A 49,658-nucleotide genomic window follows, 5' to 3' on the forward strand; every position below is an offset into this window, starting at 1 on the left:
CTCGCGGCGCAGCAGGCTGGCATGGGCAAACAGGCGTTGCAGCGCGCCTTCCAGAACCCGGACGTTGGTGCTGATCCGGTGGGCCAGGAATTCCAGCACGCCGTCACCGATTCGAACCTCTGGGTCTTTCCGGCGGAAGGCCTCGGTCTTGGATTGCAGGATGCCCAGGCGCAGTTCGTAGGTGGTCGGGTGCAGATCGACGATCAAGCCGCAGGACAGGCGCGACTTGATGCGCTCTTCAAGGCCCTTGATCTCGGCGGGGGCGCGGTCGGCGGAAATGACGATCTGCTTGCCCTGATCGACCAGCGCATTGAATGTGTGGAAGAATTCTTCCTGCGTGCTGTCCTTGCCGGCGATGAACTGCACGTCATCGACCATCAGCATGTTCACATTGCGGAACATGCTCTTGAAATCCATGATCGAGCTTTCGCGCAGCGCCTGGACGAAACGATACATGAACTGTTCGGCGGACAGATACAGCACCTGCGCCGACGGGTGGCGGCTTTGATAGTCGTGGGCGATTGCGTGCATCAGGTGGGTCTTGCCCAGGCCGACGCCGCCATACAGAAACAGCGGGTTGAACCCGACAGGACCGCCCTCGGCCACACGGCGCGCGGCGGCGTGGGCGAGCTCGTTGGGCTTGCCGACAACGAAATTTCCAAAGGTATAGCGCGGGTCCAGCGGTGCGCACAGATCAGGGCGAACCTTCGGGCGAGCCGTGGCGGCAGAGGGTGTCGCGTGGGCCGCATCGACGCGCTCGGGGCGGGCAGCGCCCGGACGAGCCCGGCCATTCGCCGGGGCCGAGGGGACGACCTCGAAGCGCAGACGCTCGATCGAGGACGGGCCGACGCGGTTCAGTTGGCCCATGATGTCGTCGGCGAAATGCCGGTTCACCCAGTCGGACACAAAGCGCGTGGGGCTGGCGAAGCGTGCCACCCCGTCTTCCAGCGCGGTCAGACGCAGGGGCTTGATCCAATGGTTGAAGTTATTCGGCCCGACACTCTTTTCCAGTTCCACGCATGCCTGCCCCCAGATTTCTTCCATCATCATTGCCCTACTTGTCCTGTCCCCAGCCCCCGCCGTGTTTCGACGGGACAGCGTTCGCGCGCGGCGGGGGACAAACGGCAACAGAACACCCGTGCGACCGAAGATGGTCACATGCGTGGGCGTCAGCCCGTTCAGAACACTAGACACGGAGCCTGCAAAAACCGGTGGCAGCCGGTCTTCGCAGAACCCGAGGGCAGAAGAGAGTTGTCTCTGCTTCGTCGCCCGGCCTGGCTTGCGGTGATCCAAGGATCCTGCAGGCTGTGGCCTGTCCCCCAAAGCGACGTGAATCGCAGGCTGAAACTAGCAACAGCCACAGCGAAGCTGCAACCGAACTATGCGCTTGACACAATCTTTGTCTGATCGAATCTCTGATGTCCTTGACTCCTCAGACAAAAATCATGAGGGCATTGAAAATTAACGATTTATTAACGGATCTCGCGGTCGCAGAAATGCAAACGGGCGCGCGCCAGCAGCGCACGCCCGGTATGAGATTCGGGGCCTTTAAGGGCCAATTCGCGGCGTTTTTCGGCGCCGCGAGCGGTGATGTTCAGGCCGCCGAAATCGCCTTCACGCGCGACGACAGACGCGAGATTTTCCGCGCTGCAGTATTCTTGTGAATCACACCTTTGGTGACGCCACGCATCAGTTCGGGCTGCGCGCTTTTCAGGGCTTCCTGAGCGGCGTCTGCATTGCCCGAGGCGATGGCCTCTTCGACCTTGCGCAGGAAGGTGCGGATGCGCGAGCGGCGGGCTTTGTTGACGTCGGTGCGGCGCTCGATCTGGCGGGCGCGCTTCTTGGACTGGGGCGTGTTGGCCATGTCTGGGCTCCTGTTCGGGTCTTTGTCGTTTCGATCGCGCAAAAGACCCAAGCACCAGCCCCGATCCGGGCTGGACATGATTCTTGCCTAAGCGGGCCCACGCGCATGTAAGCGTGGGCGTATAGATCAGCCGGATCGAAAAGAAAAGCCGGAAAATCAGCGGTCGCGGAACTGCGCCTCGCGTTTTTCAAGGAACGCGGCCATGCCTTCCTTCTGGTCCTCGGTCGCGAACATCGACTGGAACGCGCGACGTTCGAACAGCAGACCCTCGCGCAGGGTCGTCTCGTAGGACCGGTTGACCGATTCCTTGGCTGCCATGACCGAGATCTGCGATTTCTCGGCGATCTTGCGCGCCGCCGACAATGCCTCGGAGACCAGCTTGGGCGTCGGGACGACGCGGCTGACAAGGCCCGATCTTTCGGCTTCTGCGGCATCCATGAAGCGGCCCGTCAGGTTCATGTCCATGGCCTTGGACTTGCCGACGAATCGGGTCAGGCGCTGGGTGCCGCCGATGCCGGCGATCACGCCCAGATTGATCTCTGGCTGACCGAACTTGGCATTCTCGGCGGCGATGATGAAATCGCAAGCCATCGCAAGCTCGCATCCGCCGCCCAGGGCATAGCCGCTGACGGCGGCGATGATCGGCTTGCGGATGCGGCTGATCGTGTCGATCTGTGGTCCGAACAGGTCGCCGCCATAGGCATCGACAAAGCTTTTCTGCGCCATTTCCTTGATGTCGGCGCCCGCGGCGAAGGCCTTTTCGCTGCCGGTCAGCACGATGCAGCGGACCTTGTCGTTCCGGTCGGCTTCGGTCAGCGCGGTGGAAAGCTCGTCCAGAAGCGTGGCGTTCAGCGCGTTCAGCGCCTCGGGACGGTTCAGCCGGATCAGGGCGACCTCGTCCTCGATTTCCACGATGATGGTTTCAAAAGCCATAGGGCCGGACCTCGTTGCAAAGAAGCGTTGCAGCGACTCCTAGCAGCAGCGGGGCGCGAAAGCCAAGCCTTGGCCATACCAGGGCGTTCAGCGCTGGCAGCGCGGACAGAAGAAGCTGGACCTACCGGACTGCACGATCCGGCGGATCTGGCCCGGACAGCCGGGACGCGGGCAGGGCGCGTCCGCGCGATCATAGACCCGGAAGCTGTGCTGGAAATAGCCCAGCTCGCCACTGGCCTGACGATGATCGCGCAAGGACGACCCGCCCGCCGCGATGGCGTCGCTCAGCACGTCGCGTATATGGCCGACCAGTGCCGCGATCCGCACCGCACCGATCCGTCCGGCCGCGCGGCGCGGGTCTATGCCGGCACGCCACAGCGATTCGCTGACATAGATGTTGCCCAGCCCGGCCACGATGCGCTGGTCCAGAAGGGCCTGTTTCACCGGCACCCGCCGTCCCGAAAGGGCGGCCGCAAGATAGGCGGGGCTGAAGGCCGCGTCGAACGGTTCGGGGCCAAGATGGTCCAGCAGCGGATGTGATTCCCCTTCGCGGATCAGATCGACCATGCCGAATCGGCGCGCATCATTGAAGGTGATGGTGGTCCCGGCTTGGGTCAACAACACCACATGGTCATGGCGCGGCAGGATCGACGGATCGCGGTGAAACCCGGCCAGCCCCGCGCCTTCTACCAGCATCCGCCCGGACATGCCCAGATGCATCAGCAATGTGCCGCCCCGGTCCAGATCGGCCAGCAGGTATTTCGACCGCCGCCGCAGGGCGATCACCCGCGCCCCGGTCAGTACCTGCACCAGATCGGGCGGCAGCGGCCAGCGCAGGTCCGGACGCCGTGCCTCGGCCCGCGCGATGCGCTGACCCTCCAGATGCGGCTGAAGGCCGCGCCTGACGGTTTCGACCTCGGGCAGTTCTGGCAATCCGCTTCCTTTCCCTGCATTGTGCGCGCGATGCGCCGGACCTATCTGGCGATGAGGCAGGCAAACGGCAAGCGGCATGAGCGATAACAGACAGACCCATTTCGGTTTCCGGACCGTGGACGAGGATGCCAAGGCCGGTATGGTCCACGGCGTCTTTTCCAGCGTCGCATCGCGCTATGACCTGATGAACGACCTGATGAGCGCGGGCATCCACCGGGTCTGGAAAACCGCGATGATGGACTGGCTTGTTCCGCGCGATGGTCAGCATCTTCTGGACGTGGCCGGGGGCACCGGCGATATCGCCTTCCGCTTTCTGGATCGCGCGCCGGGCGGGCGCGTGACCGTCTGCGACATGACCGAATCGATGCTGGTCGAGGGGCGCAAGCGCGCCGAGGCCACGGAAAAGGCCGACCGGCTTGCCTGGGTCACCGGCGACGCGATGAAGCTGCCTTTCGGCGACAACAGCTTTGACCGCTATACGATCAGCTTCGGCATCCGCAACGTCACCCGTATCGCCGACGCGCTGGCCGAGGCGTTTCGAGTGCTGCGCCCCGGCGGACGACTGATGGTGCTGGAGTTCAGCCAGATCCCGGTGCCGGCGATGCAATGGGCCTATGACCGCTACAGCTTCAACGTGATCCCGGCGATGGGGCGCGCGGTGACCGGGGATCGCGACAGCTATCAGTATCTGGTCGAATCGATCCGCCAGTTTCCCGATCAGGAAGCCTTTGCCGCGATGATCCGCGAGGCGGGCTTTGACCGTGTGCAGTATCGAAACCTGTCCATGGGCATCGCCGCGCTGCATTCGGGTTGGAAGCTGTAGATGCGGGGACCGCACAATATCCTGCGCCTGATCCGGACAGGCGCCACCTTCGAACGCACGGGCGCCATGGGCGCTGTGCTGGACGCGATGGAAGCACCGCCCCGGCTGCGATTGGCCGCGCGCGTGCTGGGCTGGCCGTTCCGCTGGCTGGGCTATGCGGGCGATCCCGATCTGCCGCCGATCACGCGCGCCATCACCGCGTTGGGCCCGGCCTATATCAAGTTTGGCCAGATCCTTTCGACCCGCGCCGATGTCGTGGGCGCCGAACTGGCCGACCAGCTGCGGATGTTGCAGGACAGGTTGCCGCCGTTTCCGACCCCGATCGCCAAGGAGATCGTCGAGGCCGAGCTGCGCCAGCCCGTAAATGCCCTGTTTTCCGAGTTTTCCGAGCCCGTGGCCGCCGCGTCGATCGCGCAGGTGCATCGCGCCCGGATCCGCGAAACCGGGCAAGAGGTCGCGGTCAAGGTTCTGCGTCCGGGAATCGGTGCCGCGTTCCGCCGAGATATCGACGCCTTTCACTTCGCCGCCTCGATCATCGAGGCGTTGTCGCCCGGCAGTCGGCGCCTGCGCCCGCGCGACGTGGTCAGCCATTTCGAAAGCGTCGTGACCGGCGAACAGGACATGCGGCTTGAGGCAGCGGCGGCATCCGAATTTGCCGAGAACACCCGCGAGGACGCGAATTTCCAGATCCCGGCCCCGCATTGGCATCTGTCGGGACGGCGCGTTCTGACCGCGGACTGGGCCGAGGGGTTGCCGATGGGCGACCCGCAGGCGTTGATCGCCGCCGGCCATGACGTGACTCATATCGCGACGCGCGTGATTCAGCTGTTCCTGCAGCACGCGCTGCGGGACGGGTTCTTTCACGGGGACATGCATCACGGCAATCTGAAGGTGGCGCGCAATGGCGACGTGATCGCCTATGATTTCGGGATCATGGGCGAGATCGACGAATATACCCGCCGCGTCTATGCCGAGATCCTGATGGGCTTCATCCAGCGCGACTATCGGCGCGTCGCAAGGGTGCATTTCGAGGCCGGCTATGTTCCGCGCGACCGCGACGAAGCGCAGTTCGCCCGCGCCCTGCGTGCCGTGGGCGAGCCGATCTTCGGGGCCGACGCATCGCGGATCTCGATGGCCAATCTGCTGGCCTATCTGTTCGAGGTGACCGAACGTTTCGGGATGCGGACCCAGACCCAGCTTATCCTGCTGCAGCGCACCATGGTCGTGGTCGAGGGTGTCGCCCGCTCGGTCGATCCGCAACTGAACATCTGGGAAGCGGCGCGCCCGGTCGTGTCGGACTATATCAAGTCAAATCTCGGTCCGCGCGCACTTGCCGGTGACATGGCGAAGGTCGCGCAGACGGTCGGCCGCTTTGGTCCGCTGCTGCCGCGGATCGTGGAGCAGGCCCTGTGGGAACGCGCACACCCCGAGGAACGCAATCCGCAACCCCAGACGAGGCCCGATATTCCCGCCTGGCTGGTCGCAGGCCTGTCGCTGGCCGCTGGCGCGGCGATCGGGCTGGTGCTTGGCTGATCACCGCGGCCCGTGCATGCGGATCGCAGTAAGGCAAGGCGAGATCAGAAACAGAGGATCTCGGCCTCGGCTTCCGCGCGGCGCAGCTTGGCCACGATCTCGGTCATTTCGGCCATGCCCTTGAACATCGAGGCGCGCTCTCCGGTGACCTGCCGCATCCGCAGGACCGTCTCGGCGCTGACATAATCCTCATAGGGCAGCACGGTCGCGATCTGGTCTATGGCGCAGGAACAGCGGTCCAGCATCTCGCGGTTCTCGCCGTTGGTTGCCATGCAGGTAAAGACATATTCGGCGCGGGCATTGGTCGGGTAATCGTTGACGGCCTGCGCCCAGGCTGCCGGGGCTGTCAGCGCGGCGATCAGCACAAGTGCGCGCTTCATTGCAGCACCATCCGATTGACATAGCCGGGCCCGGTGTCGGCGGTTTCTGCCCGCAATTCGCGGATCGGCGCCTTCGGATCGTCCGACAACATGAAGGTCAGGCGCAGCGACTGAAAGCCCTGCATCCGTTCGGCGTTCGGATCGTTCTCGAAGGGCTGGAACACCGCGGTTGCGCCATCGTCGTCGCGGGTGATCTGTCCGCCCCGGAAAACCGCGTCTTTGATCCGGTTGCGGATGTAATGGGGGCTGCCGCCGGTCAGACCGGCCATGTCGCGGGCAGTCTGTTCCAGAAAGAAGATCAGCACCGGGTCGCCGCCCGAGATCGGGAACGGCCCGATCTTGCGTGTGCGGCTGTCGGTCTTCTGAGTGATCTGCAGGACCGGCTTCTGGTCCGAAGGGTCGATCGTCTGACCCAGCGCGACCGAGCCGTCATCGACATGCAGGAAGCCGGGCTTTTCGGGGCCTTCGACATGCAGCGACCAGGTCAGCGGCCGGTCCTTCAGATCCCACGGGCCGCGATCGGCAAAGACCGCATCCCCGGCCTCTCCCGCCGACAGGGTGGCGGGCGCGGCGATGCAGGTCATGACCAGCCACATCGCGGTGGCGATGGCGCGTTTCATCCAAGGTTCCTCCCATTCGTCGCGACCAGACTTGCGCCGGCAGGCGCGAAGGGCAAGCCCCGGAACCGCCGGTCTCAACCCTTCGTCTCAGCCTCAGCCCAGAATGCGGCCCAGAACCTCGGCCAGTTCCGACGGACGCACGGGCTTTTCCAGTGCGATGACACCCATCGCGGCGCAGGCGCGTGCGATTTCGGGGTCGCGATGCGCGGTGATCATCACGGCGGGTACGCTGCGGCTTGCCCGCCCGCGCAGGGTTTCGATTGCGGCGACACCGGTATCGCCGTTCTCAAGGTGATAATCGGCCAGGATCACGTCCGGCGGCTCTTCGCCCATCGTCGCGACCGCCTCGGCCGTGCCGCCGGTCACGCGCGCGACCATGCCCAGCCTGTCCTGCAGGATCACCTCGTAGCCGCGCCGCATGCCGGGGTCGTTCTCGATCACCAGTGCGACGCGCCCGCGCAGGTTCAGCAGCGCCGTGTCGGGCGGTTCTACGCATCGGTCGCCGCCGCCTTCCGCGACCGGCGGCAATCCGACCCGAAAGAGGGTTCCGCGCATCGCCTCGGAATTCAGGCTGATCGGGTGCCCCAGCTTGCTGCAGGCGCGGCGCACGATGGACAGGCCCAGACCCATGCCGGGGGTGCCGTGATCGTTTCCCAGCCGCTGAAATTCGTCAAAGATCCGGTTGCGGTCCACGGCGGGAATTCCCATGCCACTGTCATAGACGCACAGCCAGCACAGCCCGCCCTTGCGGCGCATGCCCACCACCACGCCGCCCTGATTGGTGTATTTTATCGCGTTCGATACCAGGTTCTGCGCGATCCGCCGCAGGAAGACCGGATCGCTTTCCACAACAGCGTCCGTGGGCACAAAGCTGAGCCGCAGTCCCTTCGCCTCGGCCAAGGGTGCATATTCGGCGGCAAGCCGGCGGAACAGTTCCCCCAGCGCGACAGGCTGGCGATGAAATTCGATCCGCTGGCTGTCCAGGCGCGAGATGTCCAGAACCGCATGCATCAGCTGTTCGACCGATTCGAAGGCACCGGAAAGACGTTCCGACAGTTCCTTCTGGTGATCGTCCATCGGCGTGTCGGCCAGCGCCGACAGGAACAGCCGCGCGGCCGAAAGGGGTTGCAGCAGGTCGTGGCTGGCGGCACGCAGGAAACGTGTCTTCGACCGGTTCGCCTCTTCCGCTGCGGCGCGGGCGACCGCCAGTTCGCGGTTGCGCTGCGACAGGTCGGCCAACGCCTTCTCAAGCTGCCTGGTGCGGGTAAGAACCTCTTGCTCCAAAGCGACGGCGGCCTGGAACATCGACCAGGCCGATCCGCGCGACTCCTCAAGCCGGTCGATCCTGTCGATCAGGACCGTGTTGATCCGGCGCAGCTTCTGGATCTGCCGCTGGGGCGGATCGTCGTCACGCAGCATCATGATGCCCCGACGGCCCCGAGCCCGCCTCGGGCGGTGTCATGAAGGCAAGGCCGACGAATGTCTGGTTCACATGCATTCCGCTGTGCTGTTCCCCATAGGTGTTGAAGCCCGCGACCCGGTAGCGGGTGAACAGGTCGGACATCGCCTGCGTCAGCCCCGCGCGTTCAAGTGCCAGCCGCCGCAGGATGCAGTCGAATCCCAGCACCATCAAGGGTGGTCGCGGCAAAGCCTCCAGCGCCTCGGCGAAACCCTGCGTCAGATCCTCGGCCCGCCCCAGCGTCAGGACGGTGCCGGTGTCGATGGATGACATCAGCGACAGGCCGCCATCATCGGTCAGGGCGCTGATGGCGCGGACATGGTGGCGCCGCCCCATGCGCAGCAGCAGCGGGTGCCGCGCGAATTCCGTGGGCGTCAGCCGTTCGGGCGGAATTCCGGTGATGCGGGCATATTCCTCGGCCGCCGGTTCGGCGTTCAGTTCCAGGATGCGTCGCTTGTCGGGAATGGCCGCGGTCACGACCGCGCGCGTGGCGGTCGGGCTGAAATGCGCAAAAGTCACCTCGCTGACCGCCAGATCGGTCTCGACCAGCAGGAACACCGCCGCGTTTGAAAACACCCGCCCCTCGGCCAGCAGCGAGGTGCTGCGAAAATCCAGCCCGTCGCCCGCCGACCCGCCAAGCGTGGGAACCGCCGGAAGGGCGGCGTCAATGGTGGCAACCAGCGCATCTTCCTGCCCCGCGATGCCATCGACCAGCAGCAGCCCGAACAGGGAGCGGCGCGGATCAGGCGTGAATCCCGCCTGCATGCGGCGCAATGACGACATCCAGTGGGACACCGGCAGGGATGACAGATTGTCCAGCACGATGCTGCGCGCCCGGAAACTGCCGGACGGAAAACCGATCGCGACGACACTGCCCGAGGCATAGCCGGATGGGCCGATCTCTCCGGCAGAGGAACATCCGGCGATCACGCAGCCCTCGGGCAGTCCCGCCCGCAACCCCGCATCGAGATGCGAAAGATCGTCGCCGCGCGCGCCGAATATCAGCACCAGCGACGGTTCGGCGGCGCGCAGGCCGGCCAGAAGCGTTGGGACCGCCTCGGCCCCGGTCCGGTCGGCCTGCACGGCCACCGGCCCGGCGGCGCCCTCCTTCGCAGCCGGGCCGGTATCCATCAGCCGGCCTCGAACAGCCGGACGGAATTCGCAAGAAGCACCGCCTGCGTGCGGCGCCTTGCATTGATCTTGGACATGATCGCCGTGATATGGGTCTTGACCGTGGCTTCGGCGATCGACAGTTCGTAGCTGATTTCCTTGTTGGCCTTGCCTTGGCAGATCAGCCGCAGAATCCGCATCTGCTGGGGTGTCAGCGTTGCAAAGCGGCGGGCCAGTTCGGCCTTCGCCTCGTCCTCGGCACCGGCCTTTCCGGGCTCATAGCCTTCGGGCGTGACATGTTCGCCGTCCCACATCCGGCGCAGGCTGTCGACCAGCGCCTCGCGGCTGAGAGACTTGCTGATATAGCCCTGCGCGCCAGCCGCCATCGCGGCCGAGATCATCGCCCCCTCCAGATCGGCCGAGATCATCGTGATCGGCACATCCGGCAATTGTCGGCGCAGCGCTACGATGCCTTCGGCGCCGCGTGCATCGGGCAGATTCAGGTCCAGGATCACCGCATCCGGCGCCCCCTGCGACTTGATCTGCTCGACCGCGGCGCCAAGGCTGCGCGCGGTGCGCACGTTCTTCAATCCAAAGCTGATCTTCAGCGTCAGCGCCAAAGCGTCGCACATCAGCGGATGGTCGTCGACGATCAGGATCTCGCGAACCTGGTCGGCATTTGGTCGTGGCGAATGCGACGGTCGCGCCTGCATGGCTGCGGCTGTCATGATAGCTCCTCCCTGTGACGATCTTACGGCCTCCTCCCCCGAGGCCGCAACATTCTTTCGCGATCTTAGGCTGCGCGCGGCGCAAGGCAAGGCCGCATCTCATCCCAAAGTTGGACAAGCTGGCTATTGTCGGCCGGAACCTTGCGTGACACCCTTTTCCCTTGAATGGGGAGGAAATCTGTCATGTTTGCTGCGCGCATTGTCGCGGCGCTTTTCTGCGTGATCCTGGCATCTGCGCTGGGCGGACCGGCGCAGGCACAGGACGAAAGCCTGCCAGAGATCACCGTGGGTGCGCTGCAGAACGGCACCGTCACCTGGGAACTGCAGACGATCATCGATCAGGGTCTGGATCGCGACAACGGCTTCCGGCTGCGCGTCCTGCCGTTGGCCGGGAATCCCGCCACCCAGATCGCCATGAACGGCGGCGAGGTGGACAGTATCGTGTCCGACTGGCTGTGGGTGGCGCAGAACCGTGCGAGGGGCGCGGACTTCACCTTCCTGCCCTATTCGACGGCAGTCGGCGGGCTGGTCGTGCCGGCTGACAGCGATGTTGCCGGACCGGACGATCTTGACGGCGGCAGGATCGGCATCGCTGGCGGTCCGGTGGACAAAAGCTGGCTGATCCTGCGTGCCTGGCATCGTCAGCAGGCGGGTGCCGATCTGGCGGATGTGACCGAACAGGTCTTTGGCGCACCGCCGGTGATCCAGAACGCCGCTGAAACCGGTCAGGTCGATGCGGCGGTGAATTTCTGGCACTATCTGGCGCGGATGAAGGCGGGCGGCATGCGCGAGGTGATCGATGTCGCACAGGCGGCAGGCGATCTGGGGTTGGATCCGTCCACGCCGCTTCTGGGCTATGTGCTGCGCGACAGCTGGATCGAGGATCATCCAGATCTGGCGCGTGGCCTGGCCCGCGCCTCTCGGCAGGCCAAGGACATGCTGGCACAGGACGACGCCCTGTGGGATCGGCTTCGTCCGATCATGGACGCCGCCAACGATGCCGAGTTCGCGGCGCTGCGCGCGGGATGGCGGGCGGGTATCCCGCCTGCGGGTCCGGTCGATGCCGCCAACGCACAGGCCATGTTCTCGATCATGGCGGAGCTGGGCGGAGAGGAACTGACCGGCGGCCTCAGCCGACTGCCCGACGGATTGTTCTGGTCGGGTGATTAGCGGGCGGCGACATCGGAAGTCTGGCACCGGCGCTGTGCCGGGCGTCCTGTCGCTGGCGGCGATGCTGGTGCTTTGGGTGGTGGTTGCCCGGATCTCGGACAACCCCCGGACCATGCCCGGCCCCGAGGCGGTGGCGATGCGCCTGTGGCAGATCACCGTGATGGGCGAATTGTGGTTCCACGCCGGAATGACCCTGTTCAGGGTGCTTGCCAGTTTCGCACTGGCGATGGCGGTGGGGGTGGCGCTGGGGCTGTGGATGGGACGGTCGCGGACAGCCGATCACTGGCTCAATCCGGGGTTGGTCATCGCGCTGAACGTACCGGCGCTGGTCATCATCGTGCTGGCATATATCTGGATCGGCCTGAACGAAGTCGCGGCGATCCTGGCCGTGGCGCTGAACAAGATTCCCGTGGTGACGGTGATGCTGCGCGAAGGCACGCGCGCCCTGCGCCCGGATCTGGACGACATGGCGATGGCGTTCCGAATGTCGCGTGCGGCGCGATTGCGCCATGTGGTGATGCCGCAGCTTGCGCCGCATGTCGCGGCGGCGGCACGGGCGGGGATCTCGTTGATCTGGAAGATCGTCCTTGTGGTCGAGTTTCTTGGGCGATCGAACGGCGTCGGCTTCAAGATCCACCTGCTGTTTTCCAACTTCGACGTTGCAGGCGTGCTGGCTTGGGCGCTGGCCTTCGTCGCCGTCATGCTGGCCATCGACATCGTCGTGTTGCGCCCGTGGGAGGCACGGCTGAGCCGTTGGCGTCGCGATGAGGATTGATATTCAGCGAAAATCCTTTGGCGGACCCGATGTGCTGGGCCGGCTTCGGCTGGATATACGGCGCGGGCAGCGGATCGCGGTCCTGGGGCCGTCCGGAATCGGGAAATCCACCCTGCTGCGGATCATCGCCGGTCTCGACCGTGATTTTCAGGGCAGCGTCGGCGGGGACGAACGTCTGTCGGTGGTGTTTCAGGAACCGACCCTGCTGCCATGGCGTCGGGCGCTGGACAACATCACCATTCCGACTGGCTGCAATCCGGCGCTGGCCCGCGACCTGTTGGCGCGGGTCGGCCTGCAAGATCAGGTGGACCGGTTTCCCCGGCAGATGTCTTTGGGGCAGCAGCGCCGGCTTTCGCTGGCCCGCGCCTTTGCGGCCCGGCCCGACATCCTGCTGATGGACGAGCCCTTCGCCAGCCTTGATCCAGACACGGCGACACGGATGATCGCCCTGACCGGGGATCTGCTGGATCACAGCGGCGCCGGGCTGATCCTGGTCACGCACGATGCCCGCGAACCGGCGCGGCTGGCGGCGCGGCCGCTGATGCTGCGCGGTGATCCGGCAACGCTGCACGAGGACCGGCAGGCGAACTGAGCGCCGCAAGTCCCCGTGCAGTCCTGCGCGGTCAGGCGACCAGACGGTATCCGCCCGATTCGGTCACCAGCAGGCGTGCGTTCGACGGATCGGGCTCGATCTTCTGGCGCAGCCGATAGATATGGGTCTCAAGCGTGTGGGTGGTCACGCCGGCGTTGTAGCCCCAGACCTCGTGCAGCAGCACATCGCGCGGCACCACCCCGTCCTGCGCGCGATACAGGAATTTCAGAATGTTGGTTTCCTTTTCGGTCAACCGGATCTTGCGATCCTTCTGATCGATCAGCATCTTCATCGCCGGCTTGAACGTATAGGGTCCAAGCTGGAAGATCGCGTCCTCGGACTGCTCATGCGTGCGCAGCTGTGCGCGCAGACGGGCCAGCAGGACCGGGAACTTGAACGGCTTGGTCACATAATCGTTGGCGCCCGCGTCCAGCCCCAGGATCGTGTCCGCATCCGTATCGTGGCCGGTCAGCATCACGATCGGACATTTCACGTTCAGCTTGCGCAGCTTCTTGCACAGCTCGCGCCCGTCCGTGTCGGGCAGGCCGACATCCAGGATCACCAGATCATAGATCGCGTTCTTACTGGCCTCGACCGCCTCGGCGCCGTTGCCTGCCTCGATCACGTCGAAATCGTCGGTGGCGACCAGTTGTTCGGCCAAGGCCTCGCGCAGGTCTTCCTCGTCATCGACCAGCAGGATCTTTTTCAGTCCGGGCATGCTTGCCTCCTTTGCCTCACTTGCGCAAAGGAGTGGGGTCACACCCGGCCGCCGTCCAGCGACATGTCGAAATTCTCACATGGAGTTGTCGGAAAAAGCCACTATGTTTCAATTTGTTTCAATCACGCGCGAGCCATGAGCCTTATTCCCACCCTTGCCGAAACCGTTTCCCGCGCCCGCGCCGATCTGCGCATGGGCCTGCCGGTGATGATCGGCGGCCATCTGGCGGCGGCGGTCGAGACGTTGTCCTCGGCACGGCTGGACGACATGCGGCGGCTGGGTCGGCCGGTTCTGGCGATCACCCAGCGCCGCGCGGAAACCCTGAAGGCGCGTGCCTATGATGACGTGCTGGCGCGGGTGCAGGTGCCGCAGGACGCGGATCTGGCATGGCTGCGCGCGCTGGCCGATCCCGCGAATGATCTGCGCACGCCGATGAAGGGGCCGCTGTTCACCGACCGGGATGGCGATGCGACGCCGCATATGGCCGCGCTGGCGCTGGCCAAATCGGCGCAGCTTCTGCCCGCCGTTCTGGTCGTGCCCGCTCATGCGCCCGCCGGATTGACGGTGCTGGCGCCGGGGCAGGTGCTGGCGCAGCTGGCGGGCGAGGCTGCGCTGGCTCCGGTTGCCGCTGCGCGCCTGCCGCTGATGTCTGCGGAACATTCGCGGCTGCATATCTTCCGGCCCGATGATGGTGCCGCCGAGCACTACGCCATCGAAATCGGCGATCCGCCGCGCGACCGGCCGGTTCTGGCGCGGCTGCATTCGGCCTGTTTCACGGGCGATGTGCTGGGCAGCCTGAAATGCGACTGCGGCCCGCAGCTGCATGCCGCGCTGGACGCGATGGGGCAGGCGGGGGCAGGGGTGCTGCTGTATCTCAACCAGGAAGGGCGCGGCATCGGTCTGGCCAACAAGATGCGTGCCTATGACCTGCAGAATCAGGGTTTCGACACGGTCGAGGCCAATCACCGCCTGGGATTCGAGGATGACGAACGCGACTTCCGCATCGGTGCGGCCCTGCTGAAGCGGATGGGCTTTGCGCAGGCGCGGCTGATGACCAACAACCCGCGCAAGGTCTCGATGATGGAAAGCCACGGGATCGAGGTGACGCAGCGCGTGCCGCTGATCACCCCGCGCAATCGCTTCAACACCGGCTATCTGGACACCAAGGCCGAGAAATCCGGGCATCTGCTGTGAGACCCGATGATCTGGTGCTGACCCCGCAGGGCATCCGCTTTCTGGGCCGCCTGTTTGCCTGCAGCATCGGCAAGGGCGGCCTGTCCACGGCCAAACGCGAAGGCGACGGGGCCACGCCCACGGGATTCCACCGCATCACCGGCCTGTGGTACCGCCCCGACCGGCTGACCCGTCCCGCAGCCTGGGCGCGACCGATCGGCCCCGGCGATCTGTGGTGCGACGATCCGCGCCATCCCGCCTATAATCACCACGCCCGTGCGCCGCTGTCTGCCAGCCATGAACGCTTGCGCCGCGCCGATCCGCTGTACGATCTGATCCTCACCACGGACTGGAACTGGCCCGACGCCACGCCGGGCCGCGGTTCGGCGATCTTTCTGCATCAGTGGCGGCGTCCGAGATACGGAACCGAGGGCTGCATCGCCTTCGCACGCGCCGACCTGATCTGGATCGCCACGCGCGCAGCCCCCGGAACGCGCCTTGTCGTGCCGGCTTCTTCCTTGTCCAAATACCGCTGAAGTGGCGGCTCAGCCGTAGTCGCGGGCCCCGAAAATGGCCGAACCGACACGGATATGCGTCGCGCCCTCGGCGATCGCGGTCTCGAAATCCGCGCTCATCCCCATCGACAGCAGGGCCAGCCCGGACTGTTCGGCCAGCTTGCGCAGCAGGCGGAAATGCGGAACGGGATCCTGATCCTCGGGCGGGATGCACATCAGCCCCTCGGGTGACAGACCCAGATCTCGGCACTGGTCAAGAAATCCCGGCAGTTCCGCAGCGGGAATTCCCGCTTTCTGAGGTTCGTCCCCGGTATTCACCTGGATGAACAGTTGCGGGGTTCGGCCCTGTTCGGCGATCTGGTGGGCCAGCTTGCGGGCAAGGCTGATCCGGTCCAGCGTGTGAATGGCGTCGAACAGCTCGACCGCTGCCTTGGCCTTGTTCGATTGCAGCGGTCCGATCATGTGAACCGACACACCCGCGAAGCGCTGGCGCCAGTCGGGCCATTTGCCCTGCGCCTCTTGCACATAATTTTCGCCGAAGGTCCGGTGGCCCGCGTCCAGAACGGCCGTTACGCGTTCCGCGGGTTGCACCTTGCTGACCGCGATCAGCGTGACCGATCCGACCTTGCGTCCGGCGGCGCGTTCTGCCGCGGCGATGCGGCTTTTGATGTGATCCAGTTCCATGCGCGCAGAAGACAAAAAGAAAAGAGCGGGCGCAAGGCCCGCTCTTTCCGGAAGACTTGGATCCGGTTGGATCAGAAGTCGAAGCGAACGCCCATGTCGGCGGTCACGAGTTCGTCGTAGTCGCGGTGGATCGACGCACCCAGACGAGCGCCGCCCAGATCGTAGTTCACACCGATACCGAACGCGTTGTCGCTTTCGTTGAAGTCAGCGCTGTTGTTGGCAACATAGGCTTCGATGTTGGTCATGCCATCGGCCAGGGTATAGTCGCCATACAGGGTGACGGTGTTGCCCAGATCGAGACCCAGAACTTCGCCGTTGTCGATCCAGTTCAGGCCGACGCGAGCGTTCGGCATGACGGCGTAACGGGCGCCGACAAAGTACTGGTCGTTGTCTTCGATACCGGCACCGTCCATGACGGCAGCGGCCGACAGTTCCAGCGCGTCGTTCCAGGTGTAGGATGCCGACAGACCGAATTCTTCCGAGGTGCCGAGTCCGGTTTCGTTCAGGCCCGACTGATCCGGATCGACATACGAAGCCATGACGCTGACGCCGGCGATTTCGTATTTCGCGGCGATGCCGACATAGTTTTCGTTGTCATAAGCATCGGCGTCATAGGCGAAGAACGCGCCGCGCGAGTTACCGAACGAACGGTCGAACGCGCCCAGTTCCGAAGCGTACAGCAGGGCGGCCGAGTCGAACGCGGTGTCGACGTTACCGACTTCGACGGTCAGACCGTTCGAGGTCACCCACAGCTTGCCGGCGTTCAGCTGACCAGCGTCATCGCTGTTCTGGTCCCACTGGATGCGGAAGCGCGCGCCGAAATCCACGCCCTGATCGGTCGAGGTGGCGGCGTCGATGTTCATGCGCAGACGGCCGACGACCTGCGATTCGTTCACGCCAGCCGCATCTTCAGCAGCGGTGTTTTCGTAATAGATCACGCCGGTGCGGCCATAGCCCGAGATGGTCACGTCGGCAGCGGCGACGCCGGCGGTCAGAACCAGCGCGGTGGAGGCGATAAGAGCCTTTTTCATGGTGGTGTTCCCTCTTGTCTCTCTGATGCCCAAACCGGAAGCCCGTCTTGGGTATGCAAACTGTTTCCCTCTTTCGACCTCGCGATGCAACGGATTCACGGTGTCGCCAATTTCTTTCGTGTTTTCTGTGATGCACAAGGGCCACACATCGCTGTGTGGCGGTTCCGGCAGGGAAACGGCCCGCCCCACGCGCGCGCGGCAAGGCGCTTGTGGCAGCAGGGCAATCCGCGCTAAAGCTGCGGGCAACACGATATACCGGGGGACCCGCATGAAAACCGCACGCGCCGCGCACCTGATCGTTGCATCGACCCTTTGCGTCGGGCTGGCCGCCTGTGGCGGCAGCGGAAACCGCGCCCGTGACGCGGGCGACATCGACCGCGAACTGCGGGCGGACGCACGGACCACGACGATCTGGGACCTGTTCGGCAATGATGAGAATCCGAACAACACCGTCGGCGTGAACAAGTATCTCTGGAATGCCAGTCTCGAGGTTCTGAACTTTCTGCCGGTCCAGTCGGTCGATCCGTTCACCGGGGTGATCGTGACCGGTTACGGCACGCCGCCCGGCGGCGGGCGCAGCTATCGCGCCACGATCAAGATCAGTGATCCGGCGCTGGATGCACGCAGCCTGAAGCTGTCGCTGCAAGGGTCGGGGGGTGCGGCGGTCGCGCCGGGCACGGCCCGCGCGGTCGAGGATGCGATCCTGACGCGGGCACGGCAGTTGCGGATTCAGGACGGACGTTTGTGACCGCGCCGCGCTGAGGCGCGGGCTTCGGCCACTGGACCCTGCATTCGCCGCCGTATAAACGAAGGCGCGACGAATGATGCCCGAGGTCCAGAAGATGCCCTATGATCCCGCCACAGCCGAAGCCCGCTGGCAAAAGGCCTGGGCCGACGCCGGCAGCTTCACCGCCATCCGCGACCAGCGGCCCAAGTATTATGTGCTGGAAATGTTCCCCTATCCGTCGGGGCGCATCCATATGGGCCATGTGCGCAACTACACGATGGGCGACGTGGTGGCGCGGTTCAAGCGCGCGCAGGGGTTCAGCGTGCTGCATCCGATGGGCTGGGACGCATTCGGGATGCCGGCCGAGAACGCCGCGATGGAGCAGGGCGGTCATCCGCGCGACTGGACCTATGCCAATATCGCCACGATGCGCGAGCAGCTGAAGCCTCTGGGCCTGTCCATCGACTGGTCTCGCGAATTCGCCACCTGCGACGACGCCTATGTCGCGCAGCAGCAGGCGTTGTTCCTGGACTTCCTCGATGCCGGGCTGATCACCCGCAAATCGGCGCAGGTGAACTGGGATCCGGTCGACATGACCGTTCTGGCCAATGAACAGGTCATCGACGGCAAGGGCTGGCGGTCCGGCGCGGCGGTCCAGCGTCGCGAACTGACCCAGTGGTTCTTCAAGATCAGCGATTACTCCGATGAGTTGCTGTCGGCGCTGGACGGGCTGTCGGGCTGGCCCGACAAGGTGCGGCTGATGCAGGCCAACTGGATCGGCAAGTCGCGCGGGCTTCAATTCCGCTTCGACACCGTGGACGCGCCCGAGGATTTCGCGCAGATCGAGGTCTATACGACCCGCCCCGACACGCTGATGGGCGCAAGCTTCGTCGCGCTGTCGCCGGATCATCCGCTGGTCCGCACGCTGGCCGCCGCCGATCCCGCCGTGGCCGCGTTCGTCGAGGAATGCCGCCGCATTGGCACCACCGAGGAAGCCATCGAGACCGCGCCCAAGCTGGGCTTCGACACCGGGCTGACCGTTCGACATCCGCTGGATGCCGACTGGCAACTGCCGATCTGGATCGCGAATTTCGTGCTGATGGATTACGGCACCGGCGCGATCTTCGGCAGCCCGGCGCATGACGAACGCGACCATGAATTCGCCACGAAATACGGCCTCCCCATCCGCGCCACCTTCGGCGAGGCGGGAATGACGCTGGAACAGGCCGATGCGATGGTCGCCGAGGCCCCCTACGTGCCGATGAAATCCGAACCCGTGACCTATGTGCGCGGCTTCGCGGGCAAGGCCGACCAGACCGGCGAGGCCGCCGTGGACGCCGCTATCGCCCATGCCGAAGCGGCGGGTTATGGCGAGGGCGTCACGAAATTCCGGCTGCGCGACTGGGGCATTTCGCGGCAGCGTTACTGGGGCTGTCCCATCCCGGTGCTGCATTGCGACAAATGCGGCACGGTCCCCGAGGCCAAGGAAAATCTGCCCGTCCTGCTGCCGCAGGATGTCAGCTTCGACCAGCCGGGCAACCCGCTGGACCGGCATCCGACATGGCGGCAGACCACCTGCCCGCAATGCGGCGGCGCGGCTTTGCGCGAAACCGACACCATGGATACCTTTGTCGATTCGTCCTGGTATTACGCGCGCTTCACCTCGCCCGGCGCGGCGACACCCACCGACCGGGCCGATGCCGACTACTGGATGAATGTCGACCAGTATATCGGCGGCATCGAGCACGCGATCCTGCATCTGCTGTATTCGCGCTTCTTTGCCCGCGCGATGGTCAGGACCGGCCATCTGCCCGACAGCGCGAAGGAACCCTTCGATGCGCTGTTCACGCAGGGGATGGTCACGCATGAGATTTACAAGACCACAGATGCACGGGGCCGTCCGGTCTATCACCTGCCCGATGATGTGACCGACGGTCGGTTGGCCGACGGCACCGTCGTCGAGATCATCCCCTCGGCCAAGATGTCGAAGTCGAAAAAGAACGTCGTCGACCCGGTCAACATCGTGGCCAGCTTCGGCGCCGATACCGCGCGCTGGTTCATGCTGTCCGACAGCCCGCCCGAACGCGATGTCGAATGGACCGCTGCCGGGGCCGAGGCCGCGCACAAGTTCCTGTCCCGCCTGTTCCGGCTGGCCGAGGATGCGCCGGCGACGGGCGATGACGACCCCGACCTGACCCGTGCCGCCCATCGCGCCATCGCCGAGGTCACGAAATCCATCGAGGGATTCGCCTTCAACAAGGCCGTCGCCAAACTGTATGAACTGGCCAATACCGTCGGCAAGTCGAGGGCCGGGGGAGAGCCGCGCAAGGCGGTGCTGCGGATCATGGCGCAGTTGATGGCGCCGATGGTGCCGCATCTGGCCGAAGAGGTCTGGGCGATGGCCGGCGGGCAGGGCATGGTCGTCGATGCGCCCTGGCCCAAAGCCGATCCGGCGATGCTGGAGGATGACACGGTGATCCTGCCGATCCAGATCAACGGCAAGCGCCGGGCCGAGATCAGCGTGGCCAAGGACATGCCCAAGGATCAGATCGAGGCGATGGTGATGGCCGACGAGACGGTGCGCCGTTTCCTGGATGGCGCCGCGCCGAAAAAGCTGATCGTGGTGCCCGGACGGATCGTCAATGTCGTGGCCTGATCGCCCCTCGCGCCGCGCGGCGCTGCTGGGTTTGCTGGTGCTGCCCGCAGCCTGCGGGCTGACCCCGGTCTATGGTCCGGGCGGCGCGGGCACGCGGCTGTTCGGCAAGGTTCGGCCACGTGATCCCCAGACATTCCAGGATTTCAGCTTCAACCAGCGGCTGGCCGAACGGCTGGGACCGGATGGTGCCGCGATCTATGACCTGGATTACCGTCTCAGCGTCGGCGTGGTGCCGCAGGCGATCACGCCGGACGAGGTCACGACCCGCTATTCGCTGAACGGGACCGCGGATTTCGCGCTGACGGATGCATCCGGCGCCGTGCTGGCGCAGGGCCGAGTCAGCAGCTTCACGTCTTACTCGACCACCGGCACCACCATCGCCACGCTGGCTGCCGAAGGCGACGCGCGCGAAAGGCTGGCGCGGATGCTGGCCGATCAGGTGGTCACGCGCCTGCTGGCGGCGGCGACAAACCTGCCGGACACCCAGCCTGCCCGCTCCACGGAATGAACCTCAAGGGCGCAGAGATCGCCCGCTATCTGGCGCGGCCCGACCCGTCCCGACCGGCCTTGCTGATCTATGGCCAGGACGCGATGCGGGTGTCGTTGAAGCGCGCCGAGGCCGTGGCCGCGCTGACCGGCGCGAATGCCGAGGAAGAGATGCGCCTGAACCGGTTGGCCGGGGGCGGGCTGAAAAAGGATCCGGCCAGCCTGATGGACGCGATCAAGGAAGTGGGGTTCTTCCCCGGTCCGCGCGTCGTTCTGGTCGAGGACACGCCCGACAGTGCCGCCGATGCGATCGCCGCCGCGCTGCAGGAATGGCGGTCGGGCGATGCGGTGATCGTGGTGACCGCGGGCGGGTTGGCCAAGTCGTCGGCGCTGCGCAAGCTGTTCGAGCCGCACCGAGAGGCCGTCGCCGCCCCGATCTATGACGATCCTCCGGGCGAGGACGAGATTCGCCGCTGGCTGCAAGAGGCGGGACTGAACGATGTCTCGCCCGAGGCGATGCGCGACCTGACCGCGTTGGCCCGCGCACTGGACCCCGGCGACCTGCGCCAGACGATCGAGAAGATCGGACTTTACAAATACGGTGACACGACGCCGCTCACCCCGGCCGAGATCGCGTTGCTGGCGCCCGCGACCATCGAGGCCGATCTGGACGAGTTGCTGCATGTCGTGGCCGAAGGCCGGTCGGATCAGTTCGGCCAGCTGATGCGGCGGATCGAGGGGCAGGGGATCGCGCCAGTGACGCTGGCCATCGCCGCGCTGCGCCATTTCCGCGCGCTGCATCTGGCGGCGGCGGACCCGCAGGGTCCGGCTGCGGGTCTGTCGCGGATGCGCCCGCCGGTCTTTGGGCCGCGTCGTGACCGGATGGCGCGGCAGGCGCAGGGCTGGGGCGTCGGTCCGCTGGAAGAGGCGGTGTCCTCGTTGCTGGCGACCGATCTGGCGTTGCGCAGTTCGTCCCGCGCCCCGCAGATGGCGCTGATGGAACGCGCGCTGATCCGTCTGTCGATGATCGCCCGGGGTCGCAGGTGACCGAAGCGATGGACGCGCTGGTGATCGGCGCGGGTCCGGCCGGGCTGATGGCGGCCGAGATCCTGTCTGCCGCCGGTCATCGTGTCGTGGTGGCCGAGGCGATGCCGACGCCTGCGCGGAAATTCCTGATGGCTGGAAAATCCGGGCTGAACCTGACGAAGGACGAGCCCTTGCCCGCCTTCGCCCGGCGTTTCGCCGGGGGCAGCGGCGGCTGTCCGGCCCCGCACCTCCGAGGGTATTTCAGCAAGGAAGAACACGCATTCGGACCCCAAGCCGTTTGTGCCTGGGCGCGGGGGCTTGGTGTCGATCTGTTCACCGGATCGACCGGGCGGGTGTTTCCGGTCGGCATGAAGGCCTCGCCATTGCTGCGGGCCTGGCTGGCGCGGCTGCGCGGCGCCGGGGTGGAGTTGCGGACCCGCTGGCGCTGGGTCGGGCTTGAGGGCGGGTTCCGTTTTGACACGCCCGACGGGCAGCGCGTGCTGACGCCGCAAGTCGCCGTGCTTGCGCTGGGTGGGGCAAGCTGGCCGAGGCTGGGATCGGATGCCGGCTGGGTGCCGATGCTGCGCACGGCGGGCGTTGGCGTGACCGAATTCAGGCCCGCGAACATGGGGTTTCGGGTCGATTGGACGCCGCAGATGGCCCGGCATTTCGGCTGCGCGGTCAAGGGTACCGCGATCCGGGTGAACGGGCAGGTCAGCCGGGGCGAATGGGTGATTTCCCGGCAGGGGATCGAAGGCGGTGGCATCTACGAGGTCGCCGCCGCGATTCGCGACGGCGCGCGGGCCCGCGTCGATCTGGCCCCGGATCTGGATGACACTGTCCTTGCGGCACGATTCGGCCGTCCGAAGGGCAAGCTGTCGGTCGGCAACTGGCTGCGTCGTATCCTGGGCGATCCGGTCAAGGTCGCGCTGCTGCTGGAATGGGGCCGACCCTGGCCCGACGACGCCCGGGCTTGGGCCACGCGCGCGAAGGCGCTGCCGCTGAACCATCACGGACCGATGGGGCTGGACCGGGCGATTTCGTCGGCCGGCGGGATAGACTGGTCGGCCGTCACCGACGATCTGGAACTGCGTGCCTTGCCAGGGGTGTTCGCGGCGGGCGAGATGCTGGATTGGGAAGCGCCGACCGGCGGCTATCTGTTGACCGGATGCCTTGCGACCGGGCAAATCGCGGGTCAGGCGGCGGCGCGCCGTCTGGGCGCTGCGTGACGGCGAAGGCTTCTGCTGGACAGCGTCCGTTGTCCGTCGGGCGCCATCGGCCTCAAAGCGCGGCGGCGCGCTGAAAGGCAGGTCGCTGCCGCATCCGGTCAAGGAAATCGGTCAGCCGCGTTTCGACGACCGGAAATCTTGCCGTCAGGGCCCAGGTCAGGCAATGCGCCAGGATCAGGTCGGGCACAGTCATCTTGTCACCCATCACGAACGCGCCCTCGCCGATCCTGTGGACCAGGGTCTTCTGGCTGCGTTCGAATTCCCAGCGCAGCGTGTTCTTGATCGCGCTGAGGCGCATTTCCTCGGGCAGGACGAAGCTGTGGCGCGCAGCCAGCCACAGCGCGGCGTCGAATTCGTCCAGCAGGAACTGCGTCAGGCTGTCCTGCCGTGCGCGGTCCAGCGTGCCGGCGGGATAGGTCAGATCGCCGTGGCGATCGGTCAGGTAGGTCAGGATGGCGGTCGAATCGGTGACCGGCGTGCCGTCGTCGATCAGCACCGGCACCTTGCCGGCAGGGTTGAACGCCACCACGCCTTCGCCATGCGGATTGGCGGGAACGTGGCGGTAGGGCTGACCCAGCTCTTCCAGAAGCCACAGAACGCGGAAAGCGCGGCTGTTCGATGTGCCGATGACGGTGTACATGCGCGCCCCTTATCCGGCCCAGTCCAGGATCAGTTGGGTCTGGGTGACGATCGCCGCAACCTTGCCGTCACCGCGCGTCACGGTGGTTTGCCAGACCCGCGTGGTGCGGCCGCGATGCAGTGGTTCGCAGACCGCGCGCGCGGTATCCCCCAACCGGATCGGGCGCAGGAAATTGGTCTTGCTTTCGACTGTTGTCGTGCTGCGGCCTGCGGGAAGGTTCAGGAACGTGGCGGTGCCGCCGGCATTGTCGGCAAGCCCCATGATCGCGCCGCCATGCAGGACACCGTTGCGGTTGGCCAGATCCTGGGTCACCTGCATGTCGAACACCACCCGCTCGGGCGTCGACTCGACAAGCCTGGCACCCAGATGTCGGGCAAAGTCCGGCTGCGCCTCGGCCACCGCCTGCAAACCCGTCGCGTCATCCTGCATCGGCTGCCCCCTTATCCGCTGCGATCCATAACGACGCGGAATCGAGGGCTTGGCAAGGGTCGGGATGCGGCCGGGATCACGCCTTGCCGCAGGACACCAGCTGCGCGCGATACATCTGCGCCCGCTGGCCGACCTGACCCGAAACCCTGACCAGCCAGCTTTTGCCAAGATAGGACCGGCGCGCATAGCCCGACCGCCCCTCGTGATAGGCCAGATACTGCGAGGTGGCGTCCCATTTGGACAGGCCAAGCATCCGTGACGATCCGTCCATGTACCAGCCCATGAAATCGGTGGCATCGTTGATGTCGTTGCGCCGCGCGCGGCGGTTGCCTGTCTCCTGGACATATTCTTCCCAGGTGCCGTCCAACGCCTGGCTGTAGCCATAGGCGCTGCTTTGCCGTCCGATGGGAATGACACCCAGTGCATATTGATGCGGCGTGCGGGCGTCGCCGATGAATTTCGACTCCTGGTGGATCGCGGCCATCTGCACATGGACGGGGATACCCCAGCGCCGCTCGGTCTTCTTCATCGCGCGCAGATAGGCGGGCCGCTCGGCCACGATCGCGCAGGCATTGTCCAGATTGCGGGGGGCCTTGAAGTCGCCGCCACCACACGACGCGACCAGCCCGACGATCGCCAGTTTCAGAAACCTGTTCATCCTGCCCTCTTGTCGTTTTCCCGCAATACTAGGGGAAAACGACAAGAGGTGAAATCACAAACCCGGAAGGTCAAAGCGCCAGAACGGCCTGAACCGCCCGTTTCCACGCGGAATACCGCCGGTCGCGGACAGACTCGTCCATGGCGGGTTCAAAGCGGCGATCCAGGCGCCAGGCCTTGGCGTATTCGTCGGGGCCGGGGCAGATCCCGGCGCGGTATCCGGCCAGCCACGCCGCCCCCTGCGCGGTGGTTTCGGTGTTTTCCGGCCGGTCGACGGGCGCGCCGATGATGTCGGCAAGGAACTGCATCGCCGGTTCGCTGGCGGTCATGCCGCCATCGACCCGCAACACCGCGTCATCGGCCTTTGCCCAGTCGGCACGCATCGCCTCAAGCAGGTCGCGGGTCTGAAAGCCCACGCTTTCCAGCGCGGCACGCGCGAACTCGGCCGGCCCGGTATTGCGTGTCAGCCCGAAGATCGCGCCCCGCGCCTCGGGTGCCCAATAGGGCGCGCCCAGCCCCGTGAAGGCGGGCACCATGATGATCTGCTGGCTGTCGTCGGCCGTGGCGGACAGGCGCTGTGTTTCGGCGGCCTCGCGGATGATCTTCAGCCCGTCGCGCAGCCATTGCACCACGGCGCCCGCGATGAAGATGCTTCCCTCCAGCGCATAGGTGGTCTGACCGTCGAGGCGATAGGCGATGGTGGTCAAAAGGCGATGTCCGGAACGCACCGCCTGATCGCCGGTGTTCAGCAGCGCGAAACAGCCTGTCCCGTAGGTCGACTTCATCATGCCGGGCTGGAAACAGGCCTGTCCGACGGTCGCGGCCTGCTGGTCGCCCGCCACGCCAAGGATCGGCACCTCGCGCCCGAACAGGTCGGCCCGCGTCATCCCGAAATCGTCGGCGCTGTCCCTGACCTCGGGCAGCAGCGCCATCGGCAGGCCGAACAGCTTGCACATGTCGCGGGACCATTCGCCCTTGCGGATGTCGTACAGCAAGGTGCGGCTGGCATTGGTGGCGTCGGTCACATGCGAGCGACCGTCGGTCAGTTTCCAGATCAGAAACGTGTCCACGGTGCCGAACGCCAGTTCGCCCGCCTCGGCGCGTGCGCGTGCGCCCTCGACCTGATCAAGGATCCAGGCGATCTTGGTGGCGCTGAAATACGGGTCCAGAAGCAGCCCTGTGACGCCGGTCACCTGATCCTCGGTTCCCTCGTCCTTCAGCCGCTGGATGACGTCAGCGGTGCGGCGGTCCTGCCAGACGATGGCGCGGTGGATCGGCTGGCCGGTCTTGCGATCCCAGATCACCACCGTTTCGCGCTGATTGGTGATCCCGATCGCGTCGATGCGCGGATTGCCGGCTTTCTCCAGCGCGCCGCGTGCGGTGGCGGCGCTGGTCGTCCAGATGTCGTCGGGTTCATGTTCGACCCAGCCCGAGCGGGGAAAATGCTGGCTGAATTCCTGCTGCGCGCTGGCCTGGACGCGCAGATCGTCGCTGAACACCAGCGCGCGCGAGGATGTGGTGCCCTGATCCATCGCCAGTATCGTCATGCCCGCCTCCTGTCTTGGTTTCTTCTTTGCGCAAATACCCCGCCGGAGGCTTCTTTCCGTGCCGATGAAGAATCGGGTATCTGGGCAAAGAAGAAGAGGGCAGTCGGGTGACCGCCCCCTGTCGTGGTTTCTTATCTATTCCTGCCAGCTTTTCACCAGCTCGTCATAGCTGACGGTTTCCGGCTGCGGTTTCTCGTTTTCAAGCTTCAGCTGAGGTGCGATGGTGCCGTTTTCCTTGGCATAGTTGTTCCACCATTCCAGGTCATGTTCTTCGGCCATCTTCGGACCGATATCGCCCTGGATGCCGGCGCGCTCCAGCCGTTCCATGACCTTTTCCTGCTCGGCACACAGGCTGTCCATGGCTTCCTGGGCGGTCTTGGCGCCCGAGGACGCGTCACCGATCGCCTGCCACCACAGCTGTGCCAGCTTCGGATAATCCGGGACGTTGGTGCCGGTCGGCGACCAGTTCAGGCGGGCGGGCGAACGGTAGAATTCGACCAGACCGCCCAGCTTGGGCGCGCGTTCGGTGAAGCTGTCGTGCTGGATCGTCGATTCGCGGATGAAGGTCAGGCCGACATGGCTTTTCTTCACGTCCACCGTCTTCGAGGTGACGAACTGCGCGTAAAGCCACGCGGCCTTGGCACGGTCATCGGGCGTCGATTTCAGCAGCGTCCAGGAACCGGCATCCTGATAGCCCAGCTTCATACCGTCCTGCCAATAGGCGCCATGCGGCGAGGGGGCCATGCGCCATTTCGGCGTGCCGTCCTCGTTCACGACGGGCAGGCCGTCCTTGACCATGTCGGCGGTGAAGGCGGTGTACCAGAACATCTGCTGGGCAATCTCGCCCTGCGCGGGAACCGGGCCGCTTTCGCTGAAGGTCATGCCCTGCGCCGCGGGGGGTGCATAGGATTCCATCCAGTCCAGGTATTTCTGGATCGCATAGACCGAGGCCGGGCCGTTGGTGTCGCCGCCGCGCGCCACGCAGGATCCGACCGGGCGGCTGTTTTCATCGACGCGGATGCCCCATTCATCGACCGGCACGCCGTTCGGGATGCCCTTGTCGCCGTTTCCGGCCATCGACAGCCAGGCGTCGGTGAAGCGCCATCCAAGGCTGGGGTCCTTCTTGCCATAGTCCATATGGCCAAAGACCTTCTTGCCGTCGATTTCGCGCCCGGTGAAGAATTCGGCGATGTCCTGATAGGCCGACCAGTTCACCGGAACGCCCAGGTCGTAGCCGTATTTTTCCTTGAATTCGGCAGCGATCTCGGGGTCGTTGAACCAGTCATAGCGGAACCAGTAGAGATTCGCGAATTGCTGGTCGGGCAGCTGATAGATGTCGCCATCGGGCGCGGTGGTAAAGCTGATCCCGATGAAGTCGTCAATGTCGAGATTGGGGTTGGTGACGTCCGCACCCTCGTTCGCCATCCAGTCGGTCAGGCTGCGGGCCTGCTGATAGCGCCAATGCGTGCCGATCAGGTCGCTGTCGTTGACATAAGCGTCATAGACATTCTCGCCCGACTGCATCTGGGTCTGCAGCTTCTCGACGACATCGCCCTCGCCGATCAGGTCATGGGTGATGTTGATGCCGGTGATGGCGCTGAACGCGGGCGCCAGAACCTTGGCCTCGTATTCATGGGTGGTGATGGTTTCCGACACCACGTTGATGTCCATCCCGGCGAAAGGCTGGGCGGCGTCGATGAACCATTGCATCTCGGCCTCCTGCTCCTCTCGGGTCAGGGTCGAGTTGTCGATTTCAGCATCGAGAAATTCCTTTGCCTCCTCGATGCCCGCCTGCGCGGCGGTCACCATCAGCGCAAGCGCCATGGCGGTCGTCAGATGTAGTTTCATGGTCTCCCTCCCATTGGATGCCGGTTTGCCCCGGCGGTTCTCACACCCAGCGGAACACCGCCGCGGCGTAGATGATCGCGCAGGCCAGCCCACCCCAGACGGGTGTGCCGATCACGCCAAGCCAGATCAGACAGATGAAGGCGCTGCCCAGAAGGCTGATGAACAGCCGGTCGCCGCGCGTCGTGGTGATTCCCAGAATGCCCTTGCGCGGGGTTTCGGGAAAGCGGATCGCAAGATAGGTGAACAGGATCAGCAGTCCTGCGATGATGGTGAAGAACAGCGCGCTGGGAAAGGTCCATGCCATCCAGCCGCCGGGATTCAGGCTGCCGAACCAGTCCCTTGCGTCATCGCGCATCGGCACCAGCGTGGTCAGCCAGAAGGCGAAGCCAAGCCAGACGATGCCGGCAAGAACGAATCCGGTATTCAAGACTCTGTTCATCACGCTCACCCGCTTCCTATAGATTTTGTGAAGCCGCCCAATATCCCTCCAACGAGGTCGCCGAGATTGGCGTATCCCTTACCACTTGCGTTCACCTTGGTAATCGCTTGGCCGAGCGTCAAATCACCGTTAAATCTTGAGCCGAGAAGCTGATAGCCCTTGGAGGTGAGTACGAACCGAAGAGCGTATACCTCGCCTTCAGCTGTGCCATTCATGAACTTGATTTTCTCGCTCGAGAAAACCACACCTTCATTCTGAAGCCAGTTCACGGCATCAATGAATAGCAACCTCGATTCATTCCCGCTTTCGTAGCCAAGCTCTGTGCTCCCGAATGTGGTTCGTTGGACACCATATGGCGCCAGATGTGCGACAATTCTCGCCACCATCTCTTCGCTCTGAGCTAGCGACTCACCAGCTCCGTCCATCACACCCTCCCCAGGGCAAAGCCCTTGGCGATGTAGTTGCGCACGAACCAGATGACCAGGGCGCCCGGAATGATGGTCAGGATGCCGGCCGCCGCCAGCACGCCCCAGTCGAGGCCCGAGGCGCTGACCGTGCGGGTCATGGTCGCTGCGATGGGTTTGGCGTTCACCGAAGTCAGCGTTCGCGACAGCAGCAGTTCGACCCATGAGAACATGAAGCAGAAGAAGGCGGCAACCCCGATGCCCGAGGCGATCAGCGGCATGAAGATACGCGTGAAAAAGCGCGGGAAGGAATAGCCGTCGATATAGGCGGTCTCGTCGATCTCGCGCGGGACGCCCGACATGAAGCCCTCCAGGATCCACACCGCCAGCGGCACATTGAACAGGCAATGCGCCAGCGCCACCGCGATATGCGTGTCGAACAGCCCGATCGACGAATAAAGCTGAAAGAACGGCAAGGCGAAGACCGCCGCCGGTGCCATGCGGTTGGTCAACAGCCAGAAGAACAGATGCTTGTCGCCCAGAAACCGATAGCGCGAGAACGCATAGGCGGCAGGCAGCGCGACCGTGATCGAGATGACCGTGTTCATCACGACATAGATCAGGCTGTTCACATAACCCATGTACCATGACGGATCGGTCAGGATCGTGCGATAGTTCTCAAGCGTCGGGTTGCGCGGCCACAGGCTGAAGGCCCCGAGGATCTCGGTGTTGGTCTTCAGGCTCATGTTCAGCAGCCAGTAGATCGGCAGCATGAGGAACAGAAGATACAGCGCCATCACCAGTGCTGCGCCCCGGCCTTTCGATTCTGCGACGGCGGCCATTACAGCGTCTCCCCTTCCTTGGTCATGACGGTGTAGAAAACGAAGGAAATCAGCAGGATCACCAGGAAATATATCAGGCTGAACGCCGCTGCCGGACCAAGGTCGAACTGGCCGACCGCCATCTTCACCAGATCGATGGACAGGAAGGTGGTGGCGTTGCCCGGCCCGCCTCCGGTGACCACGAACGGCTCGGTATAGATCATGAAGCTGTCCATGAAGCGCAGCAGCACGGCGATCAGCAGCACCCCCTGCATCTTGGGCAGCTCGATATAGCGGAACACCTTCCAGCGGCTGGCCTGATCGATCTTGGCGGCCTGGTAATAGGCGTCCGGAATGGATTGCAGCCCGGCATAGCACAGCAGCGCGACAAGGCTGGTCCAGTGCCAGACATCCATCACGACGACCGTGATCCACGCATCCAGCGCGTTATTGACGTAGTTGTAGTCGATCCCCAGCTTTGTCAGCGTATAGCCCAGAAGCCCGATATCGACCCGGCCGAAGACCTGCCAGATGGTGCCGACGACGTTCCACGGGATCAGCAGGGGCAGCGCCATGACGACAAGGCAGAACGACGCCCAGGCGCCTTTCTTGGGCATGTTCAGCGCCACGAAGATCCCCAGCGGAATCTCGATCGCCAGGATGATCGCCGAGAACAGGATCTGTCGGCCAAGCGCGGCGCGCACGCGGTCCGAATGGATCGTGTCCTGGAACCATTCAAGCCCGGCCCAGAAGAACTGGTTGTTGCCGAACGTGTCCTGCACCGAATAGTTGACGACGGTCATCAGGGGCAGCACCGCCGAGAACGCGACCAGCGCCAGCACCGGCAGCACAAGGAACCACGCGCGGTTGTTGAGCGGTTTTTCCATCACGCGGCCCTTTCCTGTCTTGCGGGGTCGGCGCGCCAGTCATCGACATAGACATGGGCATGCGCGGGATCGATGATGACCCGATCGGTGTCCGCCGGGATCGGCTGACCTTCCGGGACGATGACGTTCACATCGGCACCCTCGATTTGGCCCCGCACGATGCGGTGATGGCCGACATCCTCGATGCGTTTCACAGTGAAGGGCAGGCCGCCGCCACTTGCGCCAAGCCGCAGGAATTCCGGGCGGATGCCGATCTGGGTCTTGCCTGCCAGGGCGCCATAGCCATGCGCCAGCGCGATCTCGGTGCCCGCGACATGGGCGGTCGCGCCATCGATCCGCGCATCCAGCAGGTTCATGCCGGGCGATCCGATGAAATAGCCGACGAAGGTATGTTCCGGCGCGTCGAACAGCGCCTGGGGTGTTCCGGCCTGCACGACCCGGCCGTCATACATGACGACGACCTGGTCGGCGAAGGTCAGCGCCTCGGTCTGGTCATGGGTGACATAGATCATCGTGTGACCGAACCGGCGATGCAGGTCCTTCAGCTGCGTGCGCAGTTCCCACTTCATGTGCGGGTCGATCACGGTCAGCGGCTCGTCGAACAGGATCGCGTTCACGTCCTGCCGGACCATGCCGCGTCCAAGGCTGATCTTCTGCTTGGCATCCGCCGTCAGGCCCCGCGCGCGGCGGTCCAGCACCCCGGTCATGCCGATCATCTCGGCCACCTCGGCCACGCGGGACGCGATGACATCCGCCGCCAGACCACGGTTCTTCAGGGGAAAGGCCAGATTTTCGCGGACCGACATGGTGTCGTAGACGACCGGAAACTGGAAGACCTGCGCGATGTTGCGTTCCATCGTGGGCAGCCCGGTCACGTCCCGGTCCCCGAACAGGATGCGCCCCTGTGACGGCACCAGCAGTCCCGAAATGATGTTCAGCAGCGTCGATTTTCCGCAGCCCGACGATCCCAGCAGCGCATAGGCCCCGCCGTCCTGCCATGTCAGCGTCATCGGCTTCAGCGCCCAGTCGGCGTCGCCCGACGGGTTCGGCAGATAGCTGTGGGCCAGGTTTTCCAGTGTGATCTCGGTCATGCTTCCTCCGCCACGGCTGTCCGGGCCTCGGCCGCGTAGGGCGCGGCGCGGGCCAGCGCCCCCTCGGGCGTGAAAAGATAGATATGCGCGGGGTCCAGCCAGACGGTCAGGTTCTGGCCATGATCCAGCTTGTGGACGCCGTTGACCAGCCCGACCCAGCGATCCGGCCCGTGGCGCAGATGCAGGAATGTTTCGGCGCCGGTGATCTCGGTCGTGTCCAGCACCGTGGACAGCGGCACCGCGCCGGGCCGTTCATGCAGCGACAGGTGCGCGGGGCGGAAACCGGCCATGTAATCGCCATCGGGCAGCCCGCCCGCATCCCAATCGGCGGCGTGGATGGCCGCTCGGCCGGCGCGCAGCGAGACCTGCTTGAAGTTCATCGGCGGGTCCGAAAAGACCCGTGCCGTGGTGGCGTCCTCGGGCGCGCGATAGACCTGCGGGGTAGGGCCGAACTGGGTGATCCGACCCTCCCACAGGGTTGCGGTGTGACCACCCAGCAGCAATGCCTCTTCGGGTTCGGTCGTGGCATAGACGAAGATCGCGCCGGATTCCTCGAAGATGCGCGGAATTTCGACCCGCAATTCCTCGCGCAGCTTGTAATCCAGATTGGCCAGCGGTTCGTCCAGCAGCACCAGCCCGGCGTCCTTCACCAGCGCACGTGCCAGCGCACAACGCTGTTGCTGCCCGCCCGACAGTTCCAGCGGCTTGCGGTCCAGCATCGGCGTCAGGCGCATCATCTCGGCTGTCGCGCGCACCCGGCGGTCGATCTCGTCCTTCTTCACCCCCATCAGCCGAAGGGGCGAGGCGATGTTGTCATAGACGCTCATCGACGGGTAGTTGATGAACTGCTGATAGACCATCGCGACCTTGCGATCCTGCACCCGCTGATCGGTCACGTCCTGACCGTTCCAGAACACCCGTCCCTGCGTCGGTTTGTCCAGCCCGGCCATCAGTCGCATCAGCGTGGTCTTTCCCGCCAGGGTCGGTCCCAGCAGGACGTTCATGCTGCCGGGGCGCAGCGTCAGGTCGGTCGGATGGATATGCACCCGGCCGCTGACCGATTTCGAGATCCCGCGCAGTTCCAGCGTCATGCAGCTGCCCTTTTCTGGCTCATCCAGTCATCCAGTTCCGCGATCTGCGCCGCCGTCATGCGCAGTCCCAGCTTGCTGCGCCGCCAGACCACGTCCTCGGCATGGCGGGCGAATTCATGGCGCATCAGCCACTCTACCTCGGCTTCGGTCAAAGTCGCGCCGAAATCGCGACCCAGATCGGCCGTCGATCCGGCCCCGGCCAGCATTGCTTGCGCATCGGTGCCATAGGCGCGCACCAGCCGCGTGGCCCACGCATCATCAAGGAACGGATGGGCGGTCTGCAGGCCATCGATCAGCGCGGCGACCCCATCGACCGGGAAATCGCCCCCCGGCAACGGGGCACCGGCGGTCCAGGCCGTGTTCGCATGCGGAAAATGCGCCACCAGCTTGTCCATCGCGTGTTCGGCCAGGCGGCGATAGGTGGTGATCTTGCCGCCGAACACGTTCAGGCAGGGCGCCCCCTTGTCGTCAAGGGAAAGCACATAATCGCGGGTTGCCGCCGTCGCCGATTTCGCGCCGTCGTCATACAGCGGGCGCACCCCGGAATAGGTCCAGACGATCTGGTCGGGGCTCACCGGTGTCGCGAAATATTCGGATGCAAAGCGGCACAGATAGTCCTGTTCCTCGGGCGTGCATTCGGCCTCCAGCGGGCTGCCGTGGTGGTCGCGGTCGGTGGTCCCGATCAGGGTGAAGTCGGTCTGGTAGGGGATCGCGAAGATGATCCGCCCGTCATGCCCCTGAAAGAAATACGCCTTGTCGTGATCGTACAGCCTGGGCACCACGATATGGCTGCCGCGCACCAGGCGCACGGTCTCGCGGCTGTCCAGATGCGCCACGTCACGGATCACGCTGCCCACCCAGGGTCCGCCCGCATTGACCAGCGCGCGGGCATGGAACACCCGCCCGTCATCCAGCGATACCCGCCACAGATCGCCGTCGCGCGCGGCCTCGGCCACGCGGGCGCCGACCATGATTTCCGCGCCACGAATCGCGGCATCGCGTGCGTTCAGCGACACAAGGCGCGCATCCTCGACCCAGCAATCGCTGTATTCATAGGCTTTCTGCAGCCGGTCTTTCAGCGGTGCGCCCTCGGGCGTGCCGCGCAGCGACAGTGAGCGTGTGCCGGGCAGGATCTTCCGCCCGCCCAGATTGTCATACAGAAACAGCCCGGCGCGGATCAGGAGATTCGGGCGATGACCCTTGTTCCACGGCATCAGCAGCGCCAGCGCCTTGCTGACCGGCGTGTCGGATTCGAAGGTCATCTGCGGGTCCAGCGGCAGGACGAAGCGCATCGGCCAGCTGATATGCGGCATCGCCCGCAACAGCACCTCGCGCTCTTTCAGCGCCTCGCGGACCAGCCGAATCTCCAGATATTCCAGATAGCGCAGCCCGCCATGAAACAGCTTGGTCGATTTCGAACTGGTGGCCTGGGCCAGATCGCCCATCTCGGCAAGCCGAACCGACAGGCCACGGCCCGCCGCGTCCCGTGCGATCCCGCATCCATTGATGCCGCCGCCGATGATGAAAAGGTCGGTTGTGTCCGACATGGCTCCTCCCAAAGCTGAGGTTATCCGATCACGCTGTCGTGTCGTCTGTCAACGAATATTTTCGTAGATGCGCGTTTACATTCGGATTGACAAAAAACGCACATGACGCTTCCGTGAGGGAAAGGGGAGGGCGGCGATGGCCATGAACATCCGCCAGATGGAAATTCTGGATCTGGCCCGTGCAACCGGCCGCGTCGCGGTCGAGGAGCTGGCCGAACGATTCGATGTGACGCTGCAGACCATCCGCCGCGATCTGGGCGAACTGGCCGATCAGGGGATGCTGGATCGTGTCCATGGCGGCGCGGTGATGCGATCCGGCGTCAGCAATATCGGCTACGAGGAAAGGCGCCGCATGAACGAGGATGCCAAGGCCGCCATCGCGCGGGCCTGCGCGGCGCAGATTCCCGACAATTCCTCGATCATCATCAACCTGGGCACCACGACCGAGGCGGTGGCCCGCGAATTGCTGGCGCACCGCAACCTGACGGTGATCACCAACAACATGAACGTCGCCAACATCCTTGTCGCCAATGAAAGCTGCGAAATCATGGTGGCGGGCGGCGCGTTGCGGCGGACGGATGGCGGGCTGGTCGGCGACCTGACGACCGAGTTCATGGCGCAGTTCAAGCCGGACTACGCGATCATCGGCACCTCGGCACTGGATGCCGACGGCGATCTGCTGGATTTCGACATGGCCGAAGTTCGCGTCAGCCGCGCCATCGCCGGCCTGGCGCGACATGCCTATCTGGTGACCGATATCAGCAAGCTGGAACGTTCCGCGCCGGTCCGCATCATCTCGATGCAGGATCTGGACACGGTGTTCGTGGACAAGCCCTTGCCCGCGCCCCTGACGCAGAAATGCGCCGAATGGGACACCCGCGTGATCGTCGCCGATTGAGGCGCGAAACCCGCCCGCGCCTCAGCGGGAACTGCCGGCGGGACGTTCGGGCATATGGCCTTTCAGGGCGTCATGGACCAGCCCGGCGCGCTGGTCGTGCATCATCTCGTGCGTGCTGGCGGCGGCCTTGTCGCGCGCGGCATCCGCAAGACCTCGCAGACGCTGCGGTGTCAGCGAGGGGTCGGCCAGAACCTGTGCCAGTGCCGCCGCATCGCCCGCAGGCACGAAGATCGCGTCCTGTCCGTCGCGCGCGACCTCGCGGTTTCCGGCGGTGTCCGATGCGATCACCGGCACGCCTTGCGAAAACGCATCCAGAATCACCCGCGGCTGTTCATCGCCCGTCGTCGGAACCAGCGCGGCGTGATAGCCGCGCAGCAGCGGCAGGAACTCGGTCGCATAGGCCACTTCGGGCAGGATCCGCACGCGCAAGGACCTGGCCTGCGCGGCGAACTCGGCGATCTGGCCGGCCATGGATCCGCTGCCGACGACATCCAGCTGCAGTTGCCTGCCCTCGGCCTCAAGCTGCCGCAGCGCCTGCAGGACGACCCCGGTGCCCTTCTCGGCCGTCAGCCGAGAGGCCAGCAACAGCCGCAGATCGGCGGGCTTTTCCTGCCAGCTTCGCGCCAGGGCATCCGGGGTCAGGACATCCTGCTGATGGATCCATGTGGCCGGGCTGACCGCCGAGATTCCGCCGGGTCCGACCGGCAGCGATTCGGCATAGCTGCGCTGGGTATAGATCCCCAGACGTGCGTGGCGGCAGGTCCAGCGCGCAAACCGTTCGGTCGCGGCGGCCTCGGCGCGCCAGCGAAGACTGGCGTCCGTGCCTTCGGGAATGCGCCAGAAGGCGCTTTCGATATTGATGACCAGCGGAAGTCCGCGCCGCACCACCATGGGGTTGAGGATCAGGCCGGGGGGAATCGGCCAGCCCGCGGCACCGCTGTGCACCGCATCCGCGCGCGCCAGCGCCTGACGCATGGCGCGGATCATCCCCGGCAGGACGCGCGGGATCTGCCGCCGCCCCGTCATCATCGGCCCGGTCGCGACGAACTCGACGCTCTGGCCGGGCTCTGGCTCGACCCTTGTCGCATCCTCGCCCTCCAGGTGATCGACCTGCGCCGCCAGGATGATCATGTGCGGCAGATAACGCAGATGCATCATCAGGTCGCGGTGCCAGCGATCGCCCACCCAGACGTCGCCGCGCCGGTCGCGCATGAACGGCACCAGCGAGCTGAGAAGATAGTGCCGGTCCGACAGCAGTTCGCGGCAGGCGGTGAAATTGTCACTCATTCGGATCTCGCATTTCCGCCGTCTGGCAGTTCTCTCGTTTCGCCGCGACGATAGGCGCTTTGACGCGGGGTCGCAATTTTATTGCCGGGCCGTCGCCCGATCGACTTGCAGCATTCCGGCAAAGGCATAGTCTGGATGCAACGTCGAAAATGGGGGCTTTCATGTCTGATACCGGAATCGTCATTCTGTCCGGCGCGCGCACCGCGATCGGGTCCTTCGGCGGCAGCCTTGCGGCGATTCCGCCGATCACGCTGGCCGCCGACGTCACCCGCGCCGCGCTGGACAGGGCCGCGGTGGCGCCTGACCGGATCGGGCAGGTGGTCTTCGGCCATGTCATCAACACCGAACCGCGCGACATGTATCTTAGCCGTGTCGCGATGCTGCAGGCGGGCATTCCGCACACGACGCCCGCGATGAACGTCAACCGGCTGTGCGGATCGGGGGCGCAGGCGATCGTGTCGGCCGCGCAGGCGCTGATGCTGGGCGACGCGGATTTCGCCGTCGCGGGCGGCGCCGAAAGCATGAGCCGCGCGCCCTACGCGGTGCCATCGGCGCGGTTCGGCGCGAAGATGGGCGATCAGAAGATGCTGGACATGATGACCGGCGCGCTGACCTGTCCGATGGGCACGGGCCATATGGGCGTGACGGCGGAAAACGTCGCGGCCGAACACGATATCAGCCGTCAGCAACAGGACGAATTCGCTCTGGAATCGCAGCGGCGCGCGGCGGACGCCATCGCCTCGGGCCATTTCCGGGATCAGATCGTCCCGGTCGAGATCAGGATGCGCAAGGGCGTGGTGCAGTTCGACACCGATGAACATCCCAAGGAAACCAGCCTGGAAAAGCTGGGCGCACTGAAGACGGTGTTCCAGAAGGATGGGTCGGTGACGGCCGGGAATGCCAGCGGCATCAATGACGGTGCCGCCGCGCTGGTGCTGGCGCGCGCCGACGCCGCCACGGCCGCCGGGCTGACGCCGCGTGCACGGATCCTTGGCTATGCCGTCGCGGGGGTGCGCCCCGAAGTGATGGGAATCGGCCCCGTCCCGGCGGTCGAGGCGCTGCTGGCCCGGACCGGGCTTTCGATCGGCGATTTCGACGTGATCGAATCGAACGAGGCGTTCGCGGCGCAGGCGCTGGCCGTGAACAAGGGGCTGGGCCTTGATCCGGCCCGGGTCAATCCGAACGGCGGCGCCATCGCGCTGGGGCACCCGGTCGGCGCGACCGGCGCGATCCTGACGGTCAAGGCGCTGTATGAACTGGAACGCATCGGCGGGCGGACGGCGCTGGTGACGATGTGCATCGGCGGCGGTCAGGGCATCGCCATCGCGATTGCCCGCGACTGACGCCGCGGCGCGATCATTCGCGCCAGATCCTGTCGATCCAGCTGACCGGCCTGAGGTAGTGGCGAAGATGCTTTGACAGGGATTCGCGCCGCCGACCGTCAAAGGCGGCGCGAAGATGGTCCAGCGCGGGCCTGCGACTGTCGCTTTCGTCCCATCTGCCGGCCCGCGCATCGGGTGGGTTCAGCGCGCCCGCGAAGATGATGATGCGCGATTTCGGCGGAATCCTGGCTTCGCGGACATAGTTCAGCGGAAAGACGGGCATGCAGTGCATCCTGAAATGCGCCAGCCAGCCGCGCGGCCAGAACTTGACCCCGCCCGGCGCGTTCCGCGTCACGAAACGCTGCTCGTAGCGATAGGTGTCGGCGACGCCCTGCGGATCGTCGCGGAAGATCTGCTGCAGCGGCTTCAGGTTTCCGACCCGCATCCGATAGACCGATGTCTGACCCAGCTTTTCGAACGGGGTATTGGGATTGCGGCCCAGTATCGTGTCGTCGGGGTCGCCATAGCTGAAAAACGGGTCGAGGCTGCCCGTGATCAGAACGTCCAGATCAAGAAACAGCACCACGCCCGTCACATCGCCCAGATCGCCCCACAGGCGCGACTTGGGCCATTTGCCGCGGGTGTTGACCGGGGCGACATAGTCGAATTCGGGCAGCGGCCGCACCGCGATGTCGGGATGCAGCCCGTCGGCGTCGTCGGTGAAACAGAACAGGCGGAACGGCGGGGTGATGTTGCGCGACACCATGCCATGCAGCCGGTTGACGTATTCGGGGCCGAATTTCGTGCCCCACTTGATGCAGATGATCTGCTTGATCTCGCCGCTCGGCACGTCGTCCATGGCTGTTCCGTCTGTTGTGCGGAGAGATTGTTGCAGGCGTCGCGCCGCTTCGCAACCAGGCGGCAGCGCGGCCCCCGGAAATTGGAACGGGCCGCCTCAGATCAAGACGGCCCGCGAGATCCACGGAGATGGTCCGGTTAGGGAAGGATAAGATCCGTCCGGTCCCAATCAGGGTTTACGACCCTAGGGGCTGCCCTCAGGCCACGGCCCCCCTGACTGTTCCGACACCTCTCTCCACTATCACTCTCGACACTGGACCACCTCCTTTCAATAAGTTGCCGTTGTAAGGGGAAGGGTGACACAGATCGTGAATCTGTCAATCAGGTTTCTGGATGAAATCGCAACAAATTGCGGATAATCATCCTGAACGGCACAAGGGCAAGTAGCGCCAGACCAAGTTTGACCATCCAATCAGCAACTGCCAGCGAAACCCACAGCGCTGTGACCGGGCCATGACCAAGCAGCGGAACGGCCTCGTTCGCCCAGCCCGTGTTGGCGTCCACGGGCAGTGCGGCCGAGAAGGCGATGCCGAAGAACAGCGCCGTATCGACGGCCGAACCGACCAGGGTCGACGCCAGCGGTGCGACCCACCAGCGTCTTTCCCGCAACAGGTCAAACAGTTTTACATCCAGAAGTTGTGCGCACAGGAAGGCCGTGCCGCTGCCGATCGCGATGCGCAGCGTGGATTTGTCGAATCCGGCGGCGATCAGCGAACAGACGACGCCCACGATGAACCCGGCGAAGACGACGCGGCGGGCCGAACCGGCGCCATAGACGCGGTTCATCACGTCGGTGACCAGGAAGGCGAAGGGATAGGTGAAGGCTCCCCATGTCAGCCAGTCGCCGATGACGAACTGCACAAGGATGTTGGACGCCACCACGATGGCGGCCATGGCAAGAATGCCGGGCAGATAGCGGGTCATGTGATTCAATTTCCGTTTTACAAGGTCGCGGAACAACTCGGCCCCGGTTCGAAACGGGACAGCTGCGCCTAGTCCTCGCGCAACGGCTTGTCAATCTCCGGCCGTTCGGGCGGTGCGGCGCTGTCAGGGGCGCAGCCGGTACTCCACCAGTTCCGTGCGCTGCACGATCAGGAAATTGTCGTCCGAGATCATCGTCAGCCGGATGCCCTGCCCGTCATCCCAGACCGACAACCCTTCCAGATTGTCGTATTGCAGCGGCTTGGTGGTCAGCAGGATCTCTTCGTCGCGCGGCCCGTCTTCGGTCAGCCGCATGCGGCGGACGCGGGTCGAGAATCCCAACAGGCCGTGAAAGTCGCGCTCCAGCAGGTATAGATAGCCGTCCGGCCCGAAATCCGCACCGACCGGCAGCCAGCGCGGATCGCGGCGCAGCCGGGTCAGGCGGCTCCATTCGCCATCGCGCAGCTGCAGGATCGGAAAGGGCCGGCTTTCGCGCCCGGATCGTTCGGGCAGGGTGATCAGCGTGCCGTCGTCGCGGATGGCCAGCGCCTCCAGCCCGGCGTTGACGCGCATTCCCGGCAATTCCGGGGGGCGTGGCAGTACACGGGCAGGGGCATCGGGGTCGTCATAGACCGCCACCCGGTCCAGCCCTTCGAAACTGACCCGGATGCGCCCGTCATCCCCGATGGCCAGACCCTCGCTGTCGCCCAGATAGCCGGGCTTCAGGGGCTTGCCCTTGCTGTCGCGCAGATGCGCGCGACCGGCAACGTTCATGCCGCGGATCAGCCCCTGCGAATCGCGTTCGATGCTGCCCCAGTATATCCATGCCCGGTCGCTGAGCGCGTGAAACCCGCTGCCGTCCGCGCTGATCTCAAGGCCCGAGAACCCGCCGAAGCTGTCTTCGCCGCTGCGCCAGACATAGGTGCCGACATATTCCAACTCTGCGGCCGGCGCCATCACAGCGCCGGCCGCAGACAGAAGGAACGACAGGGCCGCGCTCAGGGCGCGGCGGCGACGGTGCGGCATTGTGTGGGCAACTCGCTCAGCCGGTAGCTGCGCGGATGGCGGTAATTCGGGTTGGGCGGGGTCGGCTTCACGCGGCTGGGATCGATGCGGTTCTTGATCCACTCGGCCGCCTCGGCGCAACCGTCGCCCGGCGGCGGCGGATCCTGATCCCGGCAGATCGACCCCTTGGGGCAGGACATGCGGACATGGAAATGATAGTCATGTCCGTTCAACGGCCGGATCTTGCGCAGCCAGGACCTATTGCCCTTTTCCATCTGGCACATCGCGACCTTGACGACCGGATCGGTGAAGATCCGTTCGACGCGCGGATCGCGGGCGGCGGCGCGCATGATGGACATGTGGCCGCCATTGAAATTCGGCGACAGCGCGGTGCCGTTGCGCGCCACGGCCGAGACCGATGAAATGCTTTCGCGCTGTGCGGGCGACAGCGTCAGCGAAGAGGGCGGCAGCATCCAGATATCGGCGTCCAGCCCCAGCTGGTGGCTGGCATGGCCGGTCAGCATCGGCCCGCCGCGCGGCTGGCTGAGATCGCCGATATACAGACCTTTCCAGCCGGCCTGCTGTGCGGCCTTGGACAGCCCGATCAGGAAACCGATCAGCTCGGGATGGCCCCAGTTGCGGTTCCGCGACAGTCGCATCGCCTGCCAGCTTGGGCCGGTTTCGGGCAGCTGCACGAAGCCCTGCCCGCAGCCCTTGGAATAAAAGCCGATCGACACGGCCGGCCCCTGAGACGCTGATCGGAACTGGCCGAAGACATCCTTGGCCAGCGGTTCGGACATCGCGGGTGCCGCCAGGCCCATGGTCAGGGCGGCGACGGTCAGGAATTTGCGGATCACTGCTTTGCCTCTCCTTCGGGTTTGACCCAGACTAGCAGAACCAGCGCCAGAAGGAACATCACGATCAAAGGAGAGATTCCGATGCGCTGGTTGCCCGACAGGTCGGTGACGGTCGCGATCAGGGCGGGGGCCAGAAAGGCCGTCGCCTTGCCCGACAGGGCGTACAGGCCGAACCCCTCGGTCGCCTTTTCCTCGGTCGTGTGGCGGACCATCATCGTGCGGCTTGCGGCCTGCATCGCCCCGCCCGCGCCGCCGATCATGACGCCACAGGCGAAGAACACCAGATCGGGTCCACGCAGCCCCGCCAGCAGCGGGTCCGGCGACCAGGACATGCCATAAAAGCCCGTCCGGTCCATGCCCACGACGATCAGGCAGACGGCGGTCAGCGCGACGATGCAGCAGATGATCACCGGGCGCGGCCCCCAGCGGCGGTCCGCACGGCCGCCCAGCCAGCTGATGATCGCGGCGGCGATGGCGCTGATGATGCCGAACACACCGACCAGAAAGACCGGCCAGCCCAGAACCGTGCCGGCATAGACCCCGCCAAAACCATACAGCGCGTTCAGCGCGTCGCGCGACAGCATCGACGAGACAAGCCAGCTTGCCAGGCTTTTCCGGTGACGCAGGCTGCGGATCAGCGTCCACAGATCGCGCATCGCCACCCCCAGCCGGATCGGCGCGCGTTTGCCGCGCGGCTCCTTCACCCAAAGGAAGAACGGGATCATGAACACCGCATACCACAGCGCCACGAACGGCCCGACAAAGCGGGTGCCCTCGCGCTGATCCGGGTCCAGCCCGAAGATCGGGGATATCCCGATCAGCGTCCGGCCGCTTGGCGTTTCCTGGAACAGCGCCAGCATGATCGCCAGCGCGGCCACCCCGCCCACATATCCGAACGCATAGCCCGACCCCGAGACGCGCCCGGTTTCATCGCGCGGGGCAAGGCCGGGCAGCAGCGCATTGGTGAAGATCGTCGCGAATTCCATGCCGATCAGGCCGATCCCGAACAGCACCACCGCCTGGATCAGCGCGGGTTGTTCCGGCATCAGCAGCCACAGCCCCCCGGCGCCCATCACATACAGCCCCGAGAACAGCCAGATCCACGGCATCCGCCTGCCCGATGTGTCGGCGATGGCGCCCAGCACCGGGGCCAGGATCGCGATCACGGCACCGCTGACCGACAGGCCCCAGCCCCACAGCGCCTGGGCCTGCGCCCCAGCCATCGTGCTGCTGGCGCCGATGGTGATATAGTGATGTCTGGCGACATCCGCGAAATAGACCGAGAAGATGAAGGTCAGCAGCAGTGTCGCATAGGGCTGGCTGGCCCAGTCAAAGAACCACCAGCCCCAGATCCGCCTGCGCTGCATCCTGTCGTCCCCGCCGAATTCGTTTTGGCCATAAGGCCCAAGCGGGGTCAGGCTGGCAAGCCTCGTTTCGCCTCGTCGGGGATTTCGGGTGGCCAGGGCCGCTGCGCATCGGCCGCGATCCAGGCGTCGACCCAGGCGGGCAGGGACGGGCTGTCGGGCGCGCGCCCCAGCGCCTCCATCAGCCGCGCCGGCGGCACGATGCCCTGATCCGAGGTGATCGCGGATCGCAGCAGCATGTGGTTGCAGCATTCGCCGCGCTTCCACATCGACTGTTCCATATAGACGAAGCGCTGATCCCAGCCGACGACGAACGACACCATGGTGAACCGGTCGAACATCCGGATCCGGCGGCGATAGCGGGTCGAATTGCCCGCCACGGTGATCCCCCAGCGATTCCGGCGCAGGACGCCCACCAGTCCGGTCCGGCGCGCCATCGGAATGCGGCCCAGATCGAACAGCGTCAGCGTGCGGCCGTTGTTCAGCTCGATCCACGGGTCCAGATCCCACGGCCAGCATATGTGGGTCGAGACATGCGCCTCGCCCGGTTCCAGCGGGGCGGCGTTGCGAAACTTGACCATCTCCTTGGCGAAACGGATCAGCGGATACATCGGCGCCCCCTTGTCGTGACGGGCCCGGCGTGCAGGCTGGCCACGCGATCGTCAAGCCGGACGCGGCGGCAACCGGGTTGCGCCCCCGCCCCCGCCCGGCCATACAGGGGCGCAATCGCTGCGAAGAGGGCAAGATGGGAACGCTGTACGAGGCCTTGCAACTGATCCTGCAGGTGGTGTGGTTCGTGATGATCGTCCATATCATCATGTCGTGGCTGATCAATTTTCAGGTGCTGAACCTGCGCCAGCCGCTGGTCGCGCAGATCTGGGACGGTCTGAACCGCCTGCTGGAGCCGATCTATCGCCCGATCCGCAATATCCTGCCCAATACCGGCGGTCTGGACCTGGCGCCGCTGATCGTCTTCGTCATCATCATCATCCTGCAGCGGGCCTTGGCCAATAACGCCGGCTTCTTCTACGGGATGTGATGGCGCGCGATCTGCCATCCTCCGATCTTCTGCGGCAGGTCTGGGGCTTTGACGGGTTCCGCCCCGGTCAGGGCGAGATCGTCGAAGCCGTGGCGGCGGGCCAGGACGTGCTGGCGATCATGCCCACGGGCGGCGGCAAGTCGCTGTGCTATCAACTGCCCGCACTGATGCGCGACGGCGTGACGGTGGTCATCTCGCCGCTGATCGCGCTGATGCGCGATCAGGTTCGCGCGCTGACCGCAGCGGGCGTCGCGGCAGGCGCACTGACCAGCGGCAACACGCAGGATGAAACCGATGCGGTCTTCGCGGCGCTGGAACGGCGCGACCTGAAACTGCTTTACATGGCGCCGGAACGTCTGGCCTCGGGCGGCACGGTCAATCTGCTGCGCCGCGCCGGCGTCACCGCGATCGCCGTGGACGAGGCGCATTGCGTCAGCCAGTGGGGCCATGATTTCCGCCCCGATTACCTGCGCATCGGCGATCTGAAACGCGCGCTGGACGTGCCGCTGGCCGCCTTCACCGCCACCGCGGATGCCGAGACGCGGGCCGAGATCGTGACCCGCCTGTTCGACGGGGCAGAACCCGTCACCTTCCTGCGCGGCTTCGACCGTCCGAACATCCGCCTGGCCTTCCAGCCCAAGGACGGCCCGCGCGCGCAGCTTCTGACCTTCGTCGCGGCGCGTCGCGGCCAGTCGGGTATCGTCTATTGCGCCAGCCGCGCGCGGACCGAAACGCTGGCGCAGGCACTGAACGCGGAAGGTCACAGCGCAGTGGCCTATCACGGCGGGATGGAGGCCGATCAGCGCCGTCACGTCGAAAGCCGCTTTCAGCAGGAAGACGGTCTGATCGTCTGCGCCACGGTGGCCTTCGGCATGGGCATCGACAAGCCCGATATCCGCTGGGTGCTGCATGCCGATCTGCCGAAATCCATCGAGGCCTATTATCAGGAAATCGGCCGCGCCGGCCGGGATGGCGACCCGGCCGAGACGCTGACACTGTATGGCCCCGACGATATCCGGCTGCGGCGGACTCAGGTCGATGAGGGGCTGGCCGCCAATGACCGCAAGGGTGCCGATCACGCCCGGCTGAACGCGCTGCTGGGTCTGGCCGAGGCGACCGGCTGCCGCCGCCGCCGCCTGCTGGCCTATTTCGGCGAGGAACTGGCCGAGGATTGCGGGAATTGCGACCTGTGCCTCGATCCGCCGAAACTGTTCGACGGCACGCAGGCGGTGCGGATGGCGCTGTCGGCCATGCTGCGCACCGGCGAATGGTTCGGCTCGGGGCACCTGATCGACATTCTGACCGGCAACGCCACCGCAAAGATCCGCGAACGCGGCCATGACCAGTTGCCGACCTTCGGCGTCGGTCGCGATCATTCGCGCGGCCAGTGGCAGGCGATCTTCCGGCAGATGATGGGCCTTGACCTGTGCCGCCCCGATCCCGGCCGCCACGGCGCGCTGTTCCTGACCGAAACCGCCCATCCGATCCTGCGCGGCGAAAGCAGCGTGACCTTGCGCCACGACACGACGCTGCGGGCCAAGGCCGCCAATGTCGTGCGCACCCAGGTCGCCGAAGAGGACGAGCCGCTGCTGTCGGCGCTGAAGGCCAAGCGTCGCGCGCTGGCCGAGGCCGCCCGCGTGCCCGCCTATGTGATCTTCCCGGACCGCACCCTGATCCAGATGGTGCAGGATCGCCCGCAGACACTGGACGCGATGGCCCAGGTCAGCGGTGTCGGCGCGAAGAAGCTGGAAAGCTATGGCGGTGATTTCCTGTCGGTGATCGCGGGCGACCAGCCCCGGATCCACCCGCAGCGCCGGGCGCTGGCGGGCCGCCCCGAAGGCGCGCTGTTCGATCGGCTGATCGAGGCGCAGTCACGACTGATGCGCGGCGAGGATGGGACCGAAAAGCCGCTATCCTGCTCGACCAGCCAGTTGCGCCGCATCGCCGAAACCCGCCCTCAGGACAGCGCCGCCCTGTCGCGGCACCTGGACGCGCCAAGACTGGACCGTTTCGGCCCCGCCTTCCTGCAGGAAATCGCTGCCCGGTGACGGGGCGAGGGGGCGCGGTGCCGGATGGGTTGCGGCTGCTTTGAGCCCAAACCAACGTTCCTGCTGCGTCGCGGCGAATATCCGTTTGCAGAAATAGTTTGCTAAGCGGCCAACTTTTTTTATAGTTGGCCACATGGAAAACTATAAGCCCGCGCTTGATACTGCCTTTCATGCTCTTGCTGACCCGACTCGTCGGGCCATGATCGCACGGCTGATTGAGGGACCTGCTTCGGTCAAGGAGCTTGCGGAGCCTTTCGAAATGGGCCTCCCCTCATTCCTTAAGCACGTGAAGGTTCTGGAAGCCAGTGGGCTAATCAGCTCGGAGAAGACCGGACGGGTTCGAACCTGTCGCCTGGTGCCAACGCACCTCGCTGCCGCGGAAGACTGGTTGCATGAACAGCGTGCTATCTGGGAGGCTCGAACCGATCGCCTGGCTGCATTCGCCGAAAATCAACATGCATCGGAGACGAACAATGACATCGAATAACCAACTGTCCGTATCCAGACTGATCAATGCCCCGCGTTCTGTGGTCTGGCAGGCTTGGGCGAACCCAAGGAATTTCGAACGGTGGTGGATACCCGCCCCTATCGTTTGTCGGGTCGAAAAGATGGACCTTAACCCCGGCGGGGGCTTCGAGACCCTGATGAGCGAAGACGGCAGTGAATTTAAGCCTCATGTGGAGGGGTGTTTTCTAGACATTCTCCCGCAGGAACGGATCGTTTTCACCACGGCGCTGAAGGAAGGATGGAGGCCTGCCGAACCATGGCTGACGTTGACCTCAATCATCACAATGGAGGACGAAGGTAGCGGAACAAGATACATCGCCCGTGCCCTCCACAAGAATCCCGAGGACAGCCGAAAACATGAAGAGATGGGGTTCGAGGAAGGCTGGGGAAGCACCATAGACCAGCTAGCGACGCTGGCCGAAAAACTTTGAAGCAATCAGCAGGCAGATAGAGCGGACATCCGAGTCCGCGGAGCGAGGGGCAGGATGGTCCGCATCCCAGACACCATCCCTGAACCCCGGTTGGAACAAGGCGCAGCGCAAGGACGTCGGCGACCGCGGGATGCGTTTCGGCGCGCCGCGCTGGCCCCGATGCAACGGCACCGTACGCAAGCGGTGTACAGGCTGTGCACACCCTGTGCCGCCCTGGTGCACGCACTGTGACGCGCCGTGCCCAGCAATTCCTGGTGTTTCCGGGTCTGACCCGGAAAATCCGCGCAACACGCAACGCCCGCCCTGTTGCGCGCGTTATTCCAGCATCAGTGCATCGGCGATGATATCGTCCAGCATGTCCGCTGCGGGCTGCATCGACGGATCATAGCCGCGCCGCCCGACGGTGATCTTGCCCGGCTGATCGGGCGTCTCGAACAGGAAGATGGAATAGGGACAATGCTGGATGTTCAGGATATCCGCCTCCATCACCTCGCGGGAAACCGTTGCGGAACAGAACGTATAGACGTCGCCATGGGTATACAGATCCTTCTGCCCCCCGACATCTTCCTTGGTCCGGTTCAGCATTTCGCCGACGTGGCTGCGCTGTTCGATGACCAGACCCTTGTTCACGATCGCATTCTCGACCGCGAAGGCGATATCCTCGAACGAGCCGTCCACCTGATGCGTAATTGCCGGGATCACCGGGTTGTCATCGGCATGGGCTGTAACGACCAGACCTGCCAGAACGAAGGGTAATAGGAATGTGATGCGCATTTCGGCCTCCTTCACCGTGTTTATGTGATGATGGGTCAGCATGTGCAGCCGACGCAAGATATATCGGAGGAAGAATATGAAACTTGCATGGTCCGACGTGACGCCAAGATCGCTCTGGCTGAATCGCCGCAATTTCATCGCCGCCGGTGCGGCCGCTGCCGCATCGCCCGCATTGGCGCTGCAGGGCAAGCCGTCGCCCTATTCCACGGATGCGGACGCAAACACGCTGGAAGAGATCACCAACTACAACAATTTCTACGAGTTCGGCACCGGCAAGGAAGATCCCGCGCGTCATGCCGGGCAGATGACGGTCGATCCCTGGTCGGTCGAGATCGGCGGGCTGGTCGAACGTCCCGGCAGTTACGGGGTCGAGGATCTTGCCCCCGACAACGCGCTTGAGGAACGGATCTACCGGCTGCGCTGTGTCGAAGCATGGTCCATGGTGATTCCCTGGATCGGCGTGCCGCTGGCCTCGGTCCTGAACAAGGTGGGCGTGCAGCCCGGCGCGAAATACGTGGCCTTCCAGACCGCGTTGTTGCCCGATCAGATGCCGGGCGTCAGATATCCGATTCTGGACTGGCCGTATCGCGAGGGGTTGCGGATCGACGAGGCGATGCATCCGCTGACGATTCTGGCGACGGGGCTGTATTCCGATCCTCTGCCCAACCAGAACGGCGCGCCGATCAGGCTGGTCGTGCCGTGGAAATATGGATTCAAGTCGATCAAGTCGATCGTGAAGATCACCCTGACCAGTGAACAGCCGGTCGCCACATGGAAATCCATGCAGCCGGGCGAGTACGGATTCTATGCCAACGTGAATCCCGAGGTGGACCATCCCCGCTGGTCACAGGCCACGGAACGCCGCATCGGTGCGGGTCTGTTCGGCGGCCGCCAGGAAACGCTGATGTTCAACGGATACGCCGATCAGGTGGCCTCGTTGTACCAGGGCATGGATCTGACGAAGAACTACTGATGACCCGCACATTGAACGACGTATTGCGCCGCTGTCCCGTATGGATGCTGTGGCTGGGTGGGATGGTGCCGCTGGCCCTGCTGACATGGGACACGCTGGCCGGCGGTCTGGGAATTGATCCGATCCGAGAGATCGAGCATCGGCTGGGGCGCACCGCCCTCTATTTCCTGATCGCCAGCCTGGCGGTGACGCCGCTGCTGCGGATCACCGGGATCAGCTTCATGCGGTTTCGCCGCGCGTTGGGGTTGATCTGCTTCACCTATGCTGGGCTGCATGTGCTGTCCTGGCTGTCGATGGATATGGGGTTCCTGTGGGGGCAGATGGCGCGCGACATCGTCAAGCGTCCCTACCTGCTGTTCGGCATGCTGGCCTTCGTGATGTTGACGGCGCTGGCCGTCACCTCGAACAACCTGTCGATCCGGCGCATGGGCGCCTTGGGATGGCGGCGGCTGCACAAGCTGGTCTATGTCGCCGCGCCCCTGGTGGCGCTGCATTGGATCTGGGCGCTGAAGACATTTCCCGTCACGCCGGGCTTCTGGTTGCTGGTGATTCTTGCACTTCTGGGCCTTCGCGTCGCGATTCCACGGCCCCTGCGGCGATCCAATCCGGCAAGGGCTTAAAAATAAATCATTATAAACAATGCATTGCCGGAAAGATGACGTTTCGGCGAAGATTTTCGCGAATTTCCTCTTGCGGGTCTCGGCGGCCATCCGTAAATACCCCTTCACCGAACGGCGGGACACGCTGAACGGGACGGAGAGACGGGCCAGACGGAACCGCGCTTCGGGAAGACAATCTGGGAATGAAC

52 protein-coding genes (1 of these 52 running past the window's edge) are annotated in these 49,658 nt (G+C 64.8%); 20 read left to right on the plus strand and 32 right to left on the minus strand.

Translation table 11 applies throughout. From position 1 onward, the window contains the following. The 4 genes from dnaA to mutM all read right to left on the minus strand — a co-directional run. A protein-coding gene (gene dnaA, locus J7359_RS02405; protein ID WP_247740141.1) for a chromosomal replication initiator protein DnaA crosses the window boundary here: on the minus strand, nt 1-1,047 show its 5' portion. 345 nt of this gene lie to the left of the window's left edge; 1,047 of the gene's 1,392 nt are visible here — the first part of the coding sequence; the start codon lies at nt 1,045-1,047; its stop codon lies beyond the left edge, outside the window. Nucleotides 1,048-1,594: 547 nt separating this feature from the next. Further along, nucleotides 1,595-1,864 (minus strand): 30S ribosomal protein S20, encoded by a 270-nt coding sequence (gene rpsT, locus J7359_RS02410; protein WP_209054914.1) that lies wholly within the window; start codon nt 1,862-1,864, stop codon nt 1,595-1,597. 156 nt (nt 1,865-2,020) lie between these two features. Next, complete coding sequence (locus J7359_RS02415; protein WP_209054915.1) at nt 2,021-2,797, minus strand: enoyl-CoA hydratase; 777 nt, start codon at nt 2,795-2,797, stop codon at nt 2,021-2,023. An 87-nt stretch (nt 2,798-2,884) separates the two neighbouring features. Beyond that, nucleotides 2,885-3,730 (minus strand): bifunctional DNA-formamidopyrimidine glycosylase/DNA-(apurinic or apyrimidinic site) lyase, encoded by an 846-nt coding sequence (gene mutM / locus J7359_RS02420; RefSeq protein ID WP_209054916.1) that lies wholly within the window; start codon nt 3,728-3,730, stop codon nt 2,885-2,887. A gap of 76 nt (nt 3,731-3,806) precedes the next feature. On the opposite strand from mutM, the gene ubiE reads away from it, so the two are divergent. Then, a complete protein-coding gene (gene ubiE / locus J7359_RS02425) occupies nt 3,807-4,553 on the plus strand; it encodes a bifunctional demethylmenaquinone methyltransferase/2-methoxy-6-polyprenyl-1,4-benzoquinol methylase UbiE (RefSeq protein WP_209054917.1) in 747 nt (248 codons plus the stop codon). Next, on the plus strand, nt 4,554-6,086 hold the full coding sequence (gene ubiB, locus J7359_RS02430; protein WP_209054918.1) for a 2-polyprenylphenol 6-hydroxylase: 1,533 nt from the start codon (nt 4,554-4,556) through the stop codon (nt 6,084-6,086). It begins immediately after the preceding gene. 44 nt (nt 6,087-6,130) lie between these two features. On the opposite strand, the gene J7359_RS02435 is transcribed toward ubiB, so the two are convergent. The 5 genes from J7359_RS02435 to J7359_RS02455 all read right to left on the minus strand — a co-directional run bounded on the left by J7359_RS02435 (nt 6,131) and on the right by J7359_RS02455 (nt 10,383). Further along, on the minus strand, nt 6,131-6,466 hold the full coding sequence (locus J7359_RS02435; protein ID WP_209054919.1) for a hypothetical protein: 336 nt from the start codon (nt 6,464-6,466) through the stop codon (nt 6,131-6,133). Continuing rightward, on the minus strand, nt 6,463-7,086 hold the full coding sequence (locus J7359_RS02440) for a hypothetical protein (RefSeq protein WP_247740112.1): 624 nt from the start codon (nt 7,084-7,086) through the stop codon (nt 6,463-6,465). The genes J7359_RS02435 and J7359_RS02440 overlap by 4 nt, the downstream gene beginning before the upstream one ends. Nucleotides 7,087-7,179: 93 nt before the next feature. Further along, on the minus strand, nt 7,180-8,508 hold the full coding sequence (locus J7359_RS02445) for a hybrid sensor histidine kinase/response regulator (RefSeq protein ID WP_209054920.1): 1,329 nt from the start codon (nt 8,506-8,508) through the stop codon (nt 7,180-7,182). After that, the gene (locus J7359_RS02450; RefSeq protein ID WP_209054921.1) at nt 8,495-9,676 is read right to left on the minus strand and encodes an FIST N-terminal domain-containing protein; all 1,182 of its coding nucleotides are present in this window, start codon (nt 9,674-9,676) and stop codon (nt 8,495-8,497) included. Before J7359_RS02450 ends, J7359_RS02445 begins: the two co-directional genes overlap by 14 nt. After that, nucleotides 9,676-10,383, minus strand: a complete 708-nt coding sequence (locus J7359_RS02455) for a response regulator transcription factor (RefSeq protein ID WP_209054922.1) — start codon at nt 10,381-10,383, stop codon at nt 9,676-9,678. Before J7359_RS02455 ends, J7359_RS02450 begins: the two co-directional genes overlap by 1 nt. 183 nt (nt 10,384-10,566) lie before the next feature. On the opposite strand from J7359_RS02455, the gene J7359_RS02460 reads away from it, so the two are divergent. The 3 genes from J7359_RS02460 to J7359_RS02470 all read left to right on the plus strand — a co-directional run bounded on the left by J7359_RS02460 (nt 10,567) and on the right by J7359_RS02470 (nt 12,920). Next, on the plus strand, nt 10,567-11,553 hold the full coding sequence (locus J7359_RS02460) for an ABC transporter substrate-binding protein (protein WP_209054923.1): 987 nt from the start codon (nt 10,567-10,569) through the stop codon (nt 11,551-11,553). Nucleotides 11,554-11,614: 61 nt separating this feature from the next. Beyond that, nucleotides 11,615-12,328 (plus strand): ABC transporter permease, encoded by a 714-nt coding sequence (locus tag J7359_RS02465; RefSeq protein WP_209054924.1) that lies wholly within the window; start codon nt 11,615-11,617, stop codon nt 12,326-12,328. Then, entirely contained in the window at nt 12,318-12,920 is a 603-nt protein-coding gene (locus tag J7359_RS02470; RefSeq protein ID WP_209054925.1) for an ATP-binding cassette domain-containing protein, read from the plus strand. Before J7359_RS02465 ends, J7359_RS02470 begins: the two co-directional genes overlap by 11 nt. Before the next feature lie 31 nt (nt 12,921-12,951). Here J7359_RS02470 and J7359_RS02475 read toward each other — a convergent pair whose 3' ends face one another. Then, nucleotides 12,952-13,638: a response regulator transcription factor gene (locus J7359_RS02475; RefSeq protein WP_209054926.1), complete on the minus strand. Its 687-nt coding sequence runs from the start codon at nt 13,636-13,638 to the stop codon at nt 12,952-12,954. A gap of 135 nt (nt 13,639-13,773) precedes the next feature. On the opposite strand from J7359_RS02475, the gene ribA reads away from it, so the two are divergent. Next, on the plus strand, nt 13,774-14,832 hold the full coding sequence (gene ribA / locus J7359_RS02480; protein ID WP_209054927.1) for a GTP cyclohydrolase II: 1,059 nt from the start codon (nt 13,774-13,776) through the stop codon (nt 14,830-14,832). Further along, nucleotides 14,829-15,347 (plus strand): L,D-transpeptidase family protein, encoded by a 519-nt coding sequence (locus J7359_RS02485; RefSeq protein ID WP_209054928.1) that lies wholly within the window; start codon nt 14,829-14,831, stop codon nt 15,345-15,347. The genes ribA and J7359_RS02485 overlap by 4 nt, the downstream gene beginning before the upstream one ends. Nucleotides 15,348-15,356: 9 nt before the next feature. Here the strand turns inward: J7359_RS02485 and J7359_RS02490 are convergent, their stop codons facing one another. Beyond that, a complete protein-coding gene (locus J7359_RS02490) occupies nt 15,357-16,010 on the minus strand; it encodes a YggS family pyridoxal phosphate-dependent enzyme (RefSeq protein ID WP_209054929.1) in 654 nt (217 codons plus the stop codon). Between the two features lie 71 nt (nt 16,011-16,081). Continuing rightward, entirely contained in the window at nt 16,082-17,311 is a 1,230-nt protein-coding gene (locus J7359_RS02495; RefSeq protein ID WP_209054930.1) for a porin, read from the minus strand. Between J7359_RS02495 and J7359_RS02500 the strand changes: the two genes are divergently transcribed. From J7359_RS02500 to J7359_RS02520, 5 genes are all read left to right on the plus strand, one after another. Continuing rightward, complete coding sequence (locus J7359_RS02500; RefSeq protein ID WP_209054931.1) at nt 17,310-17,789, plus strand: DUF3576 domain-containing protein; 480 nt, start codon at nt 17,310-17,312, stop codon at nt 17,787-17,789. The genes J7359_RS02495 and J7359_RS02500 overlap by 2 nt on opposite strands. A 94-nt stretch (nt 17,790-17,883) precedes the next feature. Then, nucleotides 17,884-20,424 carry a leucine--tRNA ligase gene (gene leuS / locus J7359_RS02505; protein WP_209055001.1) on the plus strand — a complete coding sequence of 847 codons (2,541 nt, stop codon included), beginning with the start codon at nt 17,884-17,886 and terminating at the stop codon, nt 20,422-20,424. After that, nucleotides 20,411-20,932, plus strand: coding sequence for an LPS assembly lipoprotein LptE (gene lptE, locus J7359_RS02510; protein ID WP_209054932.1), 522 nt, complete (start codon nt 20,411-20,413; stop codon nt 20,930-20,932). The genes leuS and lptE overlap by 14 nt, the downstream gene beginning before the upstream one ends. Continuing rightward, a complete protein-coding gene (gene holA / locus J7359_RS02515; RefSeq protein WP_209054933.1) occupies nt 20,929-21,957 on the plus strand; it encodes a DNA polymerase III subunit delta in 1,029 nt (342 codons plus the stop codon). The genes lptE and holA overlap by 4 nt, the downstream gene beginning before the upstream one ends. 8 nt (nt 21,958-21,965) lie before the next feature. Beyond that, the gene (locus J7359_RS02520) at nt 21,966-23,165 is read left to right on the plus strand and encodes a TIGR03862 family flavoprotein (protein ID WP_209055002.1); all 1,200 of its coding nucleotides are present in this window, start codon (nt 21,966-21,968) and stop codon (nt 23,163-23,165) included. A 52-nt stretch (nt 23,166-23,217) separates the two neighbouring features. Here J7359_RS02520 and J7359_RS02525 read toward each other — a convergent pair whose 3' ends face one another. The 12 genes from J7359_RS02525 to glpD form a co-directional block, all read right to left on the minus strand. Further along, nucleotides 23,218-23,805 (minus strand): glutathione S-transferase family protein, encoded by a 588-nt coding sequence (locus tag J7359_RS02525; protein ID WP_209054934.1) that lies wholly within the window; start codon nt 23,803-23,805, stop codon nt 23,218-23,220. A gap of 9 nt (nt 23,806-23,814) precedes the next feature. Then, nucleotides 23,815-24,234 (minus strand): PaaI family thioesterase, encoded by a 420-nt coding sequence (locus J7359_RS02530; protein WP_209054935.1) that lies wholly within the window; start codon nt 24,232-24,234, stop codon nt 23,815-23,817. 76 nt (nt 24,235-24,310) lie between these two features. Next, nucleotides 24,311-24,892, minus strand: coding sequence for a lytic transglycosylase (locus J7359_RS02535; RefSeq protein WP_209054936.1), 582 nt, complete (start codon nt 24,890-24,892; stop codon nt 24,311-24,313). 70 nt (nt 24,893-24,962) lie between these two features. Then, nucleotides 24,963-26,438, minus strand: coding sequence for a glycerol kinase GlpK (gene glpK / locus J7359_RS02540; protein ID WP_209054937.1), 1,476 nt, complete (start codon nt 26,436-26,438; stop codon nt 24,963-24,965). Between the two features lie 135 nt (nt 26,439-26,573). Then, nucleotides 26,574-28,286, minus strand: a complete 1,713-nt coding sequence (locus J7359_RS02545; RefSeq protein WP_209054938.1) for an ABC transporter substrate-binding protein — start codon at nt 28,284-28,286, stop codon at nt 26,574-26,576. A 40-nt stretch (nt 28,287-28,326) separates the two neighbouring features. Then, nucleotides 28,327-28,641 (minus strand): DUF2160 domain-containing protein, encoded by a 315-nt coding sequence (locus tag J7359_RS02550; protein ID WP_209055003.1) that lies wholly within the window; start codon nt 28,639-28,641, stop codon nt 28,327-28,329. A gap of 89 nt (nt 28,642-28,730) precedes the next feature. Continuing rightward, on the minus strand, nt 28,731-29,150 hold the full coding sequence (locus J7359_RS02555; RefSeq protein ID WP_209054939.1) for a hypothetical protein: 420 nt from the start codon (nt 29,148-29,150) through the stop codon (nt 28,731-28,733). Further along, on the minus strand, nt 29,150-29,971 hold the full coding sequence (locus J7359_RS02560; RefSeq protein ID WP_209054940.1) for a carbohydrate ABC transporter permease: 822 nt from the start codon (nt 29,969-29,971) through the stop codon (nt 29,150-29,152). Before J7359_RS02560 ends, J7359_RS02555 begins: the two co-directional genes overlap by 1 nt. Then, a complete protein-coding gene (locus J7359_RS02565; RefSeq protein ID WP_209054941.1) occupies nt 29,971-30,837 on the minus strand; it encodes a sugar ABC transporter permease in 867 nt (288 codons plus the stop codon). Before J7359_RS02565 ends, J7359_RS02560 begins: the two co-directional genes overlap by 1 nt. Continuing rightward, on the minus strand, nt 30,837-31,928 hold the full coding sequence (locus tag J7359_RS02570; protein ID WP_209054942.1) for an ABC transporter ATP-binding protein: 1,092 nt from the start codon (nt 31,926-31,928) through the stop codon (nt 30,837-30,839). Before J7359_RS02570 ends, J7359_RS02565 begins: the two co-directional genes overlap by 1 nt. Beyond that, the gene (locus J7359_RS02575; protein WP_209054943.1) at nt 31,925-33,019 is read right to left on the minus strand and encodes an ABC transporter ATP-binding protein; all 1,095 of its coding nucleotides are present in this window, start codon (nt 33,017-33,019) and stop codon (nt 31,925-31,927) included. Before J7359_RS02575 ends, J7359_RS02570 begins: the two co-directional genes overlap by 4 nt. Next, nucleotides 33,016-34,566: a glycerol-3-phosphate dehydrogenase gene (gene glpD, locus J7359_RS02580; protein ID WP_209054944.1), complete on the minus strand. Its 1,551-nt coding sequence runs from the start codon at nt 34,564-34,566 to the stop codon at nt 33,016-33,018. The genes J7359_RS02575 and glpD overlap by 4 nt, the downstream gene beginning before the upstream one ends. A 136-nt stretch (nt 34,567-34,702) precedes the next feature. Here glpD and J7359_RS02585 point away from each other — a divergent pair, with 136 nt between their 5' ends. Then, nucleotides 34,703-35,464, plus strand: a complete 762-nt coding sequence (locus J7359_RS02585; protein WP_280637459.1) for a DeoR/GlpR family DNA-binding transcription regulator — start codon at nt 34,703-34,705, stop codon at nt 35,462-35,464. A 21-nt stretch (nt 35,465-35,485) separates the two neighbouring features. Here the strand turns inward: J7359_RS02585 and J7359_RS02590 are convergent, their stop codons facing one another. Further along, on the minus strand, nt 35,486-36,751 hold the full coding sequence (locus J7359_RS02590; protein WP_209054945.1) for a glycosyltransferase family 4 protein: 1,266 nt from the start codon (nt 36,749-36,751) through the stop codon (nt 35,486-35,488). 161 nt (nt 36,752-36,912) lie between these two features. Here J7359_RS02590 and J7359_RS02595 point away from each other — a divergent pair, with 161 nt between their 5' ends. Continuing rightward, nucleotides 36,913-38,094, plus strand: coding sequence for an acetyl-CoA C-acyltransferase family protein (locus J7359_RS02595; RefSeq protein WP_209054946.1), 1,182 nt, complete (start codon nt 36,913-36,915; stop codon nt 38,092-38,094). Between the two features lie 13 nt (nt 38,095-38,107). Here the strand turns inward: J7359_RS02595 and J7359_RS02600 are convergent, their stop codons facing one another. From J7359_RS02600 to J7359_RS02625, 6 genes are all read right to left on the minus strand, one after another. After that, nucleotides 38,108-38,932, minus strand: coding sequence for a glycosyl transferase (locus tag J7359_RS02600; protein ID WP_209054947.1), 825 nt, complete (start codon nt 38,930-38,932; stop codon nt 38,108-38,110). Nucleotides 38,933-39,252: 320 nt separating this feature from the next. Beyond that, nucleotides 39,253-39,855, minus strand: a complete 603-nt coding sequence (locus J7359_RS02605; RefSeq protein WP_209054948.1) for a queuosine precursor transporter — start codon at nt 39,853-39,855, stop codon at nt 39,253-39,255. Nucleotides 39,856-39,978: 123 nt separating this feature from the next. Further along, nucleotides 39,979-40,809 carry an esterase-like activity of phytase family protein gene (locus J7359_RS02610; protein ID WP_247740114.1) on the minus strand — a complete coding sequence of 277 codons (831 nt, stop codon included), beginning with the start codon at nt 40,807-40,809 and terminating at the stop codon, nt 39,979-39,981. 41 nt (nt 40,810-40,850) lie between these two features. Next, on the minus strand, nt 40,851-41,714 hold the full coding sequence (mepA, locus tag J7359_RS02615) for a penicillin-insensitive murein endopeptidase (protein ID WP_348524319.1): 864 nt from the start codon (nt 41,712-41,714) through the stop codon (nt 40,851-40,853). Beyond that, nucleotides 41,711-43,081 carry an MFS transporter gene (locus J7359_RS02620; protein WP_209054950.1) on the minus strand — a complete coding sequence of 457 codons (1,371 nt, stop codon included), beginning with the start codon at nt 43,079-43,081 and terminating at the stop codon, nt 41,711-41,713. Before J7359_RS02620 ends, mepA begins: the two co-directional genes overlap by 4 nt. A gap of 47 nt (nt 43,082-43,128) precedes the next feature. Then, entirely contained in the window at nt 43,129-43,689 is a 561-nt protein-coding gene (locus J7359_RS02625; RefSeq protein WP_209054951.1) for an acyl-CoA thioesterase, read from the minus strand. A gap of 134 nt (nt 43,690-43,823) precedes the next feature. Here J7359_RS02625 and J7359_RS02630 point away from each other — a divergent pair, with 134 nt between their 5' ends. The 4 genes from J7359_RS02630 (at nt 43,824) to J7359_RS02645 (ending at nt 47,103) form a co-directional block, all read left to right on the plus strand. Further along, nucleotides 43,824-44,117, plus strand: a complete 294-nt coding sequence (locus J7359_RS02630) for a YggT family protein (protein WP_209054952.1) — start codon at nt 43,824-43,826, stop codon at nt 44,115-44,117. Then, a complete protein-coding gene (recQ, locus tag J7359_RS02635; protein ID WP_209054953.1) occupies nt 44,117-46,165 on the plus strand; it encodes a DNA helicase RecQ in 2,049 nt (682 codons plus the stop codon). The genes J7359_RS02630 and recQ overlap by 1 nt, the downstream gene beginning before the upstream one ends. Nucleotides 46,166-46,298: 133 nt before the next feature. Further along, entirely contained in the window at nt 46,299-46,652 is a 354-nt protein-coding gene (locus J7359_RS02640) for a metalloregulator ArsR/SmtB family transcription factor (protein ID WP_209054954.1), read from the plus strand. Beyond that, a complete protein-coding gene (locus J7359_RS02645) occupies nt 46,639-47,103 on the plus strand; it encodes an SRPBCC family protein (RefSeq protein WP_209054955.1) in 465 nt (154 codons plus the stop codon). The genes J7359_RS02640 and J7359_RS02645 overlap by 14 nt, the downstream gene beginning before the upstream one ends. Before the next feature lie 315 nt (nt 47,104-47,418). Here the strand turns inward: J7359_RS02645 and J7359_RS02650 are convergent, their stop codons facing one another. After that, nucleotides 47,419-47,877 (minus strand): DUF302 domain-containing protein, encoded by a 459-nt coding sequence (locus J7359_RS02650; RefSeq protein ID WP_247740115.1) that lies wholly within the window; start codon nt 47,875-47,877, stop codon nt 47,419-47,421. A 76-nt stretch (nt 47,878-47,953) separates the two neighbouring features. On the opposite strand from J7359_RS02650, the gene msrP reads away from it, so the two are divergent. Together msrP and J7359_RS02660 are read left to right on the plus strand one after the other, a co-directional pair. Beyond that, on the plus strand, nt 47,954-48,850 hold the full coding sequence (msrP, locus tag J7359_RS02655; protein ID WP_209054956.1) for a protein-methionine-sulfoxide reductase catalytic subunit MsrP: 897 nt from the start codon (nt 47,954-47,956) through the stop codon (nt 48,848-48,850). Next, nucleotides 48,850-49,470 (plus strand): protein-methionine-sulfoxide reductase heme-binding subunit MsrQ, encoded by a 621-nt coding sequence (locus J7359_RS02660; protein ID WP_209054957.1) that lies wholly within the window; start codon nt 48,850-48,852, stop codon nt 49,468-49,470. Before msrP ends, J7359_RS02660 begins: the two co-directional genes overlap by 1 nt. Nucleotides 49,471-49,658 lie beyond the last annotated feature (188 nt).

It is taken from the genome of Paracoccus sp. R12_2 (assembly GCF_017744015.1).
In the GTDB taxonomy this organism is placed as follows: Bacteria; Pseudomonadota; Alphaproteobacteria; order Rhodobacterales; family Rhodobacteraceae; genus Paracoccus.

Coding starts and splice junctions, on each gene's coding strand:
- J7359_RS02610 (WP_247740114.1), bottom strand. CDS start 40,809: ATGGCGCCGGCCGCAGAGTTGGAATATGTCGGCACCTATGTCTGGCGC.
- J7359_RS02465 (WP_209054924.1), top strand. CDS start 11,615: ATGCTGGTGCTTTGGGTGGTGGTTGCCCGGATCTCGGACAACCCCCGG.
- J7359_RS02495 (WP_209054930.1), bottom strand. CDS start 17,311: ATGCGGGTCCCCCGGTATATCGTGTTGCCCGCAGCTTTAGCGCGGATT.
- msrP (WP_209054956.1), top strand. CDS start 47,954: ATGAAACTTGCATGGTCCGACGTGACGCCAAGATCGCTCTGGCTGAAT.
- J7359_RS02595 (WP_209054946.1), top strand. CDS start 36,913: ATGTCTGATACCGGAATCGTCATTCTGTCCGGCGCGCGCACCGCGATC.
- glpD (WP_209054944.1), bottom strand. CDS start 34,566: ATGTCGGACACAACCGACCTTTTCATCATCGGCGGCGGCATCAATGGA.
- J7359_RS02535 (WP_209054936.1), bottom strand. CDS start 24,892: ATGAACAGGTTTCTGAAACTGGCGATCGTCGGGCTGGTCGCGTCGTGT.
- ribA (WP_209054927.1), top strand. CDS start 13,774: ATGAGCCTTATTCCCACCCTTGCCGAAACCGTTTCCCGCGCCCGCGCC.
- J7359_RS02570 (WP_209054942.1), bottom strand. CDS start 31,928: ATGACCGAGATCACACTGGAAAACCTGGCCCACAGCTATCTGCCGAAC.
- J7359_RS02530 (WP_209054935.1), bottom strand. CDS start 24,234: ATGCAGGATGACGCGACGGGTTTGCAGGCGGTGGCCGAGGCGCAGCCG.
- J7359_RS02575 (WP_209054943.1), bottom strand. CDS start 33,019: ATGACGCTGGAACTGCGCGGGATCTCGAAATCGGTCAGCGGCCGGGTG.
- J7359_RS02650 (WP_247740115.1), bottom strand. CDS start 47,877: ATGCGCATCACATTCCTATTACCCTTCGTTCTGGCAGGTCTGGTCGTT.
- J7359_RS02660 (WP_209054957.1), top strand. CDS start 48,850: ATGACCCGCACATTGAACGACGTATTGCGCCGCTGTCCCGTATGGATG.
- J7359_RS02460 (WP_209054923.1), top strand. CDS start 10,567: ATGTTTGCTGCGCGCATTGTCGCGGCGCTTTTCTGCGTGATCCTGGCA.
- rpsT (WP_209054914.1), bottom strand. CDS start 1,864: ATGGCCAACACGCCCCAGTCCAAGAAGCGCGCCCGCCAGATCGAGCGC.
- J7359_RS02450 (WP_209054921.1), bottom strand. CDS start 9,676: ATGGATACCGGCCCGGCTGCGAAGGAGGGCGCCGCCGGGCCGGTGGCC.
- J7359_RS02490 (WP_209054929.1), bottom strand. CDS start 16,010: ATGGAACTGGATCACATCAAAAGCCGCATCGCCGCGGCAGAACGCGCC.
- J7359_RS02560 (WP_209054940.1), bottom strand. CDS start 29,971: ATGGCCGCCGTCGCAGAATCGAAAGGCCGGGGCGCAGCACTGGTGATG.
- J7359_RS02500 (WP_209054931.1), top strand. CDS start 17,310: ATGAAAACCGCACGCGCCGCGCACCTGATCGTTGCATCGACCCTTTGC.
- J7359_RS02520 (WP_209055002.1), top strand. CDS start 21,966: ATGGACGCGCTGGTGATCGGCGCGGGTCCGGCCGGGCTGATGGCGGCC.
- J7359_RS02475 (WP_209054926.1), bottom strand. CDS start 13,638: ATGCCCGGACTGAAAAAGATCCTGCTGGTCGATGACGAGGAAGACCTG.
- J7359_RS02605 (WP_209054948.1), bottom strand. CDS start 39,855: ATGACCCGCTATCTGCCCGGCATTCTTGCCATGGCCGCCATCGTGGTG.
- J7359_RS02470 (WP_209054925.1), top strand. CDS start 12,318: ATGAGGATTGATATTCAGCGAAAATCCTTTGGCGGACCCGATGTGCTG.
- J7359_RS02435 (WP_209054919.1), bottom strand. CDS start 6,466: ATGAAGCGCGCACTTGTGCTGATCGCCGCGCTGACAGCCCCGGCAGCC.
- J7359_RS02625 (WP_209054951.1), bottom strand. CDS start 43,689: ATGTATCCGCTGATCCGTTTCGCCAAGGAGATGGTCAAGTTTCGCAAC.
- holA (WP_209054933.1), top strand. CDS start 20,929: ATGAACCTCAAGGGCGCAGAGATCGCCCGCTATCTGGCGCGGCCCGAC.
- J7359_RS02555 (WP_209054939.1), bottom strand. CDS start 29,150: ATGGACGGAGCTGGTGAGTCGCTAGCTCAGAGCGAAGAGATGGTGGCG.
- recQ (WP_209054953.1), top strand. CDS start 44,117: ATGGCGCGCGATCTGCCATCCTCCGATCTTCTGCGGCAGGTCTGGGGC.
- J7359_RS02545 (WP_209054938.1), bottom strand. CDS start 28,286: ATGAAACTACATCTGACGACCGCCATGGCGCTTGCGCTGATGGTGACC.
- J7359_RS02445 (WP_209054920.1), bottom strand. CDS start 8,508: ATGATGCTGCGTGACGACGATCCGCCCCAGCGGCAGATCCAGAAGCTG.
- J7359_RS02415 (WP_209054915.1), bottom strand. CDS start 2,797: ATGGCTTTTGAAACCATCATCGTGGAAATCGAGGACGAGGTCGCCCTG.
- lptE (WP_209054932.1), top strand. CDS start 20,411: ATGTCGTGGCCTGATCGCCCCTCGCGCCGCGCGGCGCTGCTGGGTTTG.
- J7359_RS02455 (WP_209054922.1), bottom strand. CDS start 10,383: ATGACAGCCGCAGCCATGCAGGCGCGACCGTCGCATTCGCCACGACCA.
- J7359_RS02525 (WP_209054934.1), bottom strand. CDS start 23,805: ATGTACACCGTCATCGGCACATCGAACAGCCGCGCTTTCCGCGTTCTG.
- ubiB (WP_209054918.1), top strand. CDS start 4,554: ATGCGGGGACCGCACAATATCCTGCGCCTGATCCGGACAGGCGCCACC.
- J7359_RS02620 (WP_209054950.1), bottom strand. CDS start 43,081: ATGCAGCGCAGGCGGATCTGGGGCTGGTGGTTCTTTGACTGGGCCAGC.
- J7359_RS02440 (WP_247740112.1), bottom strand. CDS start 7,086: ATGAAACGCGCCATCGCCACCGCGATGTGGCTGGTCATGACCTGCATC.
- J7359_RS02590 (WP_209054945.1), bottom strand. CDS start 36,751: ATGAGTGACAATTTCACCGCCTGCCGCGAACTGCTGTCGGACCGGCAC.
- glpK (WP_209054937.1), bottom strand. CDS start 26,438: ATGACGATACTGGCGATGGATCAGGGCACCACATCCTCGCGCGCGCTG.
- ubiE (WP_209054917.1), top strand. CDS start 3,807: ATGAGCGATAACAGACAGACCCATTTCGGTTTCCGGACCGTGGACGAG.
- leuS (WP_209055001.1), top strand. CDS start 17,884: ATGCCCTATGATCCCGCCACAGCCGAAGCCCGCTGGCAAAAGGCCTGG.
- J7359_RS02600 (WP_209054947.1), bottom strand. CDS start 38,932: ATGGACGACGTGCCGAGCGGCGAGATCAAGCAGATCATCTGCATCAAG.
- J7359_RS02630 (WP_209054952.1), top strand. CDS start 43,824: ATGGGAACGCTGTACGAGGCCTTGCAACTGATCCTGCAGGTGGTGTGG.
- J7359_RS02550 (WP_209055003.1), bottom strand. CDS start 28,641: ATGCGCGATGACGCAAGGGACTGGTTCGGCAGCCTGAATCCCGGCGGC.
- J7359_RS02565 (WP_209054941.1), bottom strand. CDS start 30,837: ATGGAAAAACCGCTCAACAACCGCGCGTGGTTCCTTGTGCTGCCGGTG.
- J7359_RS02645 (WP_209054955.1), top strand. CDS start 46,639: ATGACATCGAATAACCAACTGTCCGTATCCAGACTGATCAATGCCCCG.
- J7359_RS02585 (WP_280637459.1), top strand. CDS start 34,703: ATGGCCATGAACATCCGCCAGATGGAAATTCTGGATCTGGCCCGTGCA.
- J7359_RS02640 (WP_209054954.1), top strand. CDS start 46,299: ATGGAAAACTATAAGCCCGCGCTTGATACTGCCTTTCATGCTCTTGCT.